55 protein-coding genes and 1 tRNA gene (1 of these 56 cut by a window edge) are annotated in these 56,365 nt (G+C 67.1%); 23 read left to right on the top strand and 33 right to left on the bottom strand.

Translation table 11 applies throughout. The features are described 5' to 3' along the window. On the bottom strand, positions 1-1,022 hold the 5' portion of the coding sequence (locus KZ810_RS07795; protein WP_219768462.1) for an MATE family efflux transporter. It extends 439 nt beyond the left edge of the window; 1,022 of the gene's 1,461 nt are visible here — the first part of the coding sequence; the start codon lies at positions 1,020-1,022; its stop codon lies beyond the left edge, outside the window. A gap of 129 nt (positions 1,023-1,151) precedes the next feature. On the opposite strand from KZ810_RS07795, the gene KZ810_RS07790 reads away from it, so the two are divergent. Next, the gene (locus KZ810_RS07790; protein ID WP_219768461.1) at positions 1,152-1,904 is read left to right on the top strand and encodes an SIMPL domain-containing protein; all 753 of its coding nucleotides are present in this window, start codon (positions 1,152-1,154) and stop codon (positions 1,902-1,904) included. Positions 1,905-1,951: 47 nt separating this feature from the next. Here the strand turns inward: KZ810_RS07790 and KZ810_RS07785 are convergent, their stop codons facing one another. The 5 genes from KZ810_RS07785 to KZ810_RS07765 are packed head-to-tail and all read right to left on the bottom strand — an operon-like array spanning position 1,952 to position 9,486. Continuing rightward, positions 1,952-4,576 (bottom strand): valine--tRNA ligase, encoded by a 2,625-nt coding sequence (locus KZ810_RS07785; RefSeq protein WP_219768460.1) that lies wholly within the window; start codon positions 4,574-4,576, stop codon positions 1,952-1,954. Between the two features lie 54 nt (positions 4,577-4,630). After that, the gene (locus tag KZ810_RS07780; RefSeq protein WP_219768459.1) at positions 4,631-6,673 is read right to left on the bottom strand and encodes a S9 family peptidase; all 2,043 of its coding nucleotides are present in this window, start codon (positions 6,671-6,673) and stop codon (positions 4,631-4,633) included. Between the two features lie 54 nt (positions 6,674-6,727). Next, positions 6,728-7,264 carry a DUF2497 domain-containing protein gene (locus tag KZ810_RS07775; RefSeq protein ID WP_219768458.1) on the bottom strand — a complete coding sequence of 179 codons (537 nt, stop codon included), beginning with the start codon at positions 7,262-7,264 and terminating at the stop codon, positions 6,728-6,730. 30 nt (positions 7,265-7,294) lie between these two features. Beyond that, a complete protein-coding gene (locus KZ810_RS07770) occupies positions 7,295-8,806 on the bottom strand; it encodes a TolC family outer membrane protein (RefSeq protein ID WP_219768457.1) in 1,512 nt (503 codons plus the stop codon). Positions 8,807-8,817: 11 nt separating this feature from the next. After that, positions 8,818-9,486, bottom strand: coding sequence for a protein-L-isoaspartate O-methyltransferase family protein (locus KZ810_RS07765; protein WP_219768456.1), 669 nt, complete (start codon positions 9,484-9,486; stop codon positions 8,818-8,820). 168 nt (positions 9,487-9,654) lie between these two features. Between KZ810_RS07765 and KZ810_RS07760 the strand changes: the two genes are divergently transcribed. Beyond that, positions 9,655-9,728: transfer RNA gene (locus KZ810_RS07760), tRNA-Cys, on the top strand. Positions 9,729-9,743: 15 nt separating this feature from the next. Here KZ810_RS07760 and KZ810_RS07755 read toward each other — a convergent pair. Next, complete coding sequence (locus KZ810_RS07755; protein WP_219768455.1) at positions 9,744-11,030, bottom strand: Hsp70 family protein; 1,287 nt, start codon at positions 11,028-11,030, stop codon at positions 9,744-9,746. Positions 11,031-11,181: 151 nt separating this feature from the next. Between KZ810_RS07755 and KZ810_RS07750 the strand changes: the two genes are divergently transcribed. After that, positions 11,182-12,198, top strand: a complete 1,017-nt coding sequence (locus tag KZ810_RS07750) for a glycosyltransferase family 2 protein (protein ID WP_219768454.1) — start codon at positions 11,182-11,184, stop codon at positions 12,196-12,198. Here the strand turns inward: KZ810_RS07750 and KZ810_RS07745 are convergent. From KZ810_RS07745 to KZ810_RS07720, 6 genes are all read right to left on the bottom strand, one after another. Then, the gene (locus tag KZ810_RS07745) at positions 12,088-12,669 is read right to left on the bottom strand and encodes a class I SAM-dependent methyltransferase (RefSeq protein ID WP_219768453.1); all 582 of its coding nucleotides are present in this window, start codon (positions 12,667-12,669) and stop codon (positions 12,088-12,090) included. The genes KZ810_RS07750 and KZ810_RS07745 overlap by 111 nt on opposite strands. Beyond that, positions 12,659-13,345: a PIG-L deacetylase family protein gene (locus KZ810_RS07740; RefSeq protein WP_219768452.1), complete on the bottom strand. Its 687-nt coding sequence runs from the start codon at positions 13,343-13,345 to the stop codon at positions 12,659-12,661. The genes KZ810_RS07745 and KZ810_RS07740 overlap by 11 nt, the downstream gene beginning before the upstream one ends. Before the next feature lie 53 nt (positions 13,346-13,398). Then, positions 13,399-14,487: an acyl-CoA dehydrogenase family protein gene (locus KZ810_RS07735; protein WP_219768451.1), complete on the bottom strand. Its 1,089-nt coding sequence runs from the start codon at positions 14,485-14,487 to the stop codon at positions 13,399-13,401. A gap of 67 nt (positions 14,488-14,554) precedes the next feature. Next, entirely contained in the window at positions 14,555-15,970 is a 1,416-nt protein-coding gene (locus KZ810_RS07730) for a PepSY-associated TM helix domain-containing protein (protein WP_219768450.1), read from the bottom strand. Beyond that, on the bottom strand, positions 15,967-16,335 hold the full coding sequence (locus KZ810_RS07725; RefSeq protein WP_219768449.1) for a hypothetical protein: 369 nt from the start codon (positions 16,333-16,335) through the stop codon (positions 15,967-15,969). Before KZ810_RS07725 ends, KZ810_RS07730 begins: the two co-directional genes overlap by 4 nt. Positions 16,336-16,421: 86 nt before the next feature. Then, entirely contained in the window at positions 16,422-16,889 is a 468-nt protein-coding gene (locus tag KZ810_RS07720) for a hypothetical protein (RefSeq protein WP_219768448.1), read from the bottom strand. 197 nt (positions 16,890-17,086) lie between these two features. On the opposite strand from KZ810_RS07720, the gene KZ810_RS07715 reads away from it, so the two are divergent. Further along, on the top strand, positions 17,087-19,357 hold the full coding sequence (locus tag KZ810_RS07715; protein ID WP_219768447.1) for an MHYT domain-containing protein: 2,271 nt from the start codon (positions 17,087-17,089) through the stop codon (positions 19,355-19,357). Between the two features lie 19 nt (positions 19,358-19,376). On the opposite strand, the gene KZ810_RS07710 is transcribed toward KZ810_RS07715, so the two are convergent. Further along, positions 19,377-19,823 (bottom strand): (deoxy)nucleoside triphosphate pyrophosphohydrolase, encoded by a 447-nt coding sequence (locus tag KZ810_RS07710; RefSeq protein ID WP_308461513.1) that lies wholly within the window; start codon positions 19,821-19,823, stop codon positions 19,377-19,379. 18 nt (positions 19,824-19,841) lie between these two features. On the opposite strand from KZ810_RS07710, the gene KZ810_RS07705 reads away from it, so the two are divergent. Both KZ810_RS07705 and KZ810_RS07700 read left to right on the top strand, forming a co-directional pair. Beyond that, on the top strand, positions 19,842-20,054 hold the full coding sequence (locus KZ810_RS07705) for a Flp family type IVb pilin (protein ID WP_258044645.1): 213 nt from the start codon (positions 19,842-19,844) through the stop codon (positions 20,052-20,054). A 118-nt stretch (positions 20,055-20,172) separates the two neighbouring features. After that, a complete protein-coding gene (locus KZ810_RS07700; protein ID WP_219768446.1) occupies positions 20,173-20,355 on the top strand; it encodes a Flp family type IVb pilin in 183 nt (60 codons plus the stop codon). A gap of 71 nt (positions 20,356-20,426) precedes the next feature. Here KZ810_RS07700 and KZ810_RS07695 read toward each other — a convergent pair whose 3' ends face one another. The 4 genes from KZ810_RS07695 to KZ810_RS17225 are packed head-to-tail and all read right to left on the bottom strand — an operon-like array spanning position 20,427 to position 24,217. After that, a complete protein-coding gene (locus KZ810_RS07695; RefSeq protein WP_219768445.1) occupies positions 20,427-21,377 on the bottom strand; it encodes an acetyl-CoA carboxylase carboxyltransferase subunit alpha in 951 nt (316 codons plus the stop codon). A gap of 9 nt (positions 21,378-21,386) precedes the next feature. Beyond that, positions 21,387-22,265, bottom strand: coding sequence for a tyrosine-type recombinase/integrase (locus tag KZ810_RS07690; RefSeq protein ID WP_219769036.1), 879 nt, complete (start codon positions 22,263-22,265; stop codon positions 21,387-21,389). A 58-nt stretch (positions 22,266-22,323) separates the two neighbouring features. Further along, on the bottom strand, positions 22,324-24,093 hold the full coding sequence (locus tag KZ810_RS07685) for a hypothetical protein (protein ID WP_219768444.1): 1,770 nt from the start codon (positions 24,091-24,093) through the stop codon (positions 22,324-22,326). Next, positions 24,083-24,217: a hypothetical protein gene (locus tag KZ810_RS17225; RefSeq protein ID WP_258044641.1), complete on the bottom strand. Its 135-nt coding sequence runs from the start codon at positions 24,215-24,217 to the stop codon at positions 24,083-24,085. Before KZ810_RS17225 ends, KZ810_RS07685 begins: the two co-directional genes overlap by 11 nt. Before the next feature lie 85 nt (positions 24,218-24,302). On the opposite strand from KZ810_RS17225, the gene KZ810_RS07680 reads away from it, so the two are divergent. The 3 genes from KZ810_RS07680 to KZ810_RS07670 are packed head-to-tail and all read left to right on the top strand — an operon-like array spanning position 24,303 to position 26,821. Then, entirely contained in the window at positions 24,303-24,842 is a 540-nt protein-coding gene (locus KZ810_RS07680; RefSeq protein WP_219768443.1) for a shikimate kinase, read from the top strand. Then, positions 24,839-25,939, top strand: coding sequence for a 3-dehydroquinate synthase (gene aroB, locus KZ810_RS07675; RefSeq protein WP_219768442.1), 1,101 nt, complete (start codon positions 24,839-24,841; stop codon positions 25,937-25,939). The genes KZ810_RS07680 and aroB overlap by 4 nt, the downstream gene beginning before the upstream one ends. A gap of 60 nt (positions 25,940-25,999) precedes the next feature. Further along, positions 26,000-26,821: an alpha/beta fold hydrolase gene (locus KZ810_RS07670; protein WP_219768441.1), complete on the top strand. Its 822-nt coding sequence runs from the start codon at positions 26,000-26,002 to the stop codon at positions 26,819-26,821. A gap of 41 nt (positions 26,822-26,862) precedes the next feature. On the opposite strand, the gene KZ810_RS07665 is transcribed toward KZ810_RS07670, so the two are convergent. Together KZ810_RS07665 and eno are read right to left on the bottom strand one after the other, a co-directional pair. Beyond that, the gene (locus KZ810_RS07665; RefSeq protein ID WP_258044640.1) at positions 26,863-27,150 is read right to left on the bottom strand and encodes an FtsB family cell division protein; all 288 of its coding nucleotides are present in this window, start codon (positions 27,148-27,150) and stop codon (positions 26,863-26,865) included. 70 nt (positions 27,151-27,220) lie between these two features. Further along, positions 27,221-28,501, bottom strand: a complete 1,281-nt coding sequence (eno, locus tag KZ810_RS07660) for a phosphopyruvate hydratase (RefSeq protein WP_219768440.1) — start codon at positions 28,499-28,501, stop codon at positions 27,221-27,223. Between the two features lie 123 nt (positions 28,502-28,624). Between eno and KZ810_RS07655 the strand changes: the two genes are divergently transcribed. The 5 genes from KZ810_RS07655 to KZ810_RS07635 are packed head-to-tail and all read left to right on the top strand — an operon-like array spanning position 28,625 to position 30,654. Next, positions 28,625-29,176 carry a hypothetical protein gene (locus KZ810_RS07655; RefSeq protein WP_219768439.1) on the top strand — a complete coding sequence of 184 codons (552 nt, stop codon included), beginning with the start codon at positions 28,625-28,627 and terminating at the stop codon, positions 29,174-29,176. Positions 29,177-29,180: 4 nt separating this feature from the next. Continuing rightward, on the top strand, positions 29,181-29,564 hold the full coding sequence (locus tag KZ810_RS07650; RefSeq protein WP_219768438.1) for a phage holin family protein: 384 nt from the start codon (positions 29,181-29,183) through the stop codon (positions 29,562-29,564). Next, on the top strand, positions 29,561-29,881 hold the full coding sequence (locus tag KZ810_RS07645; protein ID WP_219768437.1) for a DUF3618 domain-containing protein: 321 nt from the start codon (positions 29,561-29,563) through the stop codon (positions 29,879-29,881). The genes KZ810_RS07650 and KZ810_RS07645 overlap by 4 nt, the downstream gene beginning before the upstream one ends. 32 nt (positions 29,882-29,913) lie before the next feature. After that, on the top strand, positions 29,914-30,390 hold the full coding sequence (locus tag KZ810_RS07640; protein WP_219768436.1) for a hypothetical protein: 477 nt from the start codon (positions 29,914-29,916) through the stop codon (positions 30,388-30,390). 39 nt (positions 30,391-30,429) lie between these two features. Beyond that, positions 30,430-30,654 carry a DUF4170 domain-containing protein gene (locus tag KZ810_RS07635; protein ID WP_219768435.1) on the top strand — a complete coding sequence of 75 codons (225 nt, stop codon included), beginning with the start codon at positions 30,430-30,432 and terminating at the stop codon, positions 30,652-30,654. Positions 30,655-30,887: 233 nt separating this feature from the next. Here KZ810_RS07635 and greA read toward each other — a convergent pair whose 3' ends face one another. From greA to carA, 3 genes are all read right to left on the bottom strand, one after another. Then, on the bottom strand, positions 30,888-31,364 hold the full coding sequence (gene greA / locus KZ810_RS07630) for a transcription elongation factor GreA (protein ID WP_219768434.1): 477 nt from the start codon (positions 31,362-31,364) through the stop codon (positions 30,888-30,890). A 75-nt stretch (positions 31,365-31,439) separates the two neighbouring features. Continuing rightward, complete coding sequence (gene carB, locus KZ810_RS07625) at positions 31,440-34,793, bottom strand: carbamoyl-phosphate synthase large subunit (RefSeq protein WP_219768433.1); 3,354 nt, start codon at positions 34,791-34,793, stop codon at positions 31,440-31,442. A gap of 349 nt (positions 34,794-35,142) precedes the next feature. After that, positions 35,143-36,345, bottom strand: a complete 1,203-nt coding sequence (gene carA / locus KZ810_RS07620; RefSeq protein ID WP_219768432.1) for a glutamine-hydrolyzing carbamoyl-phosphate synthase small subunit — start codon at positions 36,343-36,345, stop codon at positions 35,143-35,145. Positions 36,346-36,477: 132 nt separating this feature from the next. Between carA and KZ810_RS07615 the strand changes: the two genes are divergently transcribed. Continuing rightward, positions 36,478-36,945, top strand: coding sequence for a GatB/YqeY domain-containing protein (locus KZ810_RS07615; protein ID WP_219768431.1), 468 nt, complete (start codon positions 36,478-36,480; stop codon positions 36,943-36,945). 30 nt (positions 36,946-36,975) lie between these two features. Here the strand turns inward: KZ810_RS07615 and serB are convergent, their stop codons facing one another. Further along, positions 36,976-37,854, bottom strand: a complete 879-nt coding sequence (gene serB, locus KZ810_RS07610) for a phosphoserine phosphatase SerB (RefSeq protein WP_219768430.1) — start codon at positions 37,852-37,854, stop codon at positions 36,976-36,978. Between serB and miaA the strand changes: the two genes are divergently transcribed. The 6 genes from miaA to KZ810_RS07580 all read left to right on the top strand — a co-directional run bounded on the left by miaA (position 37,853) and on the right by KZ810_RS07580 (position 43,818). Beyond that, a complete protein-coding gene (miaA, locus tag KZ810_RS07605; protein WP_373369151.1) occupies positions 37,853-38,785 on the top strand; it encodes a tRNA (adenosine(37)-N6)-dimethylallyltransferase MiaA in 933 nt (310 codons plus the stop codon). The two genes, serB and miaA, sit on opposite strands and share 2 nt — an antisense overlap. Before the next feature lie 73 nt (positions 38,786-38,858). Further along, on the top strand, positions 38,859-40,619 hold the full coding sequence (gene ilvB / locus KZ810_RS07600; RefSeq protein WP_219769033.1) for a biosynthetic-type acetolactate synthase large subunit: 1,761 nt from the start codon (positions 38,859-38,861) through the stop codon (positions 40,617-40,619). Positions 40,620-40,670: 51 nt separating this feature from the next. Next, positions 40,671-41,186: an acetolactate synthase small subunit gene (gene ilvN, locus KZ810_RS07595; protein WP_219768429.1), complete on the top strand. Its 516-nt coding sequence runs from the start codon at positions 40,671-40,673 to the stop codon at positions 41,184-41,186. Positions 41,187-41,244: 58 nt separating this feature from the next. Then, positions 41,245-42,264 carry a ketol-acid reductoisomerase gene (ilvC, locus tag KZ810_RS07590; protein WP_219768428.1) on the top strand — a complete coding sequence of 340 codons (1,020 nt, stop codon included), beginning with the start codon at positions 41,245-41,247 and terminating at the stop codon, positions 42,262-42,264. Positions 42,265-42,329: 65 nt separating this feature from the next. Continuing rightward, positions 42,330-43,106 (top strand): hypothetical protein, encoded by a 777-nt coding sequence (locus KZ810_RS07585; RefSeq protein WP_258044637.1) that lies wholly within the window; start codon positions 42,330-42,332, stop codon positions 43,104-43,106. Positions 43,107-43,197: 91 nt separating this feature from the next. Continuing rightward, positions 43,198-43,818, top strand: a complete 621-nt coding sequence (locus KZ810_RS07580) for a YceI family protein (protein ID WP_219768427.1) — start codon at positions 43,198-43,200, stop codon at positions 43,816-43,818. A 36-nt stretch (positions 43,819-43,854) separates the two neighbouring features. Here KZ810_RS07580 and KZ810_RS07575 read toward each other — a convergent pair whose 3' ends face one another. Next, complete coding sequence (locus KZ810_RS07575) at positions 43,855-44,244, bottom strand: BLUF domain-containing protein (protein WP_219768426.1); 390 nt, start codon at positions 44,242-44,244, stop codon at positions 43,855-43,857. Between the two features lie 287 nt (positions 44,245-44,531). On the opposite strand from KZ810_RS07575, the gene leuA reads away from it, so the two are divergent. Next, on the top strand, positions 44,532-46,190 hold the full coding sequence (gene leuA, locus KZ810_RS07570) for a 2-isopropylmalate synthase (RefSeq protein WP_219768425.1): 1,659 nt from the start codon (positions 44,532-44,534) through the stop codon (positions 46,188-46,190). Positions 46,191-46,222: 32 nt separating this feature from the next. On the opposite strand, the gene KZ810_RS07565 is transcribed toward leuA, so the two are convergent. From KZ810_RS07565 to KZ810_RS07540, 6 genes are all read right to left on the bottom strand, one after another. Further along, the gene (locus KZ810_RS07565; RefSeq protein ID WP_219768424.1) at positions 46,223-47,290 is read right to left on the bottom strand and encodes a catalase family protein; all 1,068 of its coding nucleotides are present in this window, start codon (positions 47,288-47,290) and stop codon (positions 46,223-46,225) included. A 60-nt stretch (positions 47,291-47,350) separates the two neighbouring features. Then, entirely contained in the window at positions 47,351-48,166 is an 816-nt protein-coding gene (locus KZ810_RS07560) for an SDR family NAD(P)-dependent oxidoreductase (protein WP_219768423.1), read from the bottom strand. 23 nt (positions 48,167-48,189) lie between these two features. Then, positions 48,190-48,954, bottom strand: coding sequence for an SDR family NAD(P)-dependent oxidoreductase (locus tag KZ810_RS07555; RefSeq protein ID WP_219768422.1), 765 nt, complete (start codon positions 48,952-48,954; stop codon positions 48,190-48,192). A gap of 45 nt (positions 48,955-48,999) precedes the next feature. Continuing rightward, entirely contained in the window at positions 49,000-49,983 is a 984-nt protein-coding gene (locus KZ810_RS07550; RefSeq protein ID WP_258044711.1) for a phosphotransferase family protein, read from the bottom strand. Between the two features lie 62 nt (positions 49,984-50,045). Beyond that, positions 50,046-51,134 (bottom strand): Zn-dependent alcohol dehydrogenase, encoded by a 1,089-nt coding sequence (locus KZ810_RS07545; RefSeq protein ID WP_219768420.1) that lies wholly within the window; start codon positions 51,132-51,134, stop codon positions 50,046-50,048. Between the two features lie 87 nt (positions 51,135-51,221). Then, on the bottom strand, positions 51,222-52,529 hold the full coding sequence (locus tag KZ810_RS07540) for an acyl-CoA dehydrogenase family protein (RefSeq protein ID WP_219768419.1): 1,308 nt from the start codon (positions 52,527-52,529) through the stop codon (positions 51,222-51,224). Between the two features lie 155 nt (positions 52,530-52,684). Between KZ810_RS07540 and KZ810_RS07535 the strand changes: the two genes are divergently transcribed. After that, complete coding sequence (locus KZ810_RS07535; protein ID WP_219768418.1) at positions 52,685-53,914, top strand: TetR/AcrR family transcriptional regulator; 1,230 nt, start codon at positions 52,685-52,687, stop codon at positions 53,912-53,914. 55 nt (positions 53,915-53,969) lie between these two features. Here KZ810_RS07535 and KZ810_RS07530 read toward each other — a convergent pair whose 3' ends face one another. Both KZ810_RS07530 and KZ810_RS07525 read right to left on the bottom strand, forming a co-directional pair. Continuing rightward, on the bottom strand, positions 53,970-54,809 hold the full coding sequence (locus KZ810_RS07530; protein ID WP_219768417.1) for an AraC family transcriptional regulator: 840 nt from the start codon (positions 54,807-54,809) through the stop codon (positions 53,970-53,972). 83 nt (positions 54,810-54,892) lie between these two features. After that, positions 54,893-56,191, bottom strand: coding sequence for a spinster family MFS transporter (locus KZ810_RS07525; RefSeq protein ID WP_219768416.1), 1,299 nt, complete (start codon positions 56,189-56,191; stop codon positions 54,893-54,895). Positions 56,192-56,365 lie beyond the last annotated feature (174 nt).

Here is a 56,365-nt window from a genome sequence, read left to right as displayed (position 1 = left end):
ATCGCAAGATTGTAGATGATGCCGCTACGCGTGATAGCACCAACTCGGTCCCAGCGTCCGGCGCCGATGTTCTGCGCCGCCATCGCGCTGACCGCCGCGCCGATCGCCATCGCGGGCATTTGAATATAGGTCCACAGTTGCTGGGTGATGCCGTAGGCCGCCGTGGTATCGACACCGTTGCGGTTAACCAGCCCAACCATGGCCAGGCCCGCGCTGGAAATCACGAGCATCTGCGCGCCGATCGGCAGCCCCTTGCCGACGATCGTGCCTACGAGGTCGCGCTCGGGCAAGATGTAGCGAAGCTGTGCCCCGACCAGCCGCAGCGGCATCTCGCGCGCATAGATATAGATCACCAGCACTCCGCAGGCGACGACATTGGCGATCAGCGTCGCCGTCGCGGAGCCCGCGATGCCGAGCTCGGGTGCTGGGCCTAGTCCAAGAATGAAGACCGGGTTCAGCCCGGCATCAAGCACCACCGACAGCCCCATGAACCACAGCGGCGTCAGCGAATCGCCGATTCCGCGCAGACCCATGAACATCAGCACCAGCAACATCGAAGCGGGCAGTCCGAGAAAGATGACGCGCAGATAGGCAAGCGCCTCGCCGTAAGCATCGCCCGGCGTCGCCAGCAGCGTCAGGATCTGCGGCGCGAAGATCCAGCCGAGTGCGCCTGTCACAATCGATCCTGCAAGCACCAGCCCGATCGCGGAGCCGAACGCGCGCTTCGCCGCATCGTGGTCGCGCCGACCCCATGCCTGACCAACGATGATCGTCGCCGCCATGCCGAAGCCGAACACCATGCCGAACATCAGGAACATGATGATGTTGGCATTGCTTGTCGCGGCGAGCGCGTTTTCGCCGAGGAAGCGGCCGACCCAGATCGTGTTGATCGACCCATTAAGCGATTGCAGAACGTTCGATCCGAGCGTCGGCAGCGCGAAGGCGAGCAGCGTCTTGCCGATGGGTCCGCGCGTCAGGTCGCGCTGGGGTCCGTGCGTCGCGGGCGGGGAGGCTTCGTCCATGTCGCTGCCCTACCCCCGTCGCGCCGATCCGTTCCGCCGACGCTGCGCGCGAACGCTTACAAGCTGCGGGCGCGACGCTTGGAACCGTCACACGGCTTGGGCTAGCATGCGTGCCGAAGGGGAGATGAGATGCCATTCACCGCGTCATGGCTGGCGATGATGTTACTGGTGCAGGGAGGCACGGGCGACGCCGCGCCGACCCCGCAGATCAGCGTGACGGGGAACGGCAGCGCGTTCACGCCGCCAGACCTCGCGGTGGTGAGTTGGACGATCCACGGCGAGGGCCCGACTTCGGACGCAGCGCTGACGCAGCTCAACGCGACGCGTTCGGCGGTCGACGGCGGCATCCGTTCGCTGACCAGTGCGGCCGCGAAAGGCGGCAACGTATCGATCCGCGCGGTCCGCCGCAGCGAATGCACCGCGAACAGCTACGGCCCGCCGCAGCTCGACGCAGGGCTGTGCGCGATCATCGGCTATGTCGCCGATCTGTCGCTGGAACTGCGCACCAGCGACGTTGCGAAGGTCGGCACGATCACCGGGCTGATCGGCCGGCTGGGCGCACGCGATCCGCGTGTGTCGTCGTACCTCATCGCCGATCCGCGCGGCGCGCAGCGGCGCGCGATGGCCGCCGCACTGGCGGACGCGCGCACCCGCGCCGAAGCGATCGCGCAGGGTACGAAGGTGAAACTCGGCGATCTGCTCTACGCCTCGGACACCGGGCGGGACGACACCCCCGACGAGATCATGGTCACGGGAGCGATGATCGCCGCACCCGCGCCGCCACCACCACCGCCACCGCCGCCCCCGATCGACGTGACCGTCGCGCCGCACCCGATCGAGACGCAGGCGATCGCGCGCGTGACCTACCGCATCATTCCCTGACGCGGTCGCCGGCCCGGCGGCGCGTTCGCGCCGTCCCGCCGCCCCGGTCAGCCAAGCCGTGCGAGCGCGGCGGCGAAGCGATCGGCGTCGGCGGATTTCTCCGCGTGGTCGGCCTTGGCCTTTTCCACCGCCTCGGGCTTCGCGCGCTCGACGAAACTCGGATTGCCGAGCCGCCCGGCGAGCGCATCGCGCTCCTTTTGCGCGGCGGCAAGCGACTTAGTCAGGCGTTGACGCTCGGCCCCAAGGTCGATCACGCCTTCGAGCGCGAGTGCGAAGGTGTCGGCACCCCACAGGATCGGCGCGCGCGCGCCTTCGGCCTCGCCCGCGGTCACGGTGACGCGCGCGAGCCGCTCGACGTACGGCACGATCTCGGCCGGGATCGCGCTCGCGCCGGTGTGAAGCGCGATCCGCGCGCCCGGCGGCACGTTCAGCTCGGCGCGGGCGGCCCGCACCGCCTCGATCAGCTCGATCAGACCCGACACCTGCGCGCCTGCGGCGGGATCGAGCGCGCGCGCGTCCGCCATCGGCCAATGCGCGACAATCAGATCGTGCTCGCGGGGTGCCAGCGCGTGCCACAGTTCCTCGGTGATGAACGGCATGAACGGGTGGAGCAGCACAAGGATCTGATCGAGCACCCAGCCCGCGACCGCTCTGGTCTCATCGTCGATCGCGCCCTTGATGAGCTCAAGGTACCAGTCGCAAAAGCGGCTCCACGTGAACTGATAGATCGCGTTCGCCGCCGCGTCGAAGCGATAGTCGGCAAGTGCGAGATCGACCGCCTGCACGGTCGCGATTGCCTCCGCGATGATCCACTTGTTGACCGCGTTGGTTGCAACCGGCGGGTCGAGCGTGGCCGAGCCGCCGATGCCGTTTGCTTGTGCGAAGCGACTGGCGTTCCACAGCTTGGTCGCGAAGTTACGATACCCCTCGACGCGTTTCTCATCCATCTTGATGTCGCGGCCTTGGCTCTCCATCGCCGCCATAAAGAAGCGCAACGCGTCGGCGCCGTATCTGTCGATCAGCCCCAAGGGATCGACCGTATTGCCCTTCGACTTCGACATCTTCGCGCCGTCGGCCGCGCGGACGAGGCCGTGGAGGTAGAGCGTGCGGAACGGCACGTCGCCCATGAAGTGCATCCCCTGCATCATCATGCGCGCATCCCAGAAAAACAGGATGTCGAAGCCCGAGATCAGCACGTCGTTGGGATAACGGCCGGCGAGCGTGCGATCCTCGCTCTCGGGCCAGCCGAGCGTCGCGAACGGCCACAGTGCGGACGAGAACCACGTGTCGAGCACGTCCTCGTCCTGACGCAATTCGACGCCCTCGCCCGCCTGTGCCTGCGCTTCCTCCTGCGTTTCGGCGACGTAGACGTGACCGTCCTCTGCGAACCACGCGGGGATGCGGTGGCCCCACCACAATTGGCGCGAGACGCACCACGGCTGGATGTTCTCCATCCAGTTGAAGAAGGTCTTCTCCCACGTCTTCGGCACAATCTTGATCTTGCCCGATCGCACCGCCTCGATCGCCGGCTGCGCCAGCGTCTTCGCGTCGACGTACCATTGGTCGGTCAGCCACGGCTCGATCACCTGACCCGAGCGATCACCATAGGGGGTCTGGATCACGCGATCCTCGACGCGCTCCAGATACTCCTGGGCCTGCAACGCCTCGACGATCTCGCGGCGCGCCTCGAACCGGTCCATCCCGAGCAGGTAATCGGGGACGAGGCCGTCGGCGGTCTGCGTGATCCGGGCCTGCGCATCGAGCATGTTGAGCATGTCGCGCGCCTCGATGCCTGCGCGGCGCCCGACCTCGAAGTCGTTGAAGTCGTGACCGGGCGTAATCTTCACCGCGCCCGAGCCCAGTGCAGGGTCGGCGTGTTCGTCGGCGATGATCGGGATCGTGCGGCCGGTGATCGGCAGGCGGACGTACTTGCCGATCTTGTCGCGGTAACGCTCATCGTCGGGGTGAACCGCGACCGCCATGTCGGCGAGCATCGTCTCGGGCCGCGTCGTCGCGACCGAGATGAACCCCATCCCGTCCTCGAGCGGGTAGCGCAGGTGCCAGAACTTGCTCTGCGTCTCGCGCGTTTCGACCTCGAGGTCGCTGATCGCGGTGCCGAGACCCGGGTCCCAGTTCACCAGCCGCTTGTCGCGGTACAGCAGCCCCTCGCGGTGGAGCTCGACGAAGACCTTGAGCACGGCCTTCGAGAAGCCCTCGTCCATCGTGAAGCGCTCGTTGGCCCAATCCATCGAGCAGCCCAGCCGGCGCAGCTGCCGCGTGATCTCGCCGCCGCTCTCCGCCTTCCAGTTCCAGACGCGCTCGACGAACTGTTCCCGCGACAGGTTGGTGCGCTTCTCACCTGCGGCGTTCATCTGCCGCTCGACCACCATCTGCGTCGCAATGCCCGCATGGTCGGTGCCGACCACCCAGAGCGCGTCCTTGCCCTTCAGCCGTGCGTGGCGGGCGAGGATGTCCTGCAGCGTGTTGTCGAGCGCGTGGCCGATGTGGAGCGAGCCGGTCACGTTGGGCGGCGGGTTGACGATCGTCCACGGCTCGGCATTCGGCCGGTCGGGGCGGAACAGCCCCTTTTCTTCCCAATGGTTGTACCAGCGGGTCTCGATCGCGGCGGGGTCGAAGGTTTTCGCCAACGTGTTCTGGGGAAGTTCGCTCATGCGCCTGCCCTTAGCCAACCGACCCCGCCGAAGTCACGTTTCAGTTGCGCAGGCTCAGCGTTGATCGCCGCGCCTGGTCCAGCGGTCCATCCAGCCGAGCACCTCGCCGTACCATTGCCGCGAGTTCTTGGGCTTCAGCACCCAGTGATTCTCGTTCGGGAACACCAGCAGCCGCGACGGGATGCCGCGGCGCTGGAGTGCGGTGAAGGCGGCAATGCCCTGCGTGTAGGGGATGCGGAAGTCCTTCTCGCCGGTGATGACGAGCTGCGGGGTCTTCCACTTGGCGACGTAGTTGACGGGGTTCCAGCGCTCGAACGCCTGCGGGTCCTCGTAATAGGCTTTCTGCCCATGCTCCCACTCGTCGAACCAGAGCTCTTCGGTTTCGTACGCCATCGCGCGCGCGTCGAAGACGCCGTCGTGCTGAACGATGCACTTGAACCGATCGGGCCAGCGCCCCTCGATCCAGTTCATCATGTACCCGCCATACGATGCGCCGAGCGCGCAGGCGTTGTCCGCGTCGAGCCACGGATATTTCACGGTCGCCGCTGCCAGTCCCTTTTGCAGATCCTCGAGCGGCCAGCCGCCCCAGTTGTTGCTGATCGCGTCGGTGAACGCCTGGCCGTAGCCGGTCGAACCGTGGAAATCGACCGCGACCAGTCCATACCCCGCGCCCGCGAACACCGCCGGGTTCCAGCGATACGACCAGCTGTTGTTGCTCGACCCTTGCGGGCCGCCGTGGACCATGAAAGCGATCGGCACCTTACCCGTGCTACCGTACGGCTTGACCGCGTAGCCCCAGACGGTGTCGTTGTTCGCGCCCTTGAAGCTGAAGCGGTCGACGCTCGGCATGTCGATGCCGGCGAGGCGCGCGGCGTTGACCTGCGTCAGTCGCTGCGGCTCACCGCCGGCGACGCGGTAGAAATCGTCGGGCGCGGTCAGACTGTTCATCGACACGACCACCCCGCGCGGCCCGACCGCGACGCCCGAGACATTGCCGGTCTGCGTCAGCCGCGTCACCTGCCCGCTGGCGGCGTCGACACGCCACAGCGGGTTCTCCTGCGTGTCCTCGGCGGTGACGTAGAGGCTGCGCGAATCAGGTGCCCAGGCGATCGAGCCGATCGAGCGATCCCAGCGCTCGGTCAGCGATACCGTCTGTCCGCTCGCCAGATCGCGGATCGTCAGCACGTAACGGTCGGCCTCGAACCCCGGGCGGCGCATCGCGAGATAGGCGAGCTTGCGCCCGTCGGGCGAGACGCTCGGCTGCGTGTCGGTCGCCTTGTTCGCCGCGGTCAGGTTGGTCGGCGCGGCGGAGCCGTCGGCGGGCGCGGAGAAGATGTCGAGGTTGGTCGACAGAGGCTCGATCCGCCCTGCCTCGCGCAGCGCGAAATAGACGGTGCGCCCGTCTGCGCTCCAGCTCACTTCCTCGGCGCCGCCGAACGGCTTCGATGGCGCGTCACCGACCAGCGCACCCTCGATCGCAACGCCGTTGCCGGGGGCGCCGGCGCTCGTCAGTGGCAGGACGAACAGTTGCGAGCGCGTGCCGTCGGCCCAGGTGTCCCAGTGGCGCACGAACAGTTGATCGTAGGTGCGACCCGATCCGGCGAGCGCGTCCTTCTTCTCCGCCGCGGGCTCGAGGCTGGGCGCGCCGGGCCTGCGATCGGCCCAGACGACGAGGCGATCGCCGGTCGGCGCGATCTTGTAGCCGTTGAAGCCACCCTTGAAGTTGGTCAGCCGGCGCGGCGTGCCGCCCGTCACCGGTACCGACCAGATCGCGTCGTCGGCGGTGAAATAGACGGTCGAGCCGACGATCTGCGGGTCGTTCTCATCGAGCTTCGCGTCGGCGGCAAGCTTTTCCGGCACCGCACCTGCACGCGTCAGGTCCAGCCGCCAGAGATCGTAATGGCCCCGATCGGCGGCGACGTCCGCCTCGCGCTGCGCCCAGACGAGCCAGCGCCCGTCCTTCGACATCGTCGGTGCGCCGACGCGCGACAAGCTTGTCAGGTCGTTGATCGTTAGCTGGCGTGCCGCAGCTGGCGCGGCGCCGAGTGACAGGGCGGCGGTGGTGGCGAACAGAGTCGCTACGATGATCCTCTTCATGCGCGCGATTAAGCAGATCGTCGCGCGCGAAACAATCGCGTGCGCGGCCGCGCTTTACTGCTGTCCCGCGGTGATCTTCGCGATCTCGCGCGCGACCAGTTGCTCGACGATCGCGGGGAGGTTGCGATCGAGCCACGACGACACCATCGGGCGCAGCATTTCGCGGACGAGCCCCTCGAGCGTCCCGTCGCTTTCGGGCTCGGGCTTCACCAGCAGACGCGAAAGCGAGTCGAGCGCACCGCGCGTCGCCTCCACCGTCGCGGCGGATACGTGGGCGCCGGGGGCATCATGGTCTTTCCCGGGCGTGTGCGATACCGGTGCCTGCGTGCGCTGGGCGGGCGCCGCGGCGACGCGGGGTTCGTGGACGGGCTGAGACGGCGGCACGAGTGGCGGTGTCGGCGGCGAGATCGGGTCGCTCAACTCGAGCACCTCGTCCTCATCCTCGTCGTCGCGGCTCATCGGCAGCGGCGTGGCGCGTCCCTGACCGTTGCGGCGATGCCGCGGCGTGCCGGTGTCGCCCTCTTCCGCGATGATGCGCTTGATGGAGGAAAGGATGTCCTCCATCGACGGCTCCGCGCTCATGTCGCCCATCGTTACCCCGTTGCCCCACCTTCGGCCCCGTCAGGGGCGCCGCGTCTCCGCACCTGTCGTTAATGGCGCGCTTCTGTCAACATTGCTCTGCAACATCGGATCGAGCGGACGCGTGACGACCGCGTTCTGCGCCGGCACGGTCTTGGTCGACGATGCCTGTGTGGAGGTCGGGATGCTGGTGTCGAAGTCCGACAGGCTACCGCGGTAGCGCGCGTAATTGACCGTTGGATCGTAGAGCGGACCGCCCTCAAGCCCGAGATCGCGCGCCTCCGCCTCGCCCATCGCGGCGAGCAGCGCGAAGCCCGCCACGTAGGCGTCACGCCGCGCGGTCACGAGCGTCACCTGACTGTTGAGTAGTTCCTGCTCGGCGTTCAAGATGTCGAGGATCGTGCGCGTGCCGACACTGTTTTCCGCGCGCACGCCCTCCAGGCTCAGCTTGTTGGCGGCGACGGCGGCCTCGGCCGAAGCGATCACCTCCTGCGATGAGCGCCACACCGCATAGGCCGATCGCGTCTGCGCGATCACCTGCCGCTCGGCGAGCGTCGCCTGCTCGATCGCCTGCGAACGGAGCTCCTGTGCCTGGCGGATCAGCGCCGCGGGGCGCCCAGCCTGAAACAACGGCAGATTGAGCGACAGGCCCGCCGCGGTAGAGGTACCCGACTGGGTCCCCTGATATCCCTGCCCCGCGCCGAGCGTACCGAGGAAGTTCGAGTAATTCTGGCCCACGGTCACGCCGACCTGCGGCAGTCGGCTCGCGCGCGCGACCTTGATGTCGTAATCGGTCGCGTCGCGCGTCCGCCGCGCCGCGAGCAATTGCGGATTGTCCTGCAACGCCACCTCGACCGCGGCATCCGGGGTTGTCGGAAGATGCGGCAGCAGCGGCGGCGGTGCGAGCGTGCCGGGCGCGTCGCCGACCAGACTGACGTAGCTTTCACGGCTGGTGATTAGGTTCGCCTGCGCCGACTGCAGCTGCGCGCGCGCGAGGCTGAGCCGCGCTTCCGACTGCGCGACGTCGGTGCGCGTCAGGTCGCCGACCTCGAACCGGTCGCGGCTGGCGCGCAGGTTGGTTTCCAGCACGCGGACGTTCTGCGCATTGAGTCCGACGATCGCCTCGTCGCGCAGGACATTGTTGTACGCACCGACTACCGCGGTGAAGAGCTGCGCCTCGGTCTGGCGCAGCGACGACTGCCCCGCCTCGACGCGGATCTCGGCCGCGCGCACCGAGTTTCGCACCGCACCACCCTGGTACAGTGGCACCGTCACGCCGATCGTGCCGTTGAGCGACCGTTCGGGCGAGGTGAAGCTGTTGCCGCCGCGGATGAAATTCTCGTTCAGCCCGCCGGAGGTCGCAACGGTCGGCCGCCCTGCCGCGCGTGCGAGCGGCACGTTCTGATCCGCGGCGCGCTGCCCCGCGCGCTGCCCGGTCAGCGTCGGGTTGGTCTGGTAAGCCTTCCACAGCGCTTCCTGCAACGTCTCCGCCGACGCGGACGCGACGCAGGTGCCGGCGAGGATCGATCCCAGCAGGAGAAAGGAAGCGCGCAAGAAGGAAATCCTCAGAAGGTGAAGGAACGGGGTTTGGCAAAACCTGGCAGCGGGACGCTGTCGTAGTCGGCGAAAGGCAGCAAACCGATCACGTCGGCGTCGCGCGCGCCCGCGGCGAGGCGCGACACGCCGCGATCGTTGAGCCCGGTCACCACGCGGCCCCGCTCGACGAGCTGGGTGTAGAGCGTCGACGGCGCCTGCTCGACCGCACCGTCGATCACCAGCACGTCGTAGGGTGCGCCTTCGGCATGACCCTTTTCCAACGCGCCCTCGACGACGGTCACGTTGGAGAAGGCGGCGAGATTGGCGCGCGCAGCCGCGGCGAGCGCGGGTGTGCTCTCCACCGCGACGACCTCGGCGACGATCTGCGACAGGACCGCGGCAGTGTAGCCCATCGCCGCACCGATCAGCAGCACGCGATCGCTCGGGCGCAGCCGCGCCTCGACGAGCAGTCGCGCGGTTGCCAGCGGGGTGTTCGCGCGGCGCCCTTCACCCAAATTGATCGTCGAATCGCGATAGGCGAGATCTTCCATGCCCGCGGGCACGAAACGCTCACGCGGGGTTTCGGCCATCACGGCGATCACGCGCGGATCGGTGACGCCGCTGGGGCGCAGCTGGCTGGCCACCATCGCCATGCGCATGGTCTCGAACTGGTCGGAATGGAGCGTCGTCGCGGTCATTGCGGTTCCTGTGCCATAGCTGTCATAGTAAGACAACACACTTCTTCTGCCACGCTATGTATCGGACGCCGCGCCGCTCGCCAACACTTCCGCCCGACGATACTCCTGCGAAGCAGAAGACTTGACACCGGGGCGTGCGCTGCGCATTGGCGCGCCTCCCGACGTCGAGGCCCGATGGCGGAGTGGTGACGCAGAGGACTGCAAATCCTTGCACCCGGGTTCGATTCCCGGTCGGGCCTCCAGACCTCCCGGTGCCGTCAGGCGGTCCAGCCGGAGATATCGTCGGCCTGCGCGATCAGCGCCAGTCCGTGCGCGATCGAGGTGAGTTCGCCCCCCGATACGATCCGCTCCGCGCCGAACCGCTCCTCGAACAGTCGGCGGACCGCCGGGACGAGCGAGGTGCCGCCGGTCAGGAACACGCGGTCGATCGCACCCGTCGACACGCCCGCATCGACCAGTGCCTCGTCGACCGCGGCGGCCATGCGCGCCACATCCTCGGCGATCCACGTCTCGAAAGCCTCGCGCGAAACCGCGGTCGCGATGTCCAGTCCGCCACCTGCGAAGCGAAATTCGGCCTCTTCTCGCGACGACAATGTCCGCTTTAATCGCGCGACCGCGTCGTACAGTTGAAATCCCAGTTCGTGCTCGATCAATGCGATCATTCGCCCGATCGCGTCGGGATCGACCGCGCTGCGCTGCAACCGCTCGAGCTCGGCGAGCGTCCGCCGGTTGCGCATCAGCGCGAGTTTCGACCAGTCACCGAAATCGGCGAAATAGCCCCCCGGTATCTCCAGCACCTTATCGAACGAGCGATAGCTGCCACCCTTCCCCAGCATCGGCAGGACGAGGCGATCGACGATGCGGTAATCGAACCGGTCGCCGGCGATGCCGACGCCGGCGTGGCCCAGCGGGACGCACCGCTGGTGGGCGCCCGGGCGCTCAACCCGCACGACCGAAAAGTCGCTGGTTCCGCCGCCGAAATCGGCGACGAGCAGGGTCGCGGGCTCGGTCGCCTCCGCGGCATAGCTGAACGCCGCAGCAAGCGGTTCGTAGACGTAGTGGACCTCACCGGCGCGTCCGGCGAACATCGCGTCGTAGCGTTGGCGCGCAACCGCGGGGTCGGGGCGCGCGCCGGCGTAGCGGACCGGACGCCCGACCACGAGACGATGCGGCCGATCGAGCACGCCGTCCGCGCGGTGGGCCAGCCGATCGAGGAATATTTGGCCCAATTCCTCGAACCGGAAGCGTTTCGCGAAGACTGGCGCGGTATCGAACGACGCGCTCGCGGCAACCGACTTGAAAGATTGCAGGAAGCGACTGCCGTCGGGGAAGTCGAGATATTCGTGGATCGCGTCGGGCCCCGCCTCGACATTCAGTCCGCCGTGCGCGTCCTCATCCTGCCAGAAGCATAGAGCCGAACGGAAGACGGCGCTGTCCGCCGTCGGGTCGAGCGTCAGCAGCCGCGCCTGGCCCGCGCCGTCACTGACAGCAACGACGCTGTTGGTGGTGCCGAAATCGAGCCCGACGGCCAGAGGTGAGGACATGGGCAGGCGCCGTCTGCTGGAGGAGCGCTGCGCTATGGCAAGCAGGTCACGCCGGGACAAGTTTGAGACGCGCCTCCGCCGCCTTGATCCACGTTGATTGTCGTTGTGCCGGGTTCGATATACGCTAGCGATCGATGAAGCCCGTCGACGCATGACCGACCGCCGAGCGCGCGTCGCAGTGGCGCTACCCGCGAAGAACGAGGCCGACGATCTGCCCGCGTGCCTCGACGCGCTCGACGCTGCCGCCGCGCGGTACGGCGTCGGCGTGACGATTGTGGTGGTCGCGAACAATTGCGTTGATGGAACCGCGGAGGTGCTCGCGCGCACCATGCTCCGCCACGCGACGCTAATGTCCTGCGCGGTATCGCTACTTCCGCCGTTCGCCCATGCCGGTTGGGCGCGACGGATCGCGTTTGATGCGGCTGCAGCGAAGCTCGTCGAGGGGGCCGATATTCTCATGTCGACGGACGCGGACACCTGCGTCGCTCCCGACTGGATCGTGCGCGCCGTCGCGCATCTGGACGCCGGCGCCGATGCGGTGGCGGGTCGCGCGCTGACGCGACGCGGGGATCGCCGGATGCTCGGGGCGGAGCCGATGCGGCGGCTGAATCTACTTGGCCGCTATTATACCGCACTCGACTGGCTGCGCGCGAACGCCGAGCCGGCGGCGCAAGACCCCTGGCCCCGACACTATTACGAAGGCGGCGCGAGCATCGGATTGCGGCTGGCAACCTACCGCGCGATCGGCGGCGCACCGACGCCCGCCCTAGCCGAGGACCGTGCGCTATTCGCCGCGGTGCGCGCACGCGGTGGGATCGTCCGCCATCCCCTCGACGTGCGGGTGTTCACCTCAAGTCGCATCGACGGACGCGCACCCGGCGGGATGGCCGACGCGTTCGCGCGCTGGATTACGCAAGCGCCGGACGAGCGATTGCACGAGACCTACGCTTTTCCCGCCGCGCTCGATCCCGACCGTGCGTGCGTTGGCGACCAGCTCAGCTTCGACACGCTGCCCGCGGCGATCGCGCAGGCTGGCGCGATGATCCGCGCGCGCCGGTCAGGTGCGGCGCCAGCGATCGAGCCGGTATTGCTCGCGCCGCTCGGAGAGCGTCACCGTGACGGCGTCACCGAGCAGGGATCGCAGCCCCTCGACCGCATCGTCGCCTGAGAGCGGGTAATCGGTTTCGCCGATCCAGTGTACCAACATGATCTCACCGCCGGGTCGCACGTGCGCGCGTAGGTAATTGGCCGCCCGCGCCAGATCATGGCGGTCCCAGTAATAGATCACCTCCGACAGCACGACCAGATCGAACAGCGCGTCGGGCGCGTCGCCAGGTAGCTGCCGCCGCTCGAACCGGACCTGCGGATGGTCGGCGCAACGCGCGCGAGCGGCAGCGAGCGCGGTTCCCGAGACATCGACCGCGATCAGACCAGCGCATCGATCGGCCAGCCGCTGCGTCAGCACACCGTTCGCGCACCCGACTTCGAGCGCTAGATCGTAGCGCTCGCGGGAAAGGCTGCCGAGGGTATGGTCGTATTTCGCGGCTTCGTACGCGCTCGTCTCGAAGGACCACGGATCACCCTGCTCGCGAAACAGGTTCTCGAACCAGTCGGGAGTGATCGTCTGCTCACGCCGCATGGCGTTCCTCCAGCAACAGGGTAATGCGCCGGTCGGCCAGCCGCCGCATCGCGCGCGGCAGCACGAAGCGTTCGCGCGTGCCGATGATCCGACCACCCAACTGACTGCGGTGGCATTCGAGCGCGCGTCGCTCCGTCCCGCGGCGCCCCTGCGACGCGATCGCGATCGGGCGGACGGAAGCGATCGCGCCGGCAAGGTCATCACTCGTCCAGCCCCACACGCAATAGAACAACGGGACGGTTCCGATCCGCCGCGCGACCGCGCGCGCCACCGCTGCCGCAGCCTGATGATCGCAGTGCGGGTCCGCTGCCCAGGTCGTGACCACGCGTCGCAATCGCTCGCGCCGGCACAGAGCGACTAGCCGATCGACAGTTTGTTCGAAAGCGCGCGAGCGTCGGTGATGGGGTGCCGCATCCGCCCAACCGAGCAAGAGCGGTGACTTCGTAAAACCAAGCATGCGTAACGACGCCCGCGCCTCGCGCGCTCGCAAGGCAGCCACGCGTCGCGCACTCCACCCCGGTGCACCGATATGGCTGCCCGCGCCGTCGGTCAGAAACGCGATGCTCAATCGGGCACGCGCCTGCGCTAGTCCGGCGATCAGCCCGCCCGCGCCCAGCGCCTCGTCGTCGGGATGCGGCGCGATCACCAGCCAGCCCTCCCGCGCCGCCTCCGTCATCGTCAGTGATCGGGCGCGGAGCAGGGCGTGGCGCCAATGCGCATGTCCGGGCATCACCACCACGGATCGTCACCCCAGCAATCCGCCTCGATCCACGCCGCCGCCGCGCGGTCGCGCGCCTGGTCGGGTACGGGCTGACGCAGGTAGAGCCCGAGATCACGGGTGATGCGGTCGATCCGGCTGGCGGTAAAGAAGGCTGCGGTGCCGACCGCGCGCGCGGCGCCCTCCATCACGAGCAGTCCAGCATCCTCAACTACCCCACGCGTCATCAGCACATGCGCGATCGCCGCCGCGGCGCCGCGTTCGGCAAGATGCGCAGCTTGCGTGACCCAATTAGCGGCCGAGCGCGTCGCAACAATCGCCGCGGCGATCCGCGCACGCTGGATCGGATCATTGGCCTTGCCGGTGCTGACCAGATGATTGCGCCAATGACGTAGCAACGCTTCGACCGCACCCAATTGTACCGCGGTGAAGCGCCACGCGCCGCCCGAGAAGCGCGGCTCGCGCTCGTAATCACCCGGTCGACCGATCAATGCGTCATCGCTCACGGTCATGCCCGTGAAATCAAGCGTCCCGCTCTGCGTGCCCCGCATTCCGCGGACCTGCCACCCGCTGTTGTCGACCCGTGCCCTCGCGTCAGCCAAGTCGGTGAGGATCATCTGTTTCCCGCCATCCGGCAGCAGCGCGGTGATAAGCGCGGCGTCGACATGCCCCGCGCCGGTCGCGAAGCTCTTTGCCCCGACCAGGTGATAGTGTCCCGCGCCTGCCGGCTCGAGCCGCATCCCCGGCGCAGGCTCAGTATTCCACACGCCCATCACGCGCCCCTCGTCCACGTTACGCTGCAATGCCTCGTGCTGCGCCGGCGTCCCGTAAGCGTGAACAAGTTGCGCCGCGTTGACGTGGCCCTCGAAGACGCGGCCGAGACTCAGGTCCGCGCGCCCTATCTCGCGCAACACCGTCAGCAATTCACCGACGGCGCGATCGTCGTTCAGCGCGACGAACGCCCTCGTCGCGCCGAGGTCGATCAGCGTCCGGAGCCGGTCCGTTGGAAATGCTTCGTCACCATTGGCGCAGTCCCAGGCGCGCGCGACGTCGCGCACGCGCTCGACGAGTGACGCCGTCTGCCCTTCAGCTGCCTGCATCAACAAATCCATGCTCTCCCGTGCCGGCGTGAGCGCGCCAGCAACGACCGCGGTTCCGCTGCGCCGATCAGACACGGATTGGCCAGCGTGTACGCCGCAGTCGATTGGTCGAGAAATCCAGTGCCGCGATCATCAGCAACGACGCACCGAACAGCGGCAGGACGATACCGCCAACGATCAGCGCCCCGATCAGACCACGCGCCCGCGCGCCCGACATTAGCGGCGGCGCGCCGAACGCGCCGCGCGGCCGGCGTTTCCACCACATCGCCACTCCGCTGATCGTCAGCACCCAGATCGCAATGCAGGGCAGCAGCATCAGCAACTGGTTCGCGCGCCCGAAATAGTTGCCCATGTGAAGCTGCACCCCGAGCTCGACGGCGCGTTGGACGATGCCGTAATCGGCGAAGCGTACCTCGGGTCCGATCTGGCGCAGGCTGTATCGATCGACGTAGATCGTCCGCTGCCCCTGCGGCCGGTCGGGATAGGTTACCGCCGTGTACACCCCCTCGGGCCCGCTCGGCAGGTAGAGCCAATAGCCGCGCACCAGCCCCCGCGCAGCGAGCAGATCGATAACGCGGTCGACCCCGGTGATCGCCGCCTCATCCGCCACGGGCGCAGGCAAGGCGTGTCCGGCATGCCCGATATGCGCGCCGTTATCCGCGGGCGGCGCCGAATGCGGCATCGGCGCGCGTTCGAGCGTCCAGGGCACACGGCCGAGCCTTCTCTGCATCGTCGTGCTGCGGGGTGCATTGTGCGTGCGGAACGACGGCGGATACCCTACCCCCGCCGCAGCACTGGCGCGCTGGAGTAGATCGCCGCTGACCCCCGACCAGGGCAGACCGGTCATGATAAGAAACCCGATCAGCGCTGCGCTCCACACGCCGACAGGGCCGTGCAGCGATCGCCAGAAACGGCGACCACGCAGGTCGAACCGCGGCCAGAACACCCCCGCCCCGCGCCAACGGCTGCGCCCGGTGCCTCGCGGCCACCACAGGATCGTACCGGTGACGATCAGCACAAGCGCCCAGCACGCCGCCAGCTCGACCAGCCGGTCGCCCATTGTCCCGATCATCAGCGACCCATGCAACTCGTCAGCGATGCCGACCAACGTGCGCTCGTACACCAAGCTGCCGAGTACACGTCCGCTGCCGGGATCGACGTGGATCCGCAGCGGCGCGCCGGTTTGCGGCGCGACGTAGATCACCGCCGCGCGCGTCGCCGTTGCCGGCAGGTCGACGCGCGACACCGCACCGGGATGCGCCGCCAGCGCCGCGGCGATCATCCGCGAGACGGGCACCTCGCCGACATGCGGCTGGACTAGGCGCAGGTCGGGGTAGATCAGGTCGTTCAGTTCGTCGTTGAACAGGTAGATCGCACCCGTCGCGCTCAGCATGAGCAGAAACGGCGCGACGATCAGCCCGGCCCAGAAATGCCAGCGCCATATGGTGCGGTGGAACGCAGCGACGCGGTGATTGCGGGTCATGATGCCGCCCCGCGCAGTCGCCACGCCGGCGAGCGCGTCGAAGATCGCGACGCGCCGATGAACACGCTTTCAGCTCCACAAGCCTGCCGATGATCAAGCAATCGATTGAGGGGATCATGCTCTTGCACCGCCAGCATAATCCACAACGACATCTTCGTGCCGATCAAATTGCGCCTATGGGCCGACCCTCCCGACAAAACCGTTTTAATGATCGGCTGAAGCATCGACGCGACGGCAATCATAGAGGGGTTAAGCGTCGCGCGGCTAACCCACCGGTTGGCAGCCTTCATGAGAATGACGTGATTTGCTCCGTCACGACGCGCGACCATTTGGCGCGCACCAATGGGGAAGAAATAATGGAACATGGGATACCTTTCACCACCGGGCGAGCCGAAGCTCGCCACGCTGCGATGGCGGGACGGCACCGCGTTGTCGCGCGGCATCGATCGGGTCAAAGGACGGCTGGCGGGCCTCTCAACGGCGGGCGTATTCGCGCCGGCTCGGCCAGACGCGGCAACAGGATCCCGGCGAACGCGGTAGCGACGATGAACGCGATCAGCGCGGCGAGCAGGATCGGATCGGTCGCCGCCAGCACTGCGGCCGATAGCGCAGTGAACACGCATGGCATTTCGGCCTTGCCGTGCCCATTCGTCCTGCCGTGCTTAGCCGACATGATGTGGTCGCCGGTGTGTGCCTGCTGCATCATGTCCTGCCTGTCACCATGAGCCGTGATGACGGGGGCACTGGCGTGCGAGTCGAGCGGTGCCGGGCCGGCTTGCGGACAAAGCACGATCGTTGGCCAACCGGACCCCTCGCTCACCATGTAGCCGCCGGGGATGAGTAATCTCACCAACAAAGCCGCCGCACAGACCAGGGTCGCAATGTAGCGTTGCGCGACGAGACGGCGGATCGAGCCCACGGGGGGCGATTAGCTGCCGAGGGGCGGTCTGTCACGAAGCAGATTCCCGGCTCGGTTCAGGTGGGGCGACACCAGCGATAGCAGATCGATCCACTATGGACACAAGTCTACGTAAATGACCGGTAATCACCCTGGGACGGCCTTTTCTTTCTCGGAGCGGCCGCATAATCAGGGCGGGAGACAAAAGGAGGACGCGATTGGCCGGCGCTGGCACCCATGATGCGACATTGGTGCTGCTGTCGATCGCGATTGCGATCTTCGCCTCCTATTCGGCGCTCGATCTCGCCGGGCGGATGCGCGCGTCGCATGGCTGGGCGCGATCGGTGTGGTTGTGCACCGCCGCGCTCGCAATGGGTGGCGGGATCTGGGCGATGCATTTCGTGGCGATGCTGGCTTTTAATATGCCGGGCATGGAGGTGCATTACAGCCTTGGCCTGACGCTGCTGTCGGTGGTGGTCGCGGTCGGCTCGACGGGGGTGGCGTTCGCGCTGGTATCGGGCGGCGAGGTGATGTGGCGGCAATTGCTGCCGGCGGGGCTGTTGATGGGGCTCGGCGTCGTCAGCATGCATTATATCGGCATGGCGGCGATGCAGATGCCCGCGACGATCCGCTACGATCGTTTGTGGCTGAGCGCCTCGATCTTCATCGCGATCGGCGCGGCGACGGTGGCTCTCTGGCTAGCGGGGCGCAACGCGAACCGGCTGCTTCGCGCGGGCGCCGCACTCGCGATGGGGTCGGCGATCGCCGGGATGCACTTCGCCGGGATGCGTGCCGCGCAATTCACTCCGGTAGGCGCGTCGATGGCGCCGGACCACGCGAGCCTGGGTCAGACCGCGCTTGCTCTCGCGGTTGCGGCGGCGGCGTTCGTGATCCTGCTGCTGTCGCTCGTCGCCGCGAATGTCGACCGGCGACTGGCGGCGGCGGCGTTGCGTGAAGCCGAAGCCTTGCGCGAGAGCGAGGAACGCTTCCGCGCGCTTTACCTGCGCACCCCGCTGCCGCTGTTCTCGCTCGATCAGGACGCCCGCGTCGAGCAGGTGAGCAACAACTGGCTCGATCTGTTCGGGCTGTCTCGTGACGCGGTGATCGGGCACCGGCTGGCTGAGTTTCTGGCAACCGACGACGCACAAGCCTTCGCCGCGCGCGACTGGCCGATCCTGATGGCGAAGGACGTGCTGGAGGAGCGTAGCTACCGCGCGATCACCCACAATGGCAGCGTACGCGACGTGATCGTGTCGGCGCGCGTAGAGCGCGATGGCCGCGGCAATTTCCTCCACGTCCTCGGCGGTTTGACCGACGTCACCGCGCGACGCGAGGCCGAGGAAGCGCTGCGACAGGCGCAGAAGAGCGAACTCCTCGGGCATTTGACCGGCGGTGTCGCGCACGATTTCAACAATCTGCTCGCGGTCATCATCGGCAACCTAGACTTATTGCGTAACCGAACGCTCGACGAGAAGGCCGCACGCTTTCTCGACGGTGCGATGCAGGGGGCGCAGCGCGGCGCGGCGCTGACGCAGCGCCTGCTCGCCTTCGCCCGGAAACAGGATCTCCGCCCCCGCGCGGTCGACGTGCCGATATTGGTTCAGGGCATGGACGACCTGCTGCGCCGTTCGCTCGGCCCTGCCATGACGATCACGACCGAGTTTCCGGTCATGATGCCGCCGGCGCACGTCGATGCGCATCAACTGGAACTCGCGTTGCTCAATCTCGCGGTGAACGCGCGTGACGCGATGCCGGATGGCGGGGAACTGCGGATCGAGGGCGCGACCGAGCATCTCGCCCCGGGCAACCGCGCCAATCTGCCCGCGGGCAGCTACGTGCGCGTGTCGATGACCGATCGCGGACACGGCATGGACGCCGCAACGCTGGCGCGCGCCACCGACCCGTTTTTCACCACCAAGCCCGCGGGCAAGGGCACCGGCCTGGGGCTGTCGATGGTGCACGGCCTTGCCGCGCAATCGGGCGGCGGGCTGCTAATCCGCAGCGAGCCCGGCGCGGGAACGACGGTCGACCTGCTGCTGCCGGCTACCGTGCGAGGTCGCAGTAAGATACATGTGACCGTGTCTGCGACCGGCGACCAGCGGACTACGCAATCGCATCGCGTTCTGCTGGTCGAGGACGACGCGCTGGTTCGCGACAATACCGCGGCGATGCTCGGCCACCTGGGACATCACGTGACGGTCGCATGTTCGGGTGAGGAGGCACTCGAACAACTCGCGCGCGATCACGTGATCGACCTCGTCGTGACCGACCAGTTGATGCCGGGGATGCTGGGCACGCAATTGGTACGTCGCATTCACCAGGGCGCGCCGTCGATGCCGGTATTGATCGTGAGCGGCTACGCCGAGTTCACCGCGACGGAGGCGGGCATCTACCCCGTGCTTGGAAAGCCATTTACCCGCACGCAACTGGCAGAGGCCGTCGCGAGCGTGATGGAGCGCCAGCGCGCGACGATCGTCGCCAGCGCCTGATATGGGCCCGAGGCGGGCATCAGCGCCGTGGATACGCGACCAGATGTTCGAGTAAGGGAACATCCAGGGGCGGCATGGGTAGGCGCCGCAATTCGGTGGGTACGTTCCAGCACATGGCATCCGCGGCGCGAGCGATGGGTTCGCCACGCCAGACGCAGCAGGTGAACAGCAACAGGATGATGGTGCGCGAACCCTGCTGGTCGGTCGCGAACGTACATGGCGCGAGGTCGTCCGCGTGCACGCTGAGACCGAGTTCTTCGTCGAGTTCGCGGATGAGCGCCTGATCCGGGGTCTCTCCCGCATCAACTTTGCCCCCGGGAAATTCCCACAGACCGGCATGTGCCTTCCCGGGTGGGCGTCGCTGCATCAAAACCCGCCCGTCAGCATCGATAAGCGCGGCGGCAACGACGAGCAGCGGGGGGCGGTCGGGTGACGTGTTCAAGGTGCCCAAATCATTAAGGCTCACTGTTTATTCTCCCGAACCATGACGAGACGCTGTCCCCGACTGCGACGGTTCGCCCATTTTGCGGGTACGCTCGCGCGTTCGCGGCGTGGCGCGAGTGCGATCGAATATGGCTTTCTCCTGGCGCTGATCGCGCTGGCGAGCTTCGTCGCGCTGTCGCAGTTCGCCGACACCACGCAATTGATGTGGGGCAACATCCGCGCCCGTGTCACCACCGCGACGCAAGGGTCGTGATTCCCGTCCGCGTTTAAGCATTTCTCAACCGATGCGGACGTATCGATCGATTGCTGGCTACCGAGCTTCGGAAAACCAGCCGGGTAACTGAAGTTTCGAATAGCCACTGGAGATCGACATGCAGCAGATTCGCGCATTCCTGAAGAACAGCAAGGGCGCCACCGCAATCGAGTACGGCCTGATCGCCGCACTGATCGCGATCGCCGCCATCACCGCGATGAGCAGCCTGGGCAACCAGCTGACGTCCACGTTCACCAAGGCACAGACGAAGATGGCAGCCGGCGTCACCGCGGCAGGCTAATGACGAAGAAGGGCGGCAGGACCATTGTCCTGCCGCCCTTTTTATTTGTCCAAATTCGATGACCGGCGTGATCAGGAAAGCCGCCCCATCGCGAGGAATTTCGCGCGGCGCGCCTGACGCAGTGCCGCCGCATCGAGTGAAACCAGATCGCCGAGTGCTTGCTCGATCGCATCGCCTAGGTTGGCAATCGCCCGCGCGGCATCGCGATGTGCCCCACCCAGCGGCTCCGGGACGATCGTGTCGGCGACGCCCAGCGCATTCAGATCCTGCGCGGTCACCTTCATCGCCTCTGCGGCGTCGGCCGCCTTGTCGGCGGTGCGCCACAGGATAGATGCGCACCCCTCGGGCGAGATCACCGAGTAGACCGCGTGCTCGAACATCAGCACCTTGTTGCCGCTCGCCAGCGCCACCGCGCCACCCGAGCCGCCCTCGCCGACGATCGCGGACACGAGCGGCACGCCGAGCGATAGACACGTCTCGGTCGAACGCGCGATCGCCTCGGCCTGACCGCGTTCCTCGGCCTGAATGCCCGGAAATGCGCCCGACGTGTCGACCAACGTGATCACCGGCAGACCGAAGCGGTCGGCAAGCTCCATCAGCCTGATCGCCTTGCGATACCCCTCGGGCTTACCCATGCCGAAATTGTGACGAAGCCGCGTTGCGGTATCATCGCCCTTCTCATGGCCAAGCACCATGACGCGGCGCCCCCGAAAGGTCGCGAAACCGCCGAGGATCGCCTGATCGTCACCGAATGCGCGATCGCCCGCGAGCGGCATGAATTCGCTGAACAGCCCGGCGACGTAATCCTTGAAGTGCGGCCGCTCGGGATGGCGCGCGACCTGCGTCTTCTGCCACGGCGTCAGCTTGGCGAACGTGTCCTTCAGCAGCTTGTCCGACTTGGCCTGGAGCCGGGACACTTCGGCGGCGATGTCGACGCCGCCCTCCGCCCCGGTATCGCGCAGTTCGTCGATACGCGCCTGGAGTTCGGCGATCGGCTTCTCGAAGTCGAGGAATTTGAGCATCGCGCGCGGTTAGGACGCGCGCGCGCCAGCGTCAACGAGCGCCTCGCGTAGTGGATGCCGCTCGTTCACCAGTTGGACCAGGTGCCGGCGGTCGACGTGCGTGTATATCTCGGTCGTCGCGATGTCGGCGTGGCCGAGCATCGATTGCAACGCGCGCAGGTCCGCGCCGCCTTCGAGGAGATGCGTCGCGAAGGCGTGGCGAAGGACGTGTGGGCTGATGCGGTCGGGGGCAATCCCGGCCTCGATGGCGACGGCGCGCACGATCTGAAACAAGCGCACGCGCGACAAATGCGACTTGCCGGAAGGGAACAGGAACGCCTGATCGGCGGGCACGTGCATACGCCAGGCCGCGACCGCGGCACGCGCGCGGTCGGACAAGGGCACCAGACGCTCGCGACCGCCCTTGCCCTTCAGGATCAGAAACGGCTTGTCCGGTTGCACCGCGAGCCGTGGCAGGCTGACCAACTCGCTGGCGCGCAAGCCCGAGCCGTAGAGCAGCTCGATCAACGCCGACAGGCGCAGGTCAGGCACGAGCGGTGGATCGCGCTCAAGCCGGGCCGCAACCACCGCGAACAAACGATCGATGTCGTCGTGTGACAGCGTGCGTGGAAGACCGCGGTCGGTGCCCGGCCGCGGCAGTGCCGACGACGGATCGTCGGGGCGGTCGCCCTCCTCGACCAGAAACGCGAAGAAGCGCCGCAGTGCAGCCGCTTTCCGCGCAACCGTGGCGCGCGACAGATCGCTCCAATGCGCCGCCAGGCGATGCAGCGCCGACGCATCCGCGACGCTGAGCGAACCACCCAGAGATTCGGAAGCCAGCCGCAGATCGGTGCGGTAAGCCGTGAGCGTGTTGCGGGCGGCACCGGCTTGCGCGGCCATCATTTCCATGAACCGCTCGATCGCGTCGCGGTCGCCGGGTGGTGATGGCGAGGCGTTCACTCGCGCCTCACAGCCGCGTCAGTGCCTCGGCCGCTATCATTCGCGCTTCTCCGGACAGCCCGACGGCGCGCAGTGCGGCGATGATGCGGTACAAGGCGGCCGGGGGAACGCCCGCCCAGTCGCCGGTCTGCATCCCCACCGCGGCGAGCAGCAGGACCGTGCCCGACTGCCCCTCGGCCGCCGCGCGGTCGAGTGCGCGTGTCCAGGCGTTGGCGGCGCCGATGCGGACGTCGAGTGATGACGCCTGGCTCTCGATATCGCCCGCCGACATGCGGCCGAGCGCGGCCATCGCGGCGAAGAACAGTTCCTTCTTGCGCGCGGCGTTCGCCCCGGTCGGAGAATAATCGTCGACACTACCCCAGCCGGTGCCGGTGCGATCGGGGTCGGCGATCTGCAGCAGCGCCCACGCGTCGCTGCCGCCGGGGACATGCCCCTGCCAGCGCATCGCGGTGCGATCGAGCCCGGCCGACAACATCGAGGCGATCAGCCGATCGGGCTGGTCGACGCCGTCGAACACGGTCAGCCGGCCCGCGGCGCGCGCGGTGAGGATCAGGCGCGCGTACCGCATTGCAGGGGTCTGCGCGCCGTTCCAGAGCGTCGTCATCGCCTTCATCCGCGTCGCGCGGTCGGTCCCGACATAGGCGTCCTGCAGATCGTTGGCGGTCTGCGCGAGGTCGGCAGGCGCTTCCTCGAGCTCACGTGAACTTGCGAACAGATCGACGAGCGCGGCGTTCGACAGTACCCCCATCGCGGCGGCCTGTTCCGCCGCGACGATGCGATCCGCGAGCGGGATCGCGGGGGCGAGCGCGCGCCAGCCCGTTACCTGCGGGCCGACCGTCGCATAGAGCGTATCGGGGATCGCCACGCCCGTCGCGGTCGCGAGACCGAAGCGCCACGCGGTCAGTTGCGACACCGGATCCCATTCGATCGTGATCGCCTGCCGGCTGTCGGCCCCTGCCCCGATCACCTTTTGAGCTAATTGCAGGTCGATCCCGCTCGCGATGTGGCGGCGGCGCAGGCCCTGGATCAGCGGGCGCGTCGGCTCACCGGTCAGCCCGGCGCACATCGCCTGCGCCACGACCCAGCCGCGCTCGCTCGCGGCGATGCGCGGCATCTGCGCGAGTGTGCACAGCCCCGCGGGGTCGGCGTTGGCCAGTGCCGCCTGCATCCACACCTGCGCGAGTTTCGGCGTGACGTTGGTCGCGTCGACCGATTGGGCCACGGCCCGCGCGGCGACCGCCTCCCCCATGCGAAGCAGCAGCCATGCGCGTTCGGCCGCGAAATCGGCGCCGTTGACGTGCGCAGGCGTATCGAGGCGCGACGCGAGCACCCGGCGCAGCGCGATCGACAACCAGCGCGACGGCACCGGTGCCGACAATCGCCGCATCAGCGTTTCGAGATAGCGCCCGTCGACGCGGCCGAACGCATTTGCGCTGACGCCGCCGTCGCCCGCACCGATCGGGCCGACCTGCGCGAGCGAACGACGCGCGAATGCCGGCATTTCGTAGAGCGCGAGCTGCGCCGCATCGGGGGATGGCGCGGCCGAGGGAGTCGGGCTGGGAAGAACGAGCGGGGGTAATGCCGGCAGCGGTCCGGCGCCCGTCGACGCACGCGGCGGCGCGCTCGCGTCGCTGGTCGCGGCAGGCGTGGGCGTCGGCGCCGGCGCGGGCGTTTGCCCGAACCCCGGCGGAAGCAGCGACTCGGGTCGTTCCTGCGCGAGCGCGGTCGCCGCGATCGCGGCCGCCGCAACCCCGATCAGCAGGTGCTTAATTGGCAAGGTTGCCGAGCTCGACCGGCTTCTCGATCTGCGTCATCGGCCGCTCGGTCGCGCGCCCCGCGAAGAAGAACAAGGCACCCACGACCAGAACGATCAGTACCACGAGCGAGACGATGAAACGCATATCGGGACCTTAGCATGAACGGATCACATCACCGAGCGCTAGGTCTGGCGCCGGCGTCGAAGTGCGCTGTATAGCCCGCCTCATCATGTTGCATAGCCCGCCCGTGACACCCGCCTGGACGGGGCAACCGATCGTGCTGGTCGGGTTGATGGGGGTGGGCAAGTCGACGGTCGGGCGGCGGCTCGCCAACCGCTTGCGATTGCCGTTCGTCGATGCCGACCACGAGATCGAGCACGCCGCCGGGATGACGATCGCCGACATCTTCGACCGGTTCGGCGAGGCTTATTTCCGCGACGGCGAGCGCCGCGTGATCGCGCGGCTGATCGACGGCAGCCCCAAGGTGATCGCGACCGGCGGCGGCGCGTTCATCAACGACAAGACCCGCGCGCTGATCCTGTCGGACGCGCTGTCGATCTGGCTCGATGCGCCGGTCGAGGTATTGGTCGACCGGGTACGACGCCGCGACACGCGCCCCTTGCTGCGCGGACGCGACGCGGGCGCGGTGCTGCGCGACCTCGCGGCGAAGCGTACCCCGTATTACAGCCTCGCGAACCTGCGCGTCGCGAGTGCTGATGCGCCGCACGAGAACACGGTGCGCGCGATCCTGGAGGCAATTGGTCGATGACGGTGGTTCCAGTCGCGCTGGGTGCGCGCAGCTACGAGGTGCGGATCGCGAGCGGGCTGCTGACGCGTGCGGGCGACGAGCTATCGCCGGTGATCGGCACGCGACCGGTCGTGATCGTCGCGGACGAGCATGTCGCGCCGCATCTCGCGACGCTCCGCCAATCGCTACGCGCAGCCGGCATCGTGTCGAGCGAGATCGTGCTGCCCGCGGGCGAGGGCACGAAGAGCTGGGCGGTGCTGGAGCGGTTGTGCGACGCGTTGCTGGCGGCAGGCGTCGAGCGGCAGGATCACGTGATCGCGCTGGGCGGCGGGGTGATCGGCGACCTCGTCGGGTTCGCCACCGCGATCCTGAAACGCGGTTGCCGTTTCGTGCAGGTGCCGACCACGCTGCTCGCGCAGGTCGACAGTTCGGTCGGCGGCAAGACGGGGATCAACGCGCGCGCGGGCAAGAACCTAATCGGCGCGTTTCACCAGCCGAGCGTCGTGCTGATCGATCCCGACGTACTCGATACGCTTCCCGAACGGCAGGTCAGGGCCGGTTACGCCGAAGTGGTGAAATACGGCCTGATCGACGACGCCGACTTCTTCGCGTGGTGCGAGGCGAACGGCGCGGCATTGATCGCGGGCGACGCCGACGCGCGGGCCTACGCGATCGCGCACGCGGTATCGGCCAAGGCGCGCATCGTCGGCGAGGACGAGTTCGAGACGACGGGACGCCGCGCGTTGCTCAACCTCGGCCACACCTTCGGGCACGCGCTGGAGGCGGAAGCGGGCTTTTCCGACCGGCTGCTCCACGGCGAGGCGGTCGCAGCGGGATGCGGGCTCGCCTTCGACTATTCGGCAACAATCGGTCTGTGCTCGCGCGACGATGCCGACCGCGTCGCGGCGCACTGGCGCGCGAGCGGGCTGCCCGATGGCCTGGCGGCGTCGCGCATCACCGCGCCGGCCGCGCGGCTGGTCGAGCACATGCGCCACGACAAGAAGATGGCGGCCGGCACCCTGCCCTTACTGCTCGCGCGCGGGATCGGCGAGACGTTCCTCGACAAGACGGTGGCGCTCGACCGCGTCGAGCTCTTCCTAGAGACGGAAGCACGCTGACCGGAACGTCGCGCGCAGCACCACGTTGATCCCGCTCAACAACGGGCTGGAGCTAGCCGCATGCCTTACGTCAAAACCCGCGACGGAACAGACATCTACGTCAAGGACTGGGGCTCGGGCCGCCCGGTCGTCCTCATCCACGGCTGGCCTTTGTCGTCGGACAGCTGGGACCCGCAGATGATGGCGCTGGCCGATGCGGGCTTCCGCGTGATCGCATACGATCGTCGCGGCTTCGGCCGTTCGAGCCAGCCGTGGTCGGGCTACGATTACGATTCGCTAACCGACGATCTCGCCGACGTGCTGAAGGCGACGGGTGCCGAGAGCGACGTCAGCCTCGTCGGCTTCTCGATGGGTGGCGGCGAGGTCGCGCGCTATATGAGCCGCCACGACGGTCGCGGCGTCACCTCCGCCGGGCTGATCTCGTCGGTGGTGCCGTACATGCTCAAGACCGACGACAATCCCGACGGCACGCCCGAGGAGAAATTGCAGGAGATCGGTGACGGCATCAAGAAGGACCGCCCGGCCTTCTTCCAGTCGTTCTTCAAGGATTTCTTCGGCGAGGGCTATCTGACCAGCCCCGTCAGCAGTGCGACGATCGACTGGGCGTGGCGCCTGGCGATGCAGGCCGGGCTGAAGCCGACACTCGCGTGCGCGGAGAGCTTCGGACACACCGATTTCCGCCCCGACCTCGCCGCCTTCCGCGTCCCGACGCTCGTGCTGCACGGCACGTCCGACAAGACCGTGCCGATCGACGCTGCGGGCCGTGCCGCGGCCGCGGGGATCGCGAACAGTCAGTTGGTCGAATATGACGGCGCGCCGCACGGCCTGTTCGCGACCGAGGGCGATCGGCTGACGCAGGATCTGCTGACGTTCCTGCGCTGATCTGAATTGGGGTGGGGTCGCGCGATGCGGCCCCGCCTCACTTACTTGAGCGGAACGATCACCTCGTCGGGATGCGCAACGTTCAGTTCCTTGCGCACCAGTTCGTCGACGAGGTCGGGATTGGCGTGGCGCGGATCGAGCAGTGCGACGCGGTTGCGCAGCATCGTGCGGCGCTGATCGAGCTGCTGGAAACGAAGCTCGCGCGCAGCGATCTGCTGCTTATAGTCGCCGAGCGCGAAGATGCCGTTCGAGCCCGTCACCGCGTAGGCGCCGAAGAACGCCATCACTGACAGCGCGGCCGCAGGCGCGGCGGCGCGGCGGAGGATCATGGACGGCGGTGTCGGCTTGCGGCGCATCGAGGCGAAGAATCGCGCAGATGCGCCGCTTTTGCAAGGCGGTTTAGCGCGTGCGCAGCACGTCGCGGCCCGCGTAATGCGCGACCTTGTCCAGCTCTTCCTCGATACGCATCAACTGGTTGTACTTCGCAAGCCGGTCCGAACGTGCGAGGCTGCCGGTCTTGATCTGTCCGCAATTGGTCGCGACGGCGAGGTCGGCGATCGTCGCATCCTCGGTTTCGCCCGACCGGTGGCTCATGACCGCGGTGTAGCCCGCGCGCTCGGCGATGCGGATCGCCTCGAGCGTTTCGGACAGCGTGCCGATCTGGTTGACCTTGACCAGCAACGAATTGGCGAGCCCGCGGCCGATGCCGTCGCGCAGCCGCTTCGGGTTGGTGACGAACAGGTCGTCGCCGACGAGCTGGACCTTGCCCCCGACCGCGTCGGTCAGTGCCTTCCAGCCCTCGAAATCGTCCTCGGCCATGCCGTCCTCGATCGACAGGATCGGGTAACGCGCGACGAGGTCGGCGAGATAGTCGGCCATCGCGCCGGGTTCGAGCGTCAGCCCCTCGCCCGAGATGACGTATTTGCCGTCCTTGAAGAATTCGGTCGCGGCGCAATCGAGCGCGAGCATGACGTCGTCGCCCGGCGTGTAGCCCGCCTTCTCGATGCTCGTCATGATGAAGTCGAGCGCGTCGATGGTGCTGGCGAGATTGGGGGCGAAGCCACCCTCGTCGCCGACCGCGGTTGCGAGCCCCTTGTCGTGGAGCCCCTTCTTCAGCGTGTGGAAGATCTCCGACCCGCAGCGCACTGCCTCGCCGAGCGAGGGCGCGCCGACCGGCATGATCATGAATTCCTGGAAGTCGATCGGATTGTCGGCATGTTCGCCGCCGTTGATGATGTTCATCATCGGTACCGGCAGCACGTGCGCGGCGACGCCGCCGACGTAGCGGTAGAGCGGCAGGCCGCGCGCGTCGGCCGCGGCCTTCGCGACCGCGAGGCTGACGCCGAGGATCGCGTTCGCGCCTAGGCGGCCCTTGTTCTCGCTGCCGTCGAGCGCGATCATCGCGTGATCGATCTCGAGCTGATCCTCGGCGTCCATGCCGACGATCTCGCCCGCGATCTCCTCGTTGACCGCGGTGACCGCCTGGTCGACGCCCTTCCCGCCCCATTTCGCCTTGTCGCCGTCGCGACGCTCGACCGCCTCGTGTGCGCCGGTCGAGGCGCCCGACGGCACCGCCGCGCGGCCGAAGCTGCCGTCCTCGAGCAGCACATCGACCTCCACCGTCGGATTGCCGCGGCTGTCCACGATCTGGCGTGCGTGAATGTCGATGATTGCGGTCACGTAACGATCCCCCTAGCTGTTCGGGCAAGCATGTCGTGGGCGGCTGTAGCGAGCGGCGGGGGATGCCGCAACGCGAGGGAACCGGCTGCGGCGCGCGGGGTTCACGACGAAACGATAAAGGACATGACCACGATGCCCGACGCGAACGATCGCAACGATTTGGCGCCGATGACCAGCGCAGACACCCAGACGCCGAGCGGCGACGCGTCGTTCCGGGCCGCTGCCCCGCTGAAGATCGCGAGCACGGACAGCGTTGCCGCAGGCGCGTCGAGCACGGTCGACAAGGTCGCGCAAAAAGGTGGCGAGGCCGCCGATACGATCAAGCAGGGCGCCGCGGGACTGCGTGACCAGGCGACCGACCGGGTCCGGCTGTTCGCCGAGGACGGCAAGTCGAAGGCGACCGACGCGCTGGGGCAGTTGACGCAGATCCTGAACGATGCCGCGGCGCAGGTCGACGACAAGCTGGGCAAGCAATACGGCCAATATGCGCGCACCGCCGCCGATCAGGTGCAGTCGTTCGGCGCGAAGCTGGACGATACGACGGTCGACGAGATTTTCGACGAAGCGCGCGAGCTGGTGAAGAAGAGCCCCGGCGTGGCAGTGGGGATCGCGGCGGCGTTCGGGTTCGCGATCGCGCGTCTGGTGTCGGCGGGTGTCGACCAGCGCGGCGCCTGACACGATGGATGACAGCTCCAACGTGACGCCGTTTCGGCGCGCGGCCGACGCCATCCGCGACAAGGTGGCGCCCGAGCCGGGCCTCACCGACCTCGTCTCGCGGTTGACGGGCGACGCGAAAGACGTCGCCCGCGCCGAGATCGCGTTGCAGAAAGCAAAGGTCGGCGAAGCGGTCGCGCGCTATCGCAACGCCGTGATCTTCTTCGCGATCGCGGGCGTGCTGGCACTCGCCGGATTGATCGCGCTCCTCGTCGGGATGATCGAGACGCTCGCGACGTTGACCGGGCCGGGTCTAGCCACCCTGATCGTGGTCGGCGGGACGTTCCTGGCCGCCGCCATTCTCGCGGTGATCGGCAAGAACCGCTTGTCGCCGAAGGTGGACGCGTGAGTTCGCCGGCCGACGTCGCGGCGGCCGAGGCGCGTGCGGCGGAAGCGCGCGCGCGCCTGAACGGGACGGTCGAGCAGTTGCAGGAGCAACTCGCCCCGCGCAAGCTCGCACGCACCGCGGCCGAGAATATGACGGAGGGCGCGCAGCTCGCAGCGCGCGCCTCGGTCAAGACGGCGATGCGGAACCCCTCGGCCGTGACCGGCGGGGTCGCGGCGATCGTCATGCTGTTGTGCCGCAAGCCGCTGGCGCGCGCGCTTGGCCTGAGCAAGCGCCCGCCATCGGCGGCAACACCCCCTCACCTCAAACGCGGCCGATAAGGCCCGAACCCGTTCGCGAAAGGAACGACGACATGACCGACCACCATCATGCGAACGACCATGGCGCGCTGCGCGACAGCCTCGACACCGCGAAGGCGGCCGTGAGCGACGCGGTCGAAACCACGCGCGAGAAGACACGCGAGCTCGCGCATCAGACGGCGCAGGCAGCCGAAACCAATCCGCTCGCGATCGTCGCGGGTGGGCTGGCGCTGGGCGCACTCGTCGGCGCGATCGTGCCGCGGAGCCAGAAGGAACGCGAGCTGCTCGCGCCGGTCGGCAAGCGTCTGGGTGCGACCGCGCTCGCGGCGGTCGCCGCGGCACGCGAGAGCGGCAAGAGCGAATTGCAGAACATCGGCCTGACCAAGGGCGGCGCGAAGGATCAGGTGAAGACGCTGCTCCAGAACGTCGCCGGTGCCGCGGCCACGGCGGGTAAGGCAGCGGCGTCGGCGGGCAAGAAGGAGCTTCGCCACGCCGACGATCAGTCGGGCGCGCAGACCGGCGTCGCCTGACCCTTCACGTTTCCCGCCGACGACGTTAGAGGGGCGCGCATGAGCAAGCTTCACCTCGTTTTCGGCGGGCGCGTGAGCGACCCGCGCACGCTGGAATTCAACGACCTCAATTCGATCGACGTCGTTGGCGTCTTTCCCGACTATGCCAGTGCCGAGAAAGCGTGGCGCGGCGCCGCCCAGCGCACGGTTGACGACGCCGAGATGAAGTACGTCGTGGTGCACCTGCACCGATTGCTCGAGCCGTCGCTGACCAAGCAAGGCTGAGTGAGACACGACGTCGCCCCAATTTAAGGGGGCGGCGTCGCTGATGTTATGTATGCGTGACCGACCCCCTGAGGTAGATCGATCGACGCGAGACAGGTCACTTGGCTAGCGTGGTCCCACGCTGATCGCCCTGTACATCCGACGGGTCAGCGGGGATGGCGTGCCCAAATGACGCCCAAGCACCTCAGTGTTGTTCGACTAACCGCCAGGCATCAGTTCGCCCGGCTGACCGATCAGATGAACTCGATCTTCGACACGAGGTAGTAACGGTCGCCCGACGGCACCGTCACCTCGACTTCATCGTCGACGCTCCGCCCGATCAGCGCGCGGCCGAGCGGCGAATTGTAGCTGATGCGGCCACCCTTCGCGTCGGCCTCGGTCTGACCGACGATCTGGTAACGGATCGGCTTGTCGTCCTCGTCGAGCAGCGTCACCGTCGCGCCGAACACGATCTTGTCGCCCGACAGGTCACGCGGATCGATGATCTGCGCGCGGCTGAGCTTGTCCTCGATATCGGCGATCGATGCCTCGATCTGCCCCTGGCGTTCCTTGGCGGCGTGATATTCGGCGTTCTCGGACAGGTCGCCGTGCGCGCGTGCTTCCTCGATCGCGTCGACGATCTGCGGGCGTTCGATCTTCAGACGCTTCAGGTCCGCATTCAGCTTTTCATAGCCTTCCTGCAGCATCGGCATCTTTTCAACGGTCGCCATGCATCACTTCCTTCAAACGCCCCCGAGCGGCCTCCCCCTGCGAAGCCGCACGCACGATCACTATCTGTCCGAGGTTCAGTTGTGCGATTGCGAATAATAGGATTGCAACGGGCGCACTTCAAGCGTGCCGCTCGCGGTCGACAGGACGCCCGCCGCAATTGCCTTCGCCGCCTCGACGCTGGCGGATGCGGTTGTAAAATAAGGGATACGCCCGTTCACCGCGCTCGAGCGGATCGGCTGCGAGTCCTTGAGGCTCTGCCACCCCTCGGTCGTGTTGAAGATCAGCGCGATGCCGCCGTCCTTGATCCGATCGACGATGTGCGGACGCCCCTGCGCCACCTTGTTGACCAATTCGACCGGGATACCGGCGCGGGTCAGATAGTCGGCGGTTCCCCCGGTCGCGACGATCGTCAGCCCGGCGTCGACCAACTGGCGCGCAGCGGGGACGATCAGCGGCTTGTCGCTGTCCTTCACGCTGACGAACACCGCGCCCGATGACGGGAGAATGGTGCCCGCGCCCAATTGCGCCTTGGCAAAGGCGGTGGTGAAGTCGCGGTCGATTCCCATCACCTCGCCCGTCGATTTCATCTCGGGGCTGAGCACCGGATCGATGCCGGGGAAGCGGTTGAACGGGAAAACGGCTTCCTTGACCGCGACATAATCGATGCGGCGATCGATCGGCGGCAGATCGCTGAGCTTCTCCCCCGCCATGACGCGCGCGGCGATCTTCGCGATCGGGGCGCCGATCGCCTTGGCGACGAAGGGTACGGTGCGGCTGGCGCGCGGGTTGACCTCGATCAGATAGACCTGCGCGTCCTTGACCGCGAACTGAATGTTCATGAGGCCGACGACGTTCAAACCGCGCGCGAGCGCCTCGGTCTGGCGTTCGATCTCGGCGATGATCTCTGCGCTCAGGCTGTATGGCGGGATCGAGCAGGCGCTGTCGCCCGAGTGGACGCCCGCCTCCTCGATATGCTGAAGCACGCCCGCGACGACGACCTGATCGCCGTCGCAGATCGCGTCGACGTCGACCTCGACCGCGTCGCGCAGATACTGGTCGATGAGGACGGGCGAGTCGCCCGACACCTGCACCGCGGTCTGGATATAGTCGTCGAGCTGCTGATCGCTGTCGACGATCTCCATCGCGCGGCCGCCGAGCACGTAGCTCGGGCGCATGAGGACCGGGTAGCCGATGCGGTGCGCGACCGCGATCGCCTCGTCGCGGCTGCGCGCGATGCCGTTCGAGGGTTGCAGCAGACGCAGCTTGTTGACGAGCGCAGCGAAGCGTTCGCGATCCTCCGCGAGGTCGATCGCGTCGGGCGCGGTGCCGAGGATCGGGATGCCCGCTGCCTCGAGCGCGCGCGCGAGATTGAGCGGGGTCTGCCCACCGAACTGGACGATCACGCCGACGAGCTCGCCGCGTGACTGCTCGACGTGGAGGATTTCGAGGACGTCCTCGGCGGTCAGCGGCTCGAAATAGAGCCGGTCGGAGGTGTCATAGTCGGTGCTCACCGTCTCCGGGTTGCAATTGACCATGATCGTCTCGAACCCGGCGTCGGCGAGCGCGAAGCAGGCGTGGCAGCAGCAGTAATCGAACTCGATCCCCTGCCCGATCCGGTTCGGGCCGCCGCCCAGAATGACGATCTTGCGGCGGTCGGACGGCATCGCCTCGCTCTCGGGCTCGCCGAAGCTAGGCGCCTCGTAGGTCGAGTACATGTACGGCGTCTTCGCGTCGAATTCGGCGGCGCAGGTGTCGATCCGCTTGAAGACGGGGCGGACGCCCAGCTTGACGCGGTGCGCGCGCACCTCGTCCTCGGTGACGCCGCCGGTCATCGCCTTGACCGCTTCGTGGATCAGCCCCGAGCCACGCGCGATGCCGCGGCTCATGCCGCGCAAATTGGCCGATTGCAGCGCCAGCCACGCGAGCCTTTTGTCGCTGAACCCCATCGACTTGAGCCGACGCATCCCTGCGGCGTCGATCGGCAGGCCGTTTTCCATCACCTCGGCCTCGGCGGCGACGATCTCGGCGATGCGTTCGAGGAACCAGGGATCGTATTTCGCGATCGCGTGGACCTCGGCGACGGTGAAACCTTCGCGGAGTGCCTGCGCGGCGACGAGCAGCCGGTCGGGCGAGGCGACCGCGAGTGCGGCCTCGATCTCGGCGCGCGGCGCGCCGACGAGGGCGTCGACCTGATTGAAGCCCGACAGACCGGTTTCCAGCCCGCGCAGCGCCTTCTGCATCGATTCGTGGATGTTGCGACCGATCGCCATCACCTCGCCGACCGATTTCATCGCGGTCGAGAGGATTGCTTCCGCACCCTTGAACTTCTCGAATGCGAAGCGCGGGATCTTGGTAACGACGTAATCGATCGTCGGCTCGAACGACGCGGGTGTCGCACCGGTGATATCGTTCTCGATCTCGTCGAGCGTGTAGCCGACCGCCAGCTTCGCTGCGACCTTGGCGATCGGGAATCCGGTCGCCTTCGACGCGAGCGCCGAGGAGCGCGAGACGCGCGGGTTCATCTCGATGACGATCAGGCGACCGTCCTTCGGATTGACCGCGAATTGGACGTTCGAGCCGCCCGTCTCCACCCCGATCTCACGCAGCACCGCGATGCTCGCGTTGCGCATGATCTGATATTCCTTGTCGGTCAGCGTCAGCGCGGGCGCAACCGTGATCGAGTCGCCGGTGTGGACCCCCATCGGGTCGACGTTCTCGATCGAGCAGATGATGATGCAATTGTCCGCGCGGTCGCGGACCACCTCCATCTCATATTCTTTCCAGCCGAGGAGCGATTCCTCGATCAGCACCTCGGTCGTCGGCGAGGCGTCGAGCCCCTTGCGGACGATGTCGAGGAACTCCTCGCGGTTGTAGGCGACGCCGCCACCGGTGCCGCCGAGCGTGAAGCTCGGGCGAATGATCGCGGGCAGTCCGACCTTTTCCAGCCCCGCGAGCGCCTCGGCCTCGGTGTGCGCGATCGCCGAGCGCGCGCTTTCTAGCCCGATCTTGTCCATCGCGTCGCGGAATTTCAGGCGATCCTCCGCCTTGTCGATCGCGTCGGCGTCGGCGCCGATCATCTGCACGCCGAACTTCTCGAACGTGCCGTCACGGAACAGCGCGAGCGCGGTGTTGAGCGCGGTCTGCCCGCCCATCGTCGGGAGCACCGCGTCGGGGCGCTCCTTCTCGATGATTCGCGCGACGACCTCGGGCGTGATCGGCTCGACATAGGTCGCGCCGTCGCTGCCGACGAGATCGGGATCGGTCATGATCGTCGCCGGGTTCGAATTGACCAGGACGATGCGATAGCCCTCCTCGCGCAGCGCCTTGATCGCCTGCGTGCCCGAATAATCGAACTCGCACGCCTGACCGATGACGATCGGTCCCGCGCCGATGACGAGGATGGTGGAGATGTCGGTGCGTTTAGGCATTAATATCTCTTGTGAAGGAGGCGGTCGTGCATCGCGAGCTGCCGTCTGATGGCTCGCGATAATCTGGCGAGGCCCGTCAGTCTTGGTGTTCGATCGATATAATTGGCTAATCGGCGCAACCGATCAATGTTGAGCGGTTGCGGCACACTAAGCTGGAAAGCCTTCGGCGATCTTTGGTCGACCTCAACAAAGACAATGCCGTAGTGCTCCGCGATCCGCTTCAGGCCCGATCGAGTGAGCCCAGGTCCAAATCTAAGCGGCGGGATTGGCCTTTGGTTGGCTCTCATATCACGTGAAAACTCGAAACGTCGGAACCGATATTCGGGTCGCCAAGGCTTCCGATTTGCGGTCAACGCAAAGAACCTACGAACCGCTCAAAAAGATAAAAGCTATCCTGCGGCCCCGGACTTGCCTCGGGGTGATACTGCACCGAGAACGCCGGGCGATCGGTCAGCTCCAGCCCCGCGTTGCTGCCGTCGAACAGCGAGACGTGCGTCTCGCGTGCGTTCGCGGGGAGGCTGTCGCGCTCGACCGCGAAGCCGTGGTTCATGCTGGTGATCTCGACCTGCTCGGTCGCACCGTCCGCGTCGACGCGCTTGACCGGGTGATTGGCGCCGCGATGGCCCTGGAACATCTTGGTCGTGCGCGCGCCGACCGCGAGGGCGAGCAACTGGTGACCGAGGCAGATGCCGAACAGCGGCTTGCCGGTGTCGAGCAACTGGCGGATCACCGGCACGGCGTATTCACCGGTCGCGGCGGGGTCGCCCGGGCCGTTCGACAGGAAGATGCCGTCGGGCGCGAGCGCCATCACCTGCTCGAACGTCGCGGTGGCGGGCAGGACGCTGACCTTTGCGCCGGCGTGAACGAGGTTGCGAAAGATGTTGTGCTTGCTGCCGTAATCGATCGCGACGACGTGCGGGCGGGCGTCGTCACCCTGCGTGCCGTAGCCGAAGCCGAGCCGCCAGGGTCCGCCCTCGCGCGTCTGGCCCCAGGCGTAATGCGTCTCGGTCGACACCGTCTTGGCGAGGTCCATTCCCTCCAGCCCCGGCCACGCGCGCGCCATTTCGAGCAGCGCATCGAGGTCGAATTCGCGCGCGGCCGAATGCGCGACGACGCCGTTGGGCGCGCCGCCCGCGCGGATGCGCTTCGTCAGCGCGCGCGTGTCGATGCCCGACAGGCCAATGCGCGCGTGGCGGCGCATCCAGCCGTCGAGATTCTCGACCGCGCGGAAGTTCGACGGCGCGGTCACGTCCTCGCGCACGATCATGCCGAGCGCGTGCGGGGCGTCGGCCTCGATATCGTCGGGGTTCGCCCCGACGTTGCCGATGTGGGGGAAAGTGAAGGTGATGATCTGCCCGGCGAACGACGGGTCGGTCATGATCTCCTGATAACCCGTCATCGCGGTGTGGAAGCACACCTCGCCGACCGCCTGCCCTTCCGCGCCGAAGCCGCGACCCCAGACGACCTCACCCGAGGCGAGCACGAGGACGCCGGTGGCGCCGTCGGGCTGGGGAGCGATAACGGGCGCGTGCAAAGGCTTGGCGTCGGCCATGATCGGCGGGCACTCCTGGGTCAAAATCTGCGATGTCGCTAAGCCCCGCCCGCTAGTGCCACCGCCCCCGTTCGTCAACCGATCGCGCGGCCCCTCTCGCGTCGCGCGCGCCGCCGCGCTATCGCGGGCGGCATGATCAGAGACGACATCAAGCAAGCCCAGATCGCCGCCATGAAGTCGGGCGACAAGGAAGCCCGCGCCGCGATCGGCCTCATCCAGGCGGCGGTGAAGAACCGCGACATCGAGGCGCGCACCGGCAATGCGCCCGAACCCGGGACCCCCGGCGACGACGCGCTGGTGGTCGAAGTGCTGCAGAAGATGGTCAAGCAGCGCCGCGAGTCGATCGACATGTACCGCAAGGGCGGGCGCGAAGAACTCGCCGCCGCCGAGGAGGCCGAGGTGGCGGTGATCGAACGCTTCCTGCCGCAGCAGATGAGCGAAGACGAGACGCGCGCGGCGATCAAGGCGATCAAGGAAGAACTGGGCGCGGGCGGCATGAAGGACATGGGCCGCGTGATGGCCGAGCTGAAGGCACGCCACGCCGCCAACCTCGACATGAGCAAGGCGAGCGGGCTGGTGAAGGAAGCGCTGGCGGGGTGACGCGGGCCGGGCAGGCGCGAAATCGCCCGCTCAGTCGACCCATTGGGCGCGGGGGATGCCCTGCGCCCACAACAAGGCGGTCAGGTCATTGTGATCGATCCGCGCAGCCGCGGCCGCCGCGACGATCGGTTTGGCGAGATAGGCGACGCCCAGACCCGCGACCTCGATCATCGACAGGTCGTTCGCGCCGTCACCGACCGCGAGCGTCGCGCCGTCGGCGAGGCCGAGCGCGGCGCGATGCTCGAGCAGCGTCGCCTTCTTGGTCGCCGCACCGACGATCGGGCGCGCGACGGTGCCGGTCAAATGGCCGTCCGCGATCTCGAGCACGTTGGCGATCGCTTGGTTGAAGCCGATTTCGGCCGCGACCGGCTCGGCGAAGCGGGTGAAGCCGCCCGATACGAGGATCGCGGTGGCGCCCCGCGCGCGCATCGTCCGCACAAGCGTGCGCGCGCCCGGCATCAGCGTGACACGCTCGGCCCGGCAGCGATCGATCGCCGCCTCGTCGAGCCCGCGCAGCAAAGCGACACGCGCGTCGAGCGCCGCCTCGAAATCGAGTTCGCCGCGCATCGCGCGCTCGGTGATCTCCGCGATCTGCGGCTTGATCCCGGCGTAGTCGGCGAGCTCGTCGATACATTCGACGGTAATCATGGTCGAATCCATGTCGGCGACGAGCAATTGCTTGGCGCGGCCCTCCAGTGGCTGGACAACCACGTCGACGCGGTCGAACGCGCCCTCCAGCGTCGCGCGGGCGGCGTCGGGCGCGTGGGCGAAGGTCAGGTCGGCGGCATCGCCCTCGTCGATCCACGCGCACGTCGTCGGCGCGCAGCCCGCCGCTGCGAGGCATTCGCGCGTGTCCGCCAGCGTGTTGGGGGTCAGCCGCCCCGCTGCTATCAGCGTTGCCGTGAACATCGTCTCGCCCACTATTCAATCCCCAAGTCCGCACCCGAGGGTCGCGCTCATCGCAGGGCCGACCGCGAGCGGCAAGAGCGCGATGGCGATCGAGCTGGCCGAGCGGATCGGCGGCACGGTGATCAACGCCGACGCGAGCCAGGTGTACCGCGACCTGCGCGTGCTGAGCGCGCGACCATCGACCGCGGACGAGGCGCGCGTGCCGCATCGGCTGTTCGGTTACGTCGACGGGGCGGAGGCGTGTTCGGCTGCGCGCTGGGCGAGAGACGCTACGGCGGCGATCGACGCGGTGCACGCGCGCGGCGGCGTGCCGGTGCTGGTCGGGGGAACCGGGCTGTACCTGCGCACCCTGCTCGACGGGATCGCGCCGGTACCCGAGATCGACGTGGACATCCGCGCCGCGGTGCGTGCGCTACCAGTGGCCGACGCGTATGCGGCACTCGCGCGCGAGGACCCGTCCGCCGCCGCCCGGCTGGCGCCCGCGGATACGACGCGGGTGGCGCGCGCGCTGGAGGTGGTGCGATCGACCGGACACCCGCTGTCGCACTGGCAGCGCCAGCACGCGGGCGGGATCGGGGCACGCATCACGCTGTCGGCCGCCGTGCTGGTGCCCGATCGCGAGGAATTGCTCGCGCGCTGCGACCGGAGGCTCGAGGCGATGTTCGACGAGGGTGCCGTGCAGGAAGTCGCAGCCCTGACGCGACGCGACGACGTGCCCGCAGACGCGCCGGTGCTGCGCGCGATCGGGGTGCCCGAGATCGCCGCGATGCTCGCCGGATCGCTCGATCGCGATGAGGCAATCTCGCGCGCGCAACTGTCCACTCGCCAATATGCCAAGCGGCAATTCACGTGGTTCCGCAACCAGCCGCCGCCGACCTGGCAGCGAATGGAAAGGCTCGATCCGCAATTTTATTTCCTGCAAGACGGTTGACGCGCAATTTTCGGCGCACTAGCGCACCGGCATCCGGCGGGCATGAGGCCTGCCGCGTGACGGGAGCAGCATGGTGGTTGAGCGAAGCGGAGCGGACATCCTGGTCGAGGCGCTGGTCGATCTCGGCGTGGAGGTCGTGTTCGGCTATCCCGGCGGCGCGGTGCTGCCGATCTACGACGCCTTGTTCCGTGCTCGGAAGATCAAGCACATCCTCGTCCGCCACGAACAGGCGGCGACGCACGCGGCGGAGGGCTATGCCCGCTCGACCGGCAAGCCCGGCGTCGTGCTCGTCACCTCGGGGCCGGGGGCGACCAATGCGATCACGGGCATCACCGACGCGATGCTCGATTCGATCCCGATGGTCGTCATCACGGGTCAGGTTCCCACCCACCTGATCGGATCGGACGCGTTCCAGGAGGCCGACACCGTTGGCATCACGCGCCACTGCACCAAGCACAATTATCTGGTGAAAAATCCTGCGCTGCTGGGCGCGACGATCCACGAGGCGTTCCACATCGCCACCTCGGGTCGTCCGGGTCCGGTCGTGATCGACATCCCCAAGGACGTGCAGGTCGCGACCGCCGCGTACAGCAAGCCCGGCCCGATCCAGCACAAGACCTATCGCCCTGCGCTCAAGGCTGACCGGTCCGCGATCGAGCAGGCGGTCGACATGATTGCCGCGGCCGAACGCCCGGTGCTCTACACCGGCGGCGGGGTGATCAACTCGGGTCCGGCGGCGGCGCAATTGCTGATCGAGCTGGCGCGGATCACGGGCGCACCGGTCACCTCGACGCTGATGGGTCTGGGTGCCTACCCCGCGTCGTCGCCGCAGTTCCTGGGGATGCTCGGGATGCACGGCACGTACGAGGCGAACTGGGCGATGAACCAGGCCGATCTGATCGTGAACATCGGCGCGCGCTTCGACGACCGTGTCACCGGGCGGCTCGACGCGTTCGCACCCAACAGCCGCAAGATCCACGTCGATATCGACCGGTCGAGCATCAACAAGACGGTGCGGATCGATCTGCCGATCGTCGCCGACGCGGGTCGCGCGATGGAGGACATGATCCGCGTGTGGAAGTCGCGGCAATATGCCAAGCCCGACCTGTCGGCATGGTGGGCGCGGATCGCCGAATGGCGCGCCAAGGACAGCCTCGCCTTCCCCGAGGACGAGCCGAACGGTTTTCGCGGCGAGATCATGCCGCAGCGCGCGGTGCGCGCGCTGTGGGAGGCGACGCACGCGCGCCAGCCGATCATCACGACCGAGGTCGGCCAGCATCAGATGTGGGCGGCGCAATATTTCGGCTTCGAATTGCCCAACAAGTGGCTGACCAGCGGCGGGCTCGGTACGATGGGCTACGGCCTGCCCGCGGCGATCGGCGCGCAGCTCGGCAACCCGAACGCGCTCGTCATCGATATCGCGGGCGAGGCGTCGATCCAGATGAATATCCAGGAGCTCGCCACCGCGACGCAGTACCGCCTGCCGGTCAAGGTCTTCATCCTCAACAACGAATATATGGGGATGGTGCGTCAGTGGCAGGAGCTGACGTACGAGAGCCGCTACGCGGAGAGTTATTCCGATTCGCTCCCCGATTTCGTGCGGCTGGCGGAGGCCTATGGCTGGAGAGGCATCCGGATCGAGCGACCCGACCAGCTCGACGGCGGGATCGCCGATATGCTCGCCTATGACGGCCCGGTGATGGTCGACTGCCGCGTGGCGAAACTCGCCAACTGCTTCCCGATGATCCCGTCGGGGGCGGCACACACCGACATGATCCTGCAGGCGAACGAGGTATCGGGCACGATGGACGACGAGGCTCGCGCGCTCGTCTGATTTACCCGCCGCCCAACAACCTCCGCTCCGTCAGGACGCAGAAGGACGACTATGCATATCCGAGAAGAAAAGGCCGAGCGGCACACGCTCGCGGTCATCGTCGACAACGAACCCGGCATTCTGGCGCGGATCGCCGGGCTGTTTACCGCGCGCGGCTACAATATCGAGAGCCTGACCGTGAGCGAGGTGACCGCGGACAAGTCGGTCAGCCGCATCACGATCGTCACCAGCGCGAGCCCGGCGACGCTGGAACAGATCGTCGCGCAGCTCGACCGACTGGTGCCCGTCCACCGCGTCCACGACCTGACCGCCGAGGGCCCGCACGTCGAGCGCGAGCTGGCGCTGGTCAAGGTACGCGGTACTGGCGACCACCGGATCGAGGCGTTGCGCCTCGCCGACGTCTACCGCGCACGCGTGGTCGACGCGACGACCTCGTCGTTCGTGTTCGAGGTGACCGGGGGCATCGAGAAGATCGACAAGTTCGTCGAACTGATGGCCGAAGTCGGCCTGATCGAGGTCGCGCGCACGGGCGTGGTCGCGATCTCACGCGGCAAGGACGCCGCCTGAACAAACCTCACGCGGCGCGCGGAATGCAGCCGCTTTTCACGATCAAAGGGAGCACATCATGCGTGTCTATTACGATCAGGACGCCGACCTGAACCTTGTCACGGGGAAGAGGATCGCGATCGTCGGCTACGGCAGCCAGGGCCACGCGCACGCGCAGAACCTGCGCGATTCGGGCGTCAGGGACATCTCGATCGCGCTGCGTGAGGGCTCCGCGACCGCAAAGAAAGCGGAGGATGCCGGCTTCGCGGTCAAGAGCAACAAGGACGCCGCGGCCTGGGCCGACCTCGTCATGATCCTCGCCCCCGACGAGCATCAGGCGGCGATCTGGGAGCAGGACCTGAAGGGCAACATGCGCGCGGGCTCGGCGATTGCATTCGCGCACGGGCTGAACGTTCACTTCGGGCTGATCGAGGCGCCCGCCGACATCGACGTCATCATGATCGCGCCCAAGGGGCCGGGCCACACCGTGCGATCCGAATACGTCCGCGGTGGCGGCGTGCCGTGTCTGATCGCGGTCGAGCAGGACGCGAGCGGCAACGCGCACGATCTGGCACTCGCTTATGCCAGTGCGGTCGGCGGCGGTCGTTCGGGGATCATCGAGACGAACTTCAAGGAGGAATGCGAGACTGATTTGTTCGGCGAGCAGGCGGTGCTGTGCGGCGGCATCACCCATCTGATCCAGGCGGGGTTCGAGACGCTGGTCGAGGCGGGCTACGCGCCCGAAATGGCGTATTTCGAATGCCTGCACGAGACCAAGCTGATCGTCGATCTGCTCTACGAGGGCGGGATCGCGAACATGCGCTACTCGATCTCGAACACCGCGGAATATGGCGACATCACGACGGGCCCGCGGATCATCACCGACGAGACCAAGGCGGAGATGAAGCGCGTGCTCGCCGACATTCAGTCGGGGCGGTTCGTCAAGAACTTCGTGCTCGACAATCGCGCGGGGCAGCCTGAACTCAAGGCATCGCGCAAGGCGGCCGCCGCGCACCCGATCGAGAAGGTGGGCGCGGAGCTGCGCGCGATGATGCCGTGGATCGGCGCCAACAAGCTGGTCGACAAGGCGAAGAACTGAGGTCCGATAAATTGCGTCGCGGCCCCGTTGCCGCGACGCGCGCGCGCGCGTAGGGCCGACCCGTCATGAGTGCGGCGTCGTACCGGTCATTGTCGTACGACACCCGCGCCTCACGCGGTGGACGCGCGGCGTCCTGGGCGCTCGCGCTCGGCATCGCCGCGGCGATCATCCTCGCACTGCTCGACATGGGCGGATACCAGCGTTCGGAGCCGGGCGACGGGCGGCGGCTGTCGACTTTCGACGTGACCCCGCTTGGATCGTCGGAGACGAGCAAGCGATCGGTCCAGCGCACCCGCGCGGCGGCACCGACCGCTGCCACGCCTGAGCCGCGGCCGGTGACCGAACCGCGCGAGGCGCCGATCGTGCCGCCGCCGCCGGTCACGCTCCACCTGCCGGGCGTCATCATGCTGAGCCAGGCGGACTATGCCGCCTCCAACATCGGCAAGATCAAGGGCAGCGCGGGTACGGGTGACGGCACGCAGACCGCCTCGGCCGGCGACGCGGGTGGCGATCCGAGCATCGGAACCGGCCCGGGCGGCGAGCCGATGTATGCTGCCGAATGGTATCGCAAGCCGACCCGTGCGGAGATGGCGACCTACCTGCCCGCCGGTAAGATTGGCTGGGGCGTGATCGCGTGCCGCACGATCGCGCGCTATCACGTCGAGGATTGCCGCGAGTTGGGCGAGACGCCGGGATCACGCATCGCCGGCGCGGTCCGACAGGCGGCGTGGCAGTTCCTGATCCGTCCGCCGCGGAAAGGTGGTCAGCCGCTGCTTGGTGCCTGGGTGCGGATCAGATACGACATCCTGCCGCAAGGTTCGAAAGAACTAGACGACGAGTGAAGGCCTGCGAAACCGACCGTTTCGGGCGCGACATATTCCCATGCGTGCGCGGCTGTGGTTGGATTGAGCGATCAACAGGGAGCCTTCGACCATGCGCATCCGTCACCTCGCCGCCGCCACGCTGGCGCTCGTCTCCGTCTCCGCGCTCGCGCAGATCGCGACCACGCCACAGCAGCCCGGACAGCCGATCGCCTCGCGCGTCCCCGCCGGCACCTATCAGGTCGACCCCGCGCACACGCAGGTGAGCTGGCAGGTCAATCACATGGGCTTCTCGATGCTCGAAGGGCAGTTCGGCGCGAGCGGCGGGTCGATCACGCTCGATCCCAAGAAGCCCGCCGCGACCAAGGTCGACATCACGTTCAACGTCGACGATCTGTCGGTCACCGCGGCGCCGTTCGCCAAGCATCTGAAGTCGACGGACTTCTTCAACGCCGCGCAATATCCGACCGCGCGGTTCGTCTCGACCCGCATCACGCCGAAGGGCGCGAACAGCGCGACGATGGCGGGCAATCTGACGATCAAGGATCAGACCAAGCCGGTGACGCTCGAGGTCACTTTCGTCGGCGCGGGCGACAATCCGATGAGCAAGAAACTGAACGTCGGCTTCACGGCGAAAGGGCAGATCAAGCGGAGCGATTTCGGGGTCGGCGCCTACGCCCCGGTCGTGTCGGATACGGTCAACCTGACGATCCACGCGGCCTTCACCGCCTAATCCCCAACGCGGACGGCCCGGTGCCGTCCGCGTCGATCACGCCGCGCGACGCAGCTTGATGAAGCTGTCGAACGTCGCGCGGACGTTGGGGGCAGTATTCGCCAGCAGTCGGTCGACGCGCGCGCAGAACTGATCGCCTTCCTCGCCGACGCGTCGTTCGGCCATCGCCCAGTCGCCGAACTCGCGCGACTCGACCTCACGACGCGACAGGATAACCAGTCCGTGGTGGCGCGGGTCCTGCTTGATCCGCTGATAGGCGGTTTCAACCGCGAGCGGTGGTCCCTCGAGCGCCTGAAGAAATCGCACGCTGTCGCTGTAGAGCAGCCCGCTGATGCCATCCCGCCGATTGTTGACGCGCGACACCGCGAGGATGCTGCCGAGGTCGGCGGTCGCGGCCACCGAGGAAATATAGACGAGTTGCAGCATGGAATGGCTCCTTGGCCGCCCGGCCTAGGCGTGAGAGGTTAGGCAAGCGTGAATGCTTGCACCCAGGTTAAGCACTTTCCCCGCTTCGACCGCGATTTACGCTAATGAGGCGATCACGCGACGTGGGGGTGGACAGCCCGGCGCATGGTCGGCAAAACGGTCCGCGATGACGCCGGCCGCCCGCCTTCGACTTACGCGCCCTTAGGCGCGACATCGACGCGTGCGCGCTTCCCGCGCACCCCGCGCCTAAGGGCCAGCCGAGACTCCCTAAGCCAGAGAGCCGAGCCATGCTGCGCGATCCATCGACCAAATACCGCCCCTTCCCGACGATAAACCTGCCCGATCGGCAATGGCCATCAAGGACGATCACGCGCGCGCCGCGATGGTTGTCGACCGATCTACGCGACGGCAATCAGGCGCTGATCGATCCGATGAACGCGGAAAAGAAGACGCGTTTCTTCGACCTGCTCGTGAAGGTCGGGTTGAAGGAGATCGAGGTCGGCTTCCCGAGCGCGGGCGCGACCGAGTTCGACTTCATCTCCGGACTGGTCCGGTCGGGTCGCGTGCCCGACGACGTGACGTTGCAGGTGCTGACGCAGTCGCGTCGCGACCTGATCGAGACGAGCTTCCAGAGCCTGGAAGGCGCGAAGACCGCGATCATTCACCTCTACAACGCGGTCAGCCCGGCATGGCGGCGGATCGTGTTCGGCATGTCGCGCGACGAGGTGCGGGGGATCGCGGTCGAGGGCGCGAAGATCCTGCGCGACGAAGCCGGAAAACGGCCCGGCACCGATTGGCAGTTCGAGTACAGCCCCGAGACCTTCTCAACCGCCGAACTCGATTTTTCGGTCGAGGTTTGTGCAGCGGTAATGGAGGTGCTGCGCCCGACGCCCGAGCGCCCGATCATCTTCAACCTGCCCGCGACGGTCGAGTGCGCGACCCCGAACGTCTACGCCGACCAGATCGAGTGGTTCGCGCGAAACATCCCGAACCGCGACGCGGTGGTGATCTCGCTCCACACGCACAACGACCGCGGCACCGGCGTCGCGGCCGCCGAGCTGGGGATGATGGCGGGGGCCGACCGCGTCGAGGGATGCCTGCTCGGCAACGGCGAGCGGACAGGGAATTGCGACCTCGTGACCGTCGCGCTCAACATGTACACGCAAGGCGTCGATCCCGGGCTCGACCTGTCCGACATCGACGCTGTGGTGAAGACGGTCGATTATTGCACCAACCTGCCCGTCCATCCGCGCACGCCCTATGCCGGCGATCTGGTGTTCACCGCTTTCTCGGGCTCGCACCAGGACGCGATCAAGAAGGGGTTCGCGGCGCAGGCGGCGCGGAACGACGACGTCTGGGAAGTACCGTATCTGCCGATCGATCCCGCCGACCTCGGGCGCAGTTACGAGGCGGTGATCCGCGTCAACTCGCAATCGGGCAAGGGCGGCGTCGCCTGGGTGATCGAGCAGGACAAGGGACTTCGGCTGCCCAAGCGACTGCAGGCGGATTTCAGCCGCCACGTTCAGGCGCTCGCCGACGAAACCAGCCGCGAACTGAACGCCGCCGATATCTGGGGACGGTTCGAGGCGACCTATCTGCCGGGCACCAACGACCGTTTCGTGCTGCGCGATTACGAGGAAACGGGCGCGTCGGGCGACCGGTTGTTCGTCGGACGCGTGGCGGTGGACGGCGAGGAGCGGTCGATCTCGGGCCGCGGAAACGGGCTGATATCGGGTGTCATCGCTGCGCTCGCGGAAACGACGGCGCCGAACCTGGACGTGGTGGATTACGCCGAGCACGCGATCGGGCATGGCGCGGGTGCGCAGGCGGCGGCATATCTCGAATGCCGGACGGCGGACGGTCGCGTCGTGTGGGGCGTCGGCATCGATACCGACATCGCAACGGCCAGTGTTCGCGCAGTGCTATCGGCGGCCAACCGCGCCTGAGGGCGGGCGGGGTCGCCCCCCGCCCTGCCCGGTCACGCCGGCTCGTGGATCGGGCAACCGTTGGCGCGCGCGCGGAAATCGGCGCTGTGCTTGTACACGTCCTTGCGCGAGCGGTTGATATTACCGAGAGGCTGATGAGCGGCGAGCCCGGTCCACACGCTGAACCGCAATTCCTCGTTGACGTGATCGACGCGCGCGTCGTCCCAACTGTCCTGCGCCTTGGTGCGGATCGTCGCGACGGTGACGAAGGGAGCGTCTTCCTCCTTCCACTCGACCGTCGGATCCTCGATCGGCTGCTTCTCGCGGTCGCGCTGTAGCTGGACACGAAATTCCCATTCGCCAGCGATGTCGCGCAGTTCCTGCTGAAGCGTCTCGCGGATCGCGTTCGGGCGACCCGAAGCGTCGATGATCGCGCCGGTCCGCTCCTTCAGCGCCGCAGCGGTCGGCACGAGCGAGAATTTGGCGACGTAATCGCCGTAGCGGAACGGCGTCGCGCTGAAATAGGTCTCGCCGATGGGATCGACGTTGGGGGCACCACCCAGCGAACGGATCGCAGCGCTTTCCACGCCGACCGCGGTCAGCGCGGTGTTGACCCCGCGCAGCACCGCCGACAGCGCGATCTTCGCACCCTCCGCCTTGTCGGTGGTGCGGGCGAGCAGTTTGAGGTTGCCGAGGAATTTCTCCGCGGTCTTCGCCTGAAAGACCGGGCCGTTGACCATCACGAAATCCTGCGTCCGCCCCTCGGCGTCGGGTAGCCGTTCGCCGTCGACGTCGAGCACCTTGATCGCGAGCCCGCGCGGCAGCGAGATGGCGTCGCTCAGGATATCGCCGGGGTTGGTCGAGAAGCGCATGAACACCGGATGCTCGCCGGGCGTCGCGAACAGTCCCTGCGCGAGTTCGGGCGGCAGGTTCGGGTGGATCGTCAACCTGCCCTCGACGATCGCGTGCGCCTTGGCATGGACCGAGCGGACGGCGTGGCCGTAATCTTCGTGCGTCGTCTTCAGGATGATGTCGAACTGCTCATTGAGCTGCGCGACCGTCTCGCCCTCGTCGGGCTTTACGTCTTCGAGGTCGGGTGAATAACGGATCGGATCGGTCATGGGTGAAGCCCCTTTGTTCTTCACCCAGATTAACCCGCCGTCGGCGCGGCCGTTCCGATATCACACCGCGGTGCGGCCATATTCCTGCTTCGTGACCGGGTGGCTCGACGACAGGCCGCCATCGACCGCGATCGCCTGCCCGTTGACGTAGCTGGCATCGTCGCTGGCAAGGAACAGCGCGACCTTGGCGAGTTCCTCGGGCTGCGCGCCGCGGCGCAGCGGGTTGAGGCGACCTAGCCGATCGGTCTTGCCGGCGTCGCGCGCGTAATCGAACGTCGGCTTGGTCATGCCCGTCTCGGTCAGCCCGGGGCAGATCGCGTTGACGCGGACGTTCGCGCCCGACAGTTGCTGCGCCGACACCATCGCGAGGTTGATGACGCCCGCCTTCGAGGCGGAATAAGCCGGGGAGCCGGCGCCCGATCGGATGCCGGCGACGCTGGCGGTCAGGATGATCGCACCGCTCCTGCCCGATTGCGCCGCGCGCTCCGCGATCCTGGGGGCGGCGTGCTTCACCGCGAGATACGGGCCGATCAGATTGACGCGCAGCACCTCGGTGATGAGCGACACGTCGGTGTCGAAGATGTTGGCCATCCCGCCCGAGATGCCCGCATTGGCGAACATGACGTCGAGCCCGCCATGCTTGTCACACGCGAGCGCAACGGTACGGATCACGTCCTCCTCGTTGCCCGCGTCCATGCGGATCGCCTCGGCGGTGCCACCGGCGTCGCGGATCAGCCGCGCGGTTTCCTCGGCGCCCTCGCTTACGTCGGCAACAACGACGCGCGCGCCTTCGGCGGCGAAGAGTGTGGCGGCCGCGCGGCCGATGCCCGAGCCTGCGCCCGTGACGATGATCGACCTGTCGGTGAAGCGTGCCATGTCTTTCCTCTCCCGTTCCGCGGTCAGATCGTGACGCCGCCGTCGATCACCATCGTCTGCCCGGTCATGAACGCGCTCGCCTTGCTGGCGAGATAGACGACCGCGCCCGCGATCTCCTCGGGCTTGCCGATCCGGCGCAGCGGTGTGGTCGCGTTGCGCTCCGCAACCGCGGCTTCGTCCTCCCACAATGCCTTGGCGAAGTCGGTCTTGATCAGGCCGGGCGCGATGCAGTTCACGCGGATGTTGTCGCGGCCGTATTCGTGCGCGAGGTTGCGCGCGAGCTGCATGTCGGCGGCCTTGCTGATGCAATAGGCGCCGATGACGGTCGAGCCGCGCAGGCCCCCGATCGAAGATACGATGACGATCGAGCCGTCGCGGCGCTCCTTCATCTCGGGTGCGACCATGCCGATGAGCCAGTGGTTGGAAATGATGTTGTTGTCGAGGATCTTGCGGAACTGATCGTCGGCGATGCCGGCTTGCGGACCGTAATACGGGTTGGACGCGGCGTTGCAGACGAGCACGTCGATGCGCCCGAACGCGCGACGCGTTTCATCGACCAGATGCTGCAAGCCCTGCTTGTCAGAAATGTTGGCGGCGACCGCGATCGCGGTGCCCTCGCCGAAGCGCGCGTTGATCTCGGCCGCGGCGGCGTCGCACGCGTCCTGCTTGCGGCTGGAGATGACGACCTTCGCACCCTGCTCGGCGCAGGCGATCGCGGAGGCCTTGCCGATCCCGCGCGAGGAACCGGTGATGAGCACGACCTTGTCGGTCAGATCGAATAGCGACATGGGATGGTCCTTCGGGTCAGGCGCGGGCGCGGGTAGCGACGGTGGTCAGGCTCCCGCGCGACGGGCGAACATCAGCGCGGCGTCGGCGAGCATCGGCACGCGCGCACTCGTCTCTTCGGCGCGCGCATTCGAGGCCGTGCCGATCAGGAAGCGTTTCTTGATCCCCTGCACGATGCTGGCGAGGCGGAAGAGATTGAAGGCGAAATACCAGTCGAGCTCGGGCAAACCGTCGCGCCCCGTCCGCGCGCAGTAACGCGCGACCATGTCCTCCAGCGTCGGAATCCCCGTTTCGGGGCCGGTCAGCCCCTGCACGCCCGAGCGCCCCTCGGGCTCGGTCACCCAGCTCATCAGATAATAGGTCAGGTCGGCGGTCGGGTCGCCGAGCGTGCACAATTCCCAGTCGAGCACCGCGACGACGCGGGGGTCGGTGCCGGGTGCGAACTTCATGTTGTCGACGCGGTAGTCGCCGTGGACGATCGAAGTGCGCGTCTGCTCGGGCACGGTGCGCGGCAGGAACTCGATCAGCGTCTCCATCGCGGGCATGTGCTCGGTTTCGGCCCCGCGATACTGCTTGGTCCAGCGGCTGACCTGACGCTCGAAATAATTGCCGGGGCGGCCGAAATCGCCGAGCCCGATGGCCTCGTAATCGGTGTTGTGGAGATCGGCGAGCGTGTCGATCATCGCGTGATAATGGTCCCGCCGCTGATCGGGGGTGAGGCCGGGCATGCCGCCGTCCCAGATCGTGCGCCCCTCGACCATCTCCATCACGTAGAAGGCCGATCCGATCACGGCCGGGTCTTCGCACAACCCGTATTGGCGCGGCACCGGAAAGCCGGTCGGGTGGAGCGCGGCCATGACGCGGTGCTCGCGGTCGACCTGATGCGCGCTCGGCAACAGGTCGCCCATCGGCTTGCGGCGCAGCACGTAACTCGCGTTCGGTGTCGTCAGTTTGTAGGTCGGGTTCGATTGGCCGCCGGCGAACTTGGCATAGTCGAGCGGCCCGTCGAAGCCCGGCACATGCGCGCGCATCCATTCGGACAGGCGATCGACGTCGAGCCGGTCGCGCTCGGCAATCTCGGTCTGCAGCTCGCTCACTGATCGAACACGATCACGCTGCGGGTGGTGTCGCCCTTGCGAAGCTCGTCGAACGCGCGGTTGATCTCTGCGAGCGGCAGCCGGTCGGCGATGATCGTGTCGAGGTCTAGCTGCCCGCGCATGTAGAAGTCGACCAGTCGCGGGATGTCGACCGGGAAGCGGTTGTAGCCCATGATCCCGCCCTGAAGCCGCTTGCCCGAGAGAAGGTCCATCGCCGACAGACCGACCTTCTCGCTGAGCGGCATCATGCCGAGGATCGTCGCGGTACCGCCGCGGCGCAGCACGCCGACGGTCGTCGCGGCGGATTGCGGACGCCCGACCGCCTCGATCGCGTGGTGGACGCCGCCGTTCGTGATCTCGACAACCTCGGCGACCGCGGTGTCGCTCATCGGATCGAGCGTGTGCGTCGCGCCGAGCTTTTCCGCGACCGCGCGCTTCTCGGGCACCGGATCGAGCGCGATGATCTTTCCCGCGCCCGCGATCTTCGCGGCGTTCACTGCGGCGAGGCCGATCCCGCCGCACCCGACGACGCAGACCGTCTCGCCCGGCGATACGTCGGTCGTGTTGAATACCGCACCGGCGCCCGTCGTCACCGCGCAACCGATCAAGGCGGCACGGTCGAGCGGCATGTCGCGGTCGATCGACACGCAAGCGTGTTCGTGGACCAGCATCATCTCGGCATAGGCCGACAGGTTGAGCATCTGCTGGACCTGGCCGCCGTTCGCGAGGCGGAGCCGCGGCTCGTCCTTTGCCGAACGTCGCGTCTCACCCGAGACGCACAGATACATGCGCCCGGTGATGCAGAACTCGCAGTGACCGCAGAAGGCCGACAAACAGGTGACGACATGGTCACCCGGCTTGACGGTGCGGACCTCCTCGCCGACCGCCTCGACGATCCCCGCGGCCTCGTGCCCCGGAATGGCGGGGAGCGGGTGCGGATAGGCACCGTCGACGAAGTGGAGATCGGAGCGGCACACCCCGCAGGCGAGCGTGCGGATCAGCACCTCGTGCGCGCGCGGCTTGGCGACGTCGACGTCCTCGATCTGGAGCGGCGACTTGGTTTCGAACAGAACGGCGGCTTTCATGACCCCACCCTCTCCTGATGACATGCCCCGGCGTCTGGCCGGTGGCGAATAGCGGCCCCGCGCCGGTCGCGGCGCGGGGCGTGACGGTCAGCGGCTGACGCCGATGTCGCCACTGGAAAAGGCCGGCGCCTGATCGTTCGACGGGCGATCGATCTTCCAGTCGGCATATTTGCCGAACTCGTTGCGCGCGATCGAGCGGGCGTGGACCTCGTCCGGCCCGTCTGCGAGCCGCAGCGTCCGCTGGCTCGCCCAGGCATGCGCGAGCCCGAAGTCGTCGGACACGCCCGCGCCGCCGTGCGCCTGCACCGCGTCGTCGAGGATCTTGAGTGCCATGCTGGGCGCCTGCACCTTGATCATCGCGATATCGAGCTGCGCCGCCTTGTTGCCGGCCTTGTCCATCGTATCCGCGGCCTTGAGGCACAGCAGCCGCGTCATCTCGATGTCGATCCGCGCGCGCGCGATCCGCTCCTCCCATACGCTATGGTCAGCGATCCGCTTGCCGAAGGCGACGCGGCTGACGAGCCGCTTGGCCATCGCCTCGATTCCCGTCTCGGCGACACCGATCGTGCGCATGCAATGGTGGATGCGGCCCGGCCCTAGGCGCCCCTGCGCGATCTCGAACCCGCGCCCCTCGCCGAGGATCACATTCTCGACCGGCACGCGGACATTGGTGAAGACGACCTCGCCGTGGCCGTGCGGCGCGTGATCGTAGCCGTAGACCGAGAGCATGCGCTTGATCTCGACGCCCGGCGTGTCCATCGGCACGAGCACCTGGCTCTGTTGCTGGTGGCGCGAGCCCTCGAAGCTCGTCTTGCCCATCAGGATGCCGATCTTGCAGCGCGGATCACCGACGCCGGACGACCACCATTTGCGGCCGTTGATGACGTAGTGATCGCCGTCACGCTCGATCCGCGTCTCGATGTTCGTCGCGTCGGACGAGGCGACCTGCGGCTCGGTCATCAGGAAGACCGAGCGGATCTCGCCGTTCATCAGCGGGCGCAGCCAGCGCTCCTTCTGCTCGAGCGTGCCGTAGCGGTGGAGAACTTCCATGTTGCCGGTATCGGGCGCGGAGCAGTTGAAGCACTCGCTCGCCCAGCCGATCTTGCCCATCTCCTCGGCGCACAGCGCGTACTCGAGATTGGTGAGCTGCGTTCCCTCGAACTCGAAGGTTTCGTCGACGTGCTGCTGCCCCGAATGCGGCGGCATAAAGAAATTCCACAGGCCCGCGGCTTTCGCGTTCTGCTTCACTTCCTCAATGACGGGGATGACCTTCCAGCGATCGCCGGTGTGTGACTGCTCATGGTATTCGTGGTTGCGCGGCGCGATCTCGGCGTCGATGAACGCCTTCACGCGATCGCGAAAATAGGTCTCGCGCTCGCTCAGGGTGAAATCCATCTCGTCCCTCCGCCTTGATCCGTTTGCCCACGGCTTAGGCCATACCGATTATTCGGTAAAGCGTCTGATTGCGCCGCTTGCCGCTGCGACGGGTTGACCGGGCGCACGCGCACAAAGGGACTGTTTCTTCGAAAAGCTTTTGCTACAGTCCAGCAATGGGGGACACCCGAGTAGACGAAACCACCAGCACGCGGCGTTTTCGCGAGAAGCGCGACGCGATCCTGGCCGCCGCTGCCGAGGCAATCAACGAGCAGAGCGCGAAGGGCATGACCTTCGCCGACGTCGCGCGGCGCGTCGGGCTCAACACCACCAGCGTGACCTATTATTTCAAGCGCAAGGAGGATCTCGCCGCCGCCGCGTTCGAATACACGCTCGATTACCTCCTGCGGATGATCGACGAGGCGATGGAGGCGGACACGCCGGCCGAGCGGGTCGAGGCGTACCTGCGGCTCAACATGGCTCGGCTCGCGCGGATCGAGCGCGACGAGGAGAAGCAGTTCGCGGTCCTCTCCGACCTGCGCGCGACCGAGGATCCGGTGCGCACCAAATTGATGGCGGGATGGCGCGAGGTGTTTCGCCGTACGCGCTTGCTGTGGGGCCACCCGACCAGCCGCGCGCAGACCGACCTTGCGGGTGCGCGCGCGCACGTGTTGCTCGAGAACACGTTCTGGATGCCGGTGTGGCTGCCGCGCTACGACGTCGATCAGTGGCCGCGCGCGTGCGAGCGGTTGATCGACATCTTCCGCCACGGCGTCGCTGGCCCCAGCGCGGGCTGGTCGCCCGAGCCGATCGCGCTCGGCCACGACGACCCGGTACCGGGGCGCGAGGCGTTCCTGCTCGCTGCGACGCGCCTGATCAATGAACTCGGCTATCGCGGCGCGAGCGTGCAGCGGATCGCGTCCGAGCTGAACGTGACGAAGGGCAGCTTCTATCATCACCTCGACGCGAAGGATGATCTGGTCGCCGCCTGCTATCGCCGTAGCTTCGACACGATCGCGGCGGCGCAGCGTCAGGCGGACGAACGCGGCGGAACGCAGTGGCAGCGTTTGTGCGACACCGTCGCGGCGCTGCTCGACGTGCAATTTTCCGAACATGGCCCGCTGCTGCGCACCACCGCGCTCAGCGGCCTGCCGACCGACACGCGCGCCGCGATGGTGGAGCGGTCGAACCGCATCGCGCGGCGGTTCGCGGGCACGATCTCCGACGGGATCACCGAAGGCACGATCCGCCCGGTCGACAGCCTGATCGCGGCGCAGGCGATGATGGCGTTCCTCAATGCTGCATTCGACATGCGCAAATGGGCGTGGTCGATGCCGCGCGGCCGCGCGACCGCGCTCTACGCCTCGACGTTGATGTTCGGGATGTTCGACGACCGCGCACTGTAGGCGCGAAAGGCCGAGACGTCAGGTTGGGCGAGGCGCGCGCCCCCGCCCGACGCCGTCATACCGGGCGGCCGAGGACTTTCTCGCGGACGCGCAGCGCAATCTGGTTGAGCGGGCCACGGCGACGATTGAAGTCGCGTACCGAGCAGCCGAGAAACAGATGGCTGTCGCGCAGGAAATGCGAGCGATCGTAGTAACCCGCTTCCTCGAGCACCACCGCGCCCTGCTCGGGTTCGGCAAGCAGCGCGCTCAACGCCCGGACGAAGCGGGTGCGTCGCAGCAACAGCTTGGGCGTGAAACCGAAATTGTAGCGCGTCATGGTCGCGAGCGAGCGCGGGCTGGTGCCGAGCATGTCGGCGATGACGTCGATGCGGGTTTCCTGCCCCTGTTCAAGGATGGCGAAGAGTTGCGCGATCCGCGGGTCGGCGGCCGGGCGTCGATACAGCCGTGCCTCGAGCCAGCGGCCGAACGCCTGATCGGACGCATCATCGGCCTCCAGCGCCTCACGCAATTGCTCGGCACCCGAATCGAGCTGCGCCAGCGGGACGACGCGATTGGCATGACGCGACACGTCGCCACCGAACAATCGTGCCCAGCCGAGCGGCTTCAATCCGACGCCGACCAACGTGCCGCCCTGCGTCGACAAATATCCGGCGCAATTGGTCGGGCCGATGAACGCGATCTGCGGCATCGGATCGAAGGTTCGCGGCCCCATACGAAGCGACCACGTCGAATTTTCATGCAGCACGACACGGATCGAGGCCCAGCTCGGCAGGAACACATCCTGCAACGTCAGCCCCGGCGGCAGTGCCGCATGATAGGAATGAAATCCCGTAACGTAAGGCGCCAACGTGGCGCTCGGCTCCCAATATTGCACCGGCGAAATTGCTTCGCTCATCTCTCCCGCCCCCCAGCAGTGATGAACAGGTCTGCTATCATGACCTTTATCGAAAGGAAATAATCAATATCGGACCCATTTGGTCACTTCGTGTCGACGGCACTGCGCTTCATCAACACGCCGGCGCGCCAGTAGGCGAAGATCGCGAGCGGCGTCAGCATCGCGACGCACAACATCGACCAGCGCAGCGAATCCGCGCCATAAGTGGGACGAAGTTGATCGCTCAACTGGCCGACCAGAAACGGCCCGAGCCCGAGCCCGACCAGATTGATCACGAGCAGCGTCAACGCCGCCCAGACACTGCGCAGTTTCAGCGGGGCCAGATGCTGGATGAGCGCGAACGACGGGCCGAGATAGGCCCCGGCAAACAGTGCAGCGATGAAGTAGCTGGCAAGGGCGAGTTGCGGATCGTCGACGAAGTAGAAGCCGACCGCGAAGGGGAAGGCAACGACCTTGAACACCGCGACGACCCAGCTCTGCGCATGGAGGCCGTGTCGCTTCGCAGCCCGGTCTGCGGCGGCGCCGCCCAGCAACGCCGACGTCGACCCGATGATGGCGGCGGGCAGCGCGACATATTTGGACACGTCGAGCATCGACATGCCGAGCGAGCGCTGCATGTAGCTGGGCCCCCATCCCGTCAGCGCGTAGCCGACAAGCGAGGTGATCGTGACCGCGACGACGAGGTACAGCGCGGCGGGATCGCGCCACATCGCGGCAATCCCCTCGCCCAGCGACGGCATCGCGTCGGGCGCGTCCATCGCGCGCTGCGCATCCGACAAGCCGCGGCCCGGTTCGGCAACGAACAGCCAGACGATAACCGCGAGGACGACACCGGGCAGCCCGACGACCATCATCGCCACCCGCCAGTTATAGGCGTGCGCGACGAACCCGCCGATCATCATCCCCAGGCCGCCACCGAGAAGGACACCGAGCGAGTAGATCGCCATCGCCGAGGCGCGTTTCTCGGGCGGGTAGAGGTCGGCGATGATCGAGTGGCTGGGCGGCCCCGCCCCCGCCTCACCGATACCAACGCCGATACGCGCGAGCATCAATTGGGTGAAGTTCTGCGCGACGCCCGACAGTGCGGTCATCGCGCTCCAGATCGCAAGACTGATCGCGATGATCCGCTTGCGGCTGGTGCGATCGGCGAGCCGCGCGATCGGAATACCGAGCGTCGCATAGAAGATCGCGAAGACGAGCCCGGAAAGCAGCCCGAGTTGAGTATCCGACAGTTTCAGATCGGCCTTGATCGCCTCGAGCAGGATCGCGAGGATCTGCCGGTCCATGAAGCTGAAGAAATAGGTCAGCGTCAGCAGCGCCAGCGTCCACCCGCGCCGCTTGAGCGCCAGCGTGTCGTCGATCTCGGGGCGATCCAATCTCACCGCGCTGCTCTCCTGATCTTTTTCCGGCAGGCTAGCGGGTGAACGGGGACTAAGCCAGTCGCTTCAATCGCCGGAAATACTCCGACACGATGATGCAGGTTAGCGTATTGACGACTGTGCGATCTGCGTCGCGAAAACGGAAGCGGGGGCCCCCCCGGCAGGCGGGGCGCCCCC

Origin of the sequence: Sphingomonas citricola (assembly GCF_019429535.1) — a bacterium.
GTDB classification, from domain to species: domain Bacteria; phylum Pseudomonadota; class Alphaproteobacteria; order Sphingomonadales; family Sphingomonadaceae; genus Sphingomonas; species Sphingomonas citricola.
This window is presented reverse-complemented; position numbering and strand designations above follow the sequence as displayed.

Coding starts and splice junctions, on each gene's coding strand:
- KZ810_RS07790 (WP_219768461.1), top strand. CDS start 1,152: ATGCCATTCACCGCGTCATGGCTGGCGATGATGTTACTGGTGCAGGGA.
- KZ810_RS07785 (WP_219768460.1), bottom strand. CDS start 4,576: ATGAGCGAACTTCCCCAGAACACGTTGGCGAAAACCTTCGACCCCGCC.
- KZ810_RS07780 (WP_219768459.1), bottom strand. CDS start 6,673: ATGAAGAGGATCATCGTAGCGACTCTGTTCGCCACCACCGCCGCCCTG.
- KZ810_RS07775 (WP_219768458.1), bottom strand. CDS start 7,264: ATGGGCGACATGAGCGCGGAGCCGTCGATGGAGGACATCCTTTCCTCC.
- KZ810_RS07765 (WP_219768456.1), bottom strand. CDS start 9,486: ATGACCGCGACGACGCTCCATTCCGACCAGTTCGAGACCATGCGCATG.
- KZ810_RS07755 (WP_219768455.1), bottom strand. CDS start 11,030: ATGTCCTCACCTCTGGCCGTCGGGCTCGATTTCGGCACCACCAACAGC.
- KZ810_RS07750 (WP_219768454.1), top strand. CDS start 11,182: ATGACCGACCGCCGAGCGCGCGTCGCAGTGGCGCTACCCGCGAAGAAC.
- KZ810_RS07745 (WP_219768453.1), bottom strand. CDS start 12,669: ATGCGGCGTGAGCAGACGATCACTCCCGACTGGTTCGAGAACCTGTTT.
- KZ810_RS07740 (WP_219768452.1), bottom strand. CDS start 13,345: ATGACGGAGGCGGCGCGGGAGGGCTGGCTGGTGATCGCGCCGCATCCC.
- KZ810_RS07735 (WP_219768451.1), bottom strand. CDS start 14,487: ATGCAGGCAGCTGAAGGGCAGACGGCGTCACTCGTCGAGCGCGTGCGC.
- KZ810_RS07730 (WP_219768450.1), bottom strand. CDS start 15,970: ATGACCCGCAATCACCGCGTCGCTGCGTTCCACCGCACCATATGGCGC.
- KZ810_RS07725 (WP_219768449.1), bottom strand. CDS start 16,335: ATGTTCCATTATTTCTTCCCCATTGGTGCGCGCCAAATGGTCGCGCGT.
- KZ810_RS07705 (WP_258044645.1), top strand. CDS start 19,842: ATGACGAGACGCTGTCCCCGACTGCGACGGTTCGCCCATTTTGCGGGT.
- KZ810_RS07700 (WP_219768446.1), top strand. CDS start 20,173: ATGCAGCAGATTCGCGCATTCCTGAAGAACAGCAAGGGCGCCACCGCA.
- KZ810_RS07695 (WP_219768445.1), bottom strand. CDS start 21,377: ATGCTCAAATTCCTCGACTTCGAGAAGCCGATCGCCGAACTCCAGGCG.
- KZ810_RS07690 (WP_219769036.1), bottom strand. CDS start 22,265: ATGGAAATGATGGCCGCGCAAGCCGGTGCCGCCCGCAACACGCTCACG.
- KZ810_RS17225 (WP_258044641.1), bottom strand. CDS start 24,217: ATGCGTTTCATCGTCTCGCTCGTGGTACTGATCGTTCTGGTCGTGGGT.
- KZ810_RS07680 (WP_219768443.1), top strand. CDS start 24,303: ATGTTGCATAGCCCGCCCGTGACACCCGCCTGGACGGGGCAACCGATC.
- aroB (WP_219768442.1), top strand. CDS start 24,839: ATGACGGTGGTTCCAGTCGCGCTGGGTGCGCGCAGCTACGAGGTGCGG.
- KZ810_RS07670 (WP_219768441.1), top strand. CDS start 26,000: ATGCCTTACGTCAAAACCCGCGACGGAACAGACATCTACGTCAAGGAC.
- KZ810_RS07665 (WP_258044640.1), bottom strand. CDS start 27,150: ATGATCCTCCGCCGCGCCGCCGCGCCTGCGGCCGCGCTGTCAGTGATG.
- KZ810_RS07655 (WP_219768439.1), top strand. CDS start 28,625: ATGACCACGATGCCCGACGCGAACGATCGCAACGATTTGGCGCCGATG.
- KZ810_RS07650 (WP_219768438.1), top strand. CDS start 29,181: ATGGATGACAGCTCCAACGTGACGCCGTTTCGGCGCGCGGCCGACGCC.
- KZ810_RS07640 (WP_219768436.1), top strand. CDS start 29,914: ATGACCGACCACCATCATGCGAACGACCATGGCGCGCTGCGCGACAGC.
- KZ810_RS07635 (WP_219768435.1), top strand. CDS start 30,430: ATGAGCAAGCTTCACCTCGTTTTCGGCGGGCGCGTGAGCGACCCGCGC.
- greA (WP_219768434.1), bottom strand. CDS start 31,364: ATGGCGACCGTTGAAAAGATGCCGATGCTGCAGGAAGGCTATGAAAAG.
- carB (WP_219768433.1), bottom strand. CDS start 34,793: ATGCCTAAACGCACCGACATCTCCACCATCCTCGTCATCGGCGCGGGA.
- carA (WP_219768432.1), bottom strand. CDS start 36,345: ATGGCCGACGCCAAGCCTTTGCACGCGCCCGTTATCGCTCCCCAGCCC.
- KZ810_RS07615 (WP_219768431.1), top strand. CDS start 36,478: ATGATCAGAGACGACATCAAGCAAGCCCAGATCGCCGCCATGAAGTCG.
- serB (WP_219768430.1), bottom strand. CDS start 37,854: ATGTTCACGGCAACGCTGATAGCAGCGGGGCGGCTGACCCCCAACACG.
- ilvN (WP_219768429.1), top strand. CDS start 40,671: ATGCATATCCGAGAAGAAAAGGCCGAGCGGCACACGCTCGCGGTCATC.
- ilvC (WP_219768428.1), top strand. CDS start 41,245: ATGCGTGTCTATTACGATCAGGACGCCGACCTGAACCTTGTCACGGGG.
- KZ810_RS07585 (WP_258044637.1), top strand. CDS start 42,330: ATGAGTGCGGCGTCGTACCGGTCATTGTCGTACGACACCCGCGCCTCA.
- KZ810_RS07580 (WP_219768427.1), top strand. CDS start 43,198: ATGCGCATCCGTCACCTCGCCGCCGCCACGCTGGCGCTCGTCTCCGTC.
- KZ810_RS07575 (WP_219768426.1), bottom strand. CDS start 44,244: ATGCTGCAACTCGTCTATATTTCCTCGGTGGCCGCGACCGCCGACCTC.
- leuA (WP_219768425.1), top strand. CDS start 44,532: ATGCTGCGCGATCCATCGACCAAATACCGCCCCTTCCCGACGATAAAC.
- KZ810_RS07565 (WP_219768424.1), bottom strand. CDS start 47,290: ATGACCGATCCGATCCGTTATTCACCCGACCTCGAAGACGTAAAGCCC.
- KZ810_RS07560 (WP_219768423.1), bottom strand. CDS start 48,166: ATGGCACGCTTCACCGACAGGTCGATCATCGTCACGGGCGCAGGCTCG.
- KZ810_RS07555 (WP_219768422.1), bottom strand. CDS start 48,954: ATGTCGCTATTCGATCTGACCGACAAGGTCGTGCTCATCACCGGTTCC.
- KZ810_RS07550 (WP_258044711.1), bottom strand. CDS start 49,983: ATGCGCGCGCATGTGCCGGGCTTCGACGGGCCGCTCGACTATGCCAAG.
- KZ810_RS07545 (WP_219768420.1), bottom strand. CDS start 51,134: ATGAAAGCCGCCGTTCTGTTCGAAACCAAGTCGCCGCTCCAGATCGAG.
- KZ810_RS07540 (WP_219768419.1), bottom strand. CDS start 52,529: ATGGATTTCACCCTGAGCGAGCGCGAGACCTATTTTCGCGATCGCGTG.
- KZ810_RS07535 (WP_219768418.1), top strand. CDS start 52,685: ATGGGGGACACCCGAGTAGACGAAACCACCAGCACGCGGCGTTTTCGC.
- KZ810_RS07530 (WP_219768417.1), bottom strand. CDS start 54,809: ATGAGCGAAGCAATTTCGCCGGTGCAATATTGGGAGCCGAGCGCCACG.